General features: G+C 63.2%; 56 protein-coding genes and 3 pseudogenes. 33 read left to right on the forward strand and 26 right to left on the reverse strand.

Features of this window, described 5'->3' with window-relative positions:
• Positions 1-2678: pseudogene (locus tag LB532_RS21855) on the reverse strand (kinesin); the annotation flags it as partial.
• A gap of 272 nt (positions 2679-2950) precedes the next feature.
• Here LB532_RS21855 and LB532_RS21860 point away from each other — a divergent pair.
• From LB532_RS21860 to LB532_RS21870, 3 genes are all read left to right on the forward strand, one after another.
• A complete protein-coding gene (locus LB532_RS21860; protein WP_140638274.1) occupies positions 2951-3319 on the forward strand; it encodes an Hpt domain-containing protein in 369 nt (122 codons plus the stop codon).
• A gap of 98 nt (positions 3320-3417) precedes the next feature.
• Positions 3418-3738: a 2Fe-2S iron-sulfur cluster-binding protein gene (locus LB532_RS21865; protein WP_137931040.1), complete on the forward strand. Its 321-nt coding sequence runs from the start codon at positions 3418-3420 to the stop codon at positions 3736-3738.
• Between the two features lie 333 nt (positions 3739-4071).
• On the forward strand, positions 4072-5106 hold the full coding sequence (locus tag LB532_RS21870) for an NAD(P)/FAD-dependent oxidoreductase (protein WP_140638273.1): 1035 nt from the start codon (positions 4072-4074) through the stop codon (positions 5104-5106).
• An 11-nt stretch (positions 5107-5117) separates the two neighbouring features.
• Here the strand turns inward: LB532_RS21870 and LB532_RS21875 are convergent, their stop codons facing one another.
• Together LB532_RS21875 and LB532_RS21880 are read right to left on the reverse strand one after the other, a co-directional pair.
• A complete protein-coding gene (locus LB532_RS21875) occupies positions 5118-6593 on the reverse strand; it encodes an MDR family MFS transporter (protein WP_140638272.1) in 1476 nt (491 codons plus the stop codon).
• 237 nt (positions 6594-6830) lie between these two features.
• Positions 6831-7448, reverse strand: a complete 618-nt coding sequence (locus LB532_RS21880) for a DUF922 domain-containing Zn-dependent protease (RefSeq protein WP_181169268.1) — start codon at positions 7446-7448, stop codon at positions 6831-6833.
• 135 nt (positions 7449-7583) lie between these two features.
• Between LB532_RS21880 and folP the strand changes: the two genes are divergently transcribed.
• The 3 genes from folP to folK are packed head-to-tail and all read left to right on the forward strand — an operon-like array spanning position 7584 to position 9309.
• On the forward strand, positions 7584-8435 hold the full coding sequence (gene folP / locus LB532_RS21885) for a dihydropteroate synthase (protein ID WP_140638271.1): 852 nt from the start codon (positions 7584-7586) through the stop codon (positions 8433-8435).
• Between the two features lie 3 nt (positions 8436-8438).
• Complete coding sequence (folB, locus tag LB532_RS21890) at positions 8439-8798, forward strand: dihydroneopterin aldolase (protein WP_140498905.1); 360 nt, start codon at positions 8439-8441, stop codon at positions 8796-8798.
• Positions 8782-9309 carry a 2-amino-4-hydroxy-6-hydroxymethyldihydropteridine diphosphokinase gene (gene folK, locus LB532_RS21895; RefSeq protein ID WP_140638270.1) on the forward strand — a complete coding sequence of 176 codons (528 nt, stop codon included), beginning with the start codon at positions 8782-8784 and terminating at the stop codon, positions 9307-9309. The genes folB and folK overlap by 17 nt, the downstream gene beginning before the upstream one ends.
• Here folK and LB532_RS21900 read toward each other — a convergent pair.
• Together LB532_RS21900 and LB532_RS21905 are read right to left on the reverse strand one after the other, a co-directional pair.
• Positions 9301-9846 (reverse strand): DUF924 family protein, encoded by a 546-nt coding sequence (locus tag LB532_RS21900; protein ID WP_140638269.1) that lies wholly within the window; start codon positions 9844-9846, stop codon positions 9301-9303. The genes folK and LB532_RS21900 overlap by 9 nt on opposite strands.
• Before the next feature lie 9 nt (positions 9847-9855).
• Positions 9856-11694, reverse strand: coding sequence for a monovalent cation:proton antiporter-2 (CPA2) family protein (locus LB532_RS21905; protein WP_140638268.1), 1839 nt, complete (start codon positions 11692-11694; stop codon positions 9856-9858).
• Positions 11695-11958: 264 nt separating this feature from the next.
• Between LB532_RS21905 and LB532_RS21910 the strand changes: the two genes are divergently transcribed.
• Entirely contained in the window at positions 11959-12225 is a 267-nt protein-coding gene (locus tag LB532_RS21910) for a hypothetical protein (RefSeq protein WP_140638267.1), read from the forward strand.
• 87 nt (positions 12226-12312) lie between these two features.
• Here the strand turns inward: LB532_RS21910 and LB532_RS21915 are convergent, their stop codons facing one another.
• The 4 genes from LB532_RS21915 to LB532_RS21930 form a co-directional block, all read right to left on the reverse strand.
• Positions 12313-12864, reverse strand: coding sequence for a hypothetical protein (locus LB532_RS21915; protein ID WP_140638266.1), 552 nt, complete (start codon positions 12862-12864; stop codon positions 12313-12315).
• Between the two features lie 90 nt (positions 12865-12954).
• A complete protein-coding gene (locus LB532_RS21920; RefSeq protein WP_140638265.1) occupies positions 12955-14076 on the reverse strand; it encodes a YcjF family protein in 1122 nt (373 codons plus the stop codon).
• Complete coding sequence (locus tag LB532_RS21925; protein ID WP_140638264.1) at positions 14073-15551, reverse strand: YcjX family protein; 1479 nt, start codon at positions 15549-15551, stop codon at positions 14073-14075. Before LB532_RS21925 ends, LB532_RS21920 begins: the two co-directional genes overlap by 4 nt.
• Before the next feature lie 62 nt (positions 15552-15613).
• Complete coding sequence (locus LB532_RS21930; protein ID WP_140638263.1) at positions 15614-16117, reverse strand: SixA phosphatase family protein; 504 nt, start codon at positions 16115-16117, stop codon at positions 15614-15616.
• A 271-nt stretch (positions 16118-16388) separates the two neighbouring features.
• Here LB532_RS21930 and dksA point away from each other — a divergent pair, with 271 nt between their 5' ends.
• Entirely contained in the window at positions 16389-16805 is a 417-nt protein-coding gene (dksA, locus tag LB532_RS21935) for an RNA polymerase-binding protein DksA (RefSeq protein WP_140498888.1), read from the forward strand.
• 135 nt (positions 16806-16940) lie between these two features.
• On the opposite strand, the gene LB532_RS21940 is transcribed toward dksA, so the two are convergent.
• A complete protein-coding gene (locus tag LB532_RS21940; RefSeq protein ID WP_181169267.1) occupies positions 16941-17678 on the reverse strand; it encodes a flagellar biosynthetic protein FliO in 738 nt (245 codons plus the stop codon).
• A gap of 244 nt (positions 17679-17922) precedes the next feature.
• Here LB532_RS21940 and cckA point away from each other — a divergent pair, with 244 nt between their 5' ends.
• Positions 17923-20499: a cell cycle histidine kinase CckA gene (gene cckA, locus LB532_RS21945; RefSeq protein ID WP_140638262.1), complete on the forward strand. Its 2577-nt coding sequence runs from the start codon at positions 17923-17925 to the stop codon at positions 20497-20499.
• Here cckA and LB532_RS21950 read toward each other — a convergent pair.
• Complete coding sequence (locus LB532_RS21950) at positions 20477-20665, reverse strand: hypothetical protein (RefSeq protein WP_224557190.1); 189 nt, start codon at positions 20663-20665, stop codon at positions 20477-20479. The genes cckA and LB532_RS21950 overlap by 23 nt on opposite strands.
• A gap of 68 nt (positions 20666-20733) precedes the next feature.
• A pseudogene (locus LB532_RS21955) lies at positions 20734-20876 on the reverse strand (carboxymuconolactone decarboxylase family protein); the annotation flags it as partial.
• Between the two features lie 382 nt (positions 20877-21258).
• On the opposite strand from LB532_RS21955, the gene LB532_RS21960 reads away from it, so the two are divergent.
• Positions 21259-22017 carry an SDR family NAD(P)-dependent oxidoreductase gene (locus LB532_RS21960; protein ID WP_140638261.1) on the forward strand — a complete coding sequence of 253 codons (759 nt, stop codon included), beginning with the start codon at positions 21259-21261 and terminating at the stop codon, positions 22015-22017.
• A 204-nt stretch (positions 22018-22221) separates the two neighbouring features.
• Here LB532_RS21960 and LB532_RS21965 read toward each other — a convergent pair whose 3' ends face one another.
• On the reverse strand, positions 22222-22848 hold the full coding sequence (locus tag LB532_RS21965) for a TetR/AcrR family transcriptional regulator (RefSeq protein ID WP_140638260.1): 627 nt from the start codon (positions 22846-22848) through the stop codon (positions 22222-22224).
• 49 nt (positions 22849-22897) lie between these two features.
• Here LB532_RS21965 and LB532_RS21970 point away from each other — a divergent pair, with 49 nt between their 5' ends.
• From LB532_RS21970 to LB532_RS21980, 3 genes and pseudogenes are all read left to right on the forward strand, one after another.
• A complete protein-coding gene (locus tag LB532_RS21970) occupies positions 22898-23740 on the forward strand; it encodes an oxidoreductase (RefSeq protein WP_140638259.1) in 843 nt (280 codons plus the stop codon).
• Between the two features lie 132 nt (positions 23741-23872).
• Positions 23873-24021 (forward strand): annotated as a pseudogene (locus tag LB532_RS21975) (IS5/IS1182 family transposase); the annotation flags it as partial.
• 159 nt (positions 24022-24180) lie between these two features.
• The gene (locus LB532_RS21980) at positions 24181-24903 is read left to right on the forward strand and encodes a DeoD-type purine-nucleoside phosphorylase (RefSeq protein ID WP_140638258.1); all 723 of its coding nucleotides are present in this window, start codon (positions 24181-24183) and stop codon (positions 24901-24903) included.
• 48 nt (positions 24904-24951) lie between these two features.
• On the opposite strand, the gene LB532_RS21985 is transcribed toward LB532_RS21980, so the two are convergent.
• Positions 24952-25350 (reverse strand): hypothetical protein, encoded by a 399-nt coding sequence (locus LB532_RS21985; RefSeq protein ID WP_140638257.1) that lies wholly within the window; start codon positions 25348-25350, stop codon positions 24952-24954.
• Positions 25351-25662: 312 nt separating this feature from the next.
• On the opposite strand from LB532_RS21985, the gene urtA reads away from it, so the two are divergent.
• The 6 genes from urtA to LB532_RS22015 all read left to right on the forward strand — a co-directional run bounded on the left by urtA (position 25663) and on the right by LB532_RS22015 (position 31855).
• Positions 25663-26973: an urea ABC transporter substrate-binding protein gene (urtA, locus tag LB532_RS21990; RefSeq protein ID WP_140498870.1), complete on the forward strand. Its 1311-nt coding sequence runs from the start codon at positions 25663-25665 to the stop codon at positions 26971-26973.
• 106 nt (positions 26974-27079) lie between these two features.
• Entirely contained in the window at positions 27080-28696 is a 1617-nt protein-coding gene (gene urtB / locus LB532_RS21995; RefSeq protein ID WP_140638256.1) for an urea ABC transporter permease subunit UrtB, read from the forward strand.
• Positions 28693-29931, forward strand: coding sequence for an urea ABC transporter permease subunit UrtC (gene urtC / locus LB532_RS22000; protein ID WP_140638255.1), 1239 nt, complete (start codon positions 28693-28695; stop codon positions 29929-29931). The genes urtB and urtC overlap by 4 nt, the downstream gene beginning before the upstream one ends.
• A 5-nt stretch (positions 29932-29936) precedes the next feature.
• Positions 29937-30683 (forward strand): urea ABC transporter ATP-binding protein UrtD, encoded by a 747-nt coding sequence (gene urtD / locus LB532_RS22005; protein WP_140638254.1) that lies wholly within the window; start codon positions 29937-29939, stop codon positions 30681-30683.
• 69 nt (positions 30684-30752) lie between these two features.
• Entirely contained in the window at positions 30753-31448 is a 696-nt protein-coding gene (gene urtE / locus LB532_RS22010; protein WP_140548229.1) for an urea ABC transporter ATP-binding subunit UrtE, read from the forward strand.
• A gap of 230 nt (positions 31449-31678) precedes the next feature.
• Entirely contained in the window at positions 31679-31855 is a 177-nt protein-coding gene (locus tag LB532_RS22015; protein ID WP_140638253.1) for a hypothetical protein, read from the forward strand.
• 51 nt (positions 31856-31906) lie between these two features.
• Here LB532_RS22015 and LB532_RS22020 read toward each other — a convergent pair whose 3' ends face one another.
• The 8 genes from LB532_RS22020 to LB532_RS22055 all read right to left on the reverse strand — a co-directional run bounded on the left by LB532_RS22020 (position 31907) and on the right by LB532_RS22055 (position 40015).
• On the reverse strand, positions 31907-33058 hold the full coding sequence (locus LB532_RS22020; protein WP_140638252.1) for a GGDEF domain-containing protein: 1152 nt from the start codon (positions 33056-33058) through the stop codon (positions 31907-31909).
• Positions 33059-33205: 147 nt separating this feature from the next.
• Positions 33206-34009 (reverse strand): DUF72 domain-containing protein, encoded by an 804-nt coding sequence (locus LB532_RS22025; RefSeq protein WP_140638251.1) that lies wholly within the window; start codon positions 34007-34009, stop codon positions 33206-33208.
• A 42-nt stretch (positions 34010-34051) separates the two neighbouring features.
• Positions 34052-34522 (reverse strand): GNAT family N-acetyltransferase, encoded by a 471-nt coding sequence (locus LB532_RS22030; RefSeq protein ID WP_140638250.1) that lies wholly within the window; start codon positions 34520-34522, stop codon positions 34052-34054.
• 28 nt (positions 34523-34550) lie between these two features.
• On the reverse strand, positions 34551-37472 hold the full coding sequence (gene uvrA, locus LB532_RS22035; RefSeq protein ID WP_140638249.1) for an excinuclease ABC subunit UvrA: 2922 nt from the start codon (positions 37470-37472) through the stop codon (positions 34551-34553).
• A gap of 708 nt (positions 37473-38180) precedes the next feature.
• Positions 38181-38462: a hypothetical protein gene (locus LB532_RS22040; RefSeq protein ID WP_140638326.1), complete on the reverse strand. Its 282-nt coding sequence runs from the start codon at positions 38460-38462 to the stop codon at positions 38181-38183.
• Between the two features lie 101 nt (positions 38463-38563).
• Entirely contained in the window at positions 38564-39169 is a 606-nt protein-coding gene (locus LB532_RS22045; RefSeq protein ID WP_140498846.1) for an ATP-dependent Clp protease proteolytic subunit, read from the reverse strand.
• 31 nt (positions 39170-39200) lie between these two features.
• Entirely contained in the window at positions 39201-39704 is a 504-nt protein-coding gene (locus tag LB532_RS22050) for an SRPBCC family protein (protein ID WP_140638248.1), read from the reverse strand.
• Positions 39701-40015, reverse strand: a complete 315-nt coding sequence (locus tag LB532_RS22055; RefSeq protein WP_140638247.1) for an ArsR/SmtB family transcription factor — start codon at positions 40013-40015, stop codon at positions 39701-39703. The genes LB532_RS22050 and LB532_RS22055 overlap by 4 nt, the downstream gene beginning before the upstream one ends.
• 236 nt (positions 40016-40251) lie before the next feature.
• On the opposite strand from LB532_RS22055, the gene LB532_RS22060 reads away from it, so the two are divergent.
• Positions 40252-40764, forward strand: coding sequence for a single-stranded DNA-binding protein (locus LB532_RS22060; protein ID WP_140638246.1), 513 nt, complete (start codon positions 40252-40254; stop codon positions 40762-40764).
• A 79-nt stretch (positions 40765-40843) separates the two neighbouring features.
• Positions 40844-41269 (forward strand): OsmC family protein, encoded by a 426-nt coding sequence (locus LB532_RS22065; RefSeq protein WP_140638245.1) that lies wholly within the window; start codon positions 40844-40846, stop codon positions 41267-41269.
• Between the two features lie 5 nt (positions 41270-41274).
• Here the strand turns inward: LB532_RS22065 and LB532_RS22070 are convergent, their stop codons facing one another.
• Together LB532_RS22070 and LB532_RS22075 are read right to left on the reverse strand one after the other, a co-directional pair.
• Positions 41275-41904, reverse strand: a complete 630-nt coding sequence (locus LB532_RS22070; RefSeq protein ID WP_140498833.1) for a MarC family protein — start codon at positions 41902-41904, stop codon at positions 41275-41277.
• Positions 41905-42077: 173 nt separating this feature from the next.
• Positions 42078-42614, reverse strand: a complete 537-nt coding sequence (locus LB532_RS22075) for a hypothetical protein (RefSeq protein WP_140638244.1) — start codon at positions 42612-42614, stop codon at positions 42078-42080.
• Between the two features lie 86 nt (positions 42615-42700).
• Between LB532_RS22075 and LB532_RS22080 the strand changes: the two genes are divergently transcribed.
• Positions 42701-43531, forward strand: a complete 831-nt coding sequence (locus LB532_RS22080; protein ID WP_140638243.1) for a helix-turn-helix transcriptional regulator — start codon at positions 42701-42703, stop codon at positions 43529-43531.
• 183 nt (positions 43532-43714) lie between these two features.
• Positions 43715-46513, forward strand: a complete 2799-nt coding sequence (gyrA, locus tag LB532_RS22085) for a DNA gyrase subunit A (protein WP_140498829.1) — start codon at positions 43715-43717, stop codon at positions 46511-46513.
• Between the two features lie 68 nt (positions 46514-46581).
• On the opposite strand, the gene LB532_RS22090 is transcribed toward gyrA, so the two are convergent.
• On the reverse strand, positions 46582-46734 hold the full coding sequence (locus LB532_RS22090) for a hypothetical protein (RefSeq protein ID WP_140498827.1): 153 nt from the start codon (positions 46732-46734) through the stop codon (positions 46582-46584).
• 194 nt (positions 46735-46928) lie between these two features.
• Here LB532_RS22090 and coaD point away from each other — a divergent pair, with 194 nt between their 5' ends.
• From coaD to LB532_RS22130, 8 genes are all read left to right on the forward strand, one after another.
• Positions 46929-47429: a pantetheine-phosphate adenylyltransferase gene (coaD, locus tag LB532_RS22095; RefSeq protein WP_140638242.1), complete on the forward strand. Its 501-nt coding sequence runs from the start codon at positions 46929-46931 to the stop codon at positions 47427-47429.
• A gap of 110 nt (positions 47430-47539) precedes the next feature.
• Complete coding sequence (locus tag LB532_RS22100; RefSeq protein WP_224557239.1) at positions 47540-48034, forward strand: peptidylprolyl isomerase; 495 nt, start codon at positions 47540-47542, stop codon at positions 48032-48034.
• A 27-nt stretch (positions 48035-48061) separates the two neighbouring features.
• Complete coding sequence (locus LB532_RS22105; RefSeq protein WP_140638240.1) at positions 48062-48574, forward strand: peptidylprolyl isomerase; 513 nt, start codon at positions 48062-48064, stop codon at positions 48572-48574.
• A 12-nt stretch (positions 48575-48586) separates the two neighbouring features.
• Complete coding sequence (locus tag LB532_RS22110; RefSeq protein WP_140515312.1) at positions 48587-49036, forward strand: DMT family transporter; 450 nt, start codon at positions 48587-48589, stop codon at positions 49034-49036.
• Entirely contained in the window at positions 49036-50124 is a 1089-nt protein-coding gene (queA, locus tag LB532_RS22115; RefSeq protein ID WP_140638239.1) for a tRNA preQ1(34) S-adenosylmethionine ribosyltransferase-isomerase QueA, read from the forward strand. Before LB532_RS22110 ends, queA begins: the two co-directional genes overlap by 1 nt.
• A complete protein-coding gene (locus LB532_RS22120; RefSeq protein WP_140638238.1) occupies positions 50114-50383 on the forward strand; it encodes a hypothetical protein in 270 nt (89 codons plus the stop codon). The genes queA and LB532_RS22120 overlap by 11 nt, the downstream gene beginning before the upstream one ends.
• Positions 50376-51506, forward strand: coding sequence for a tRNA guanosine(34) transglycosylase Tgt (tgt, locus tag LB532_RS22125; protein WP_140638237.1), 1131 nt, complete (start codon positions 50376-50378; stop codon positions 51504-51506). The genes LB532_RS22120 and tgt overlap by 8 nt, the downstream gene beginning before the upstream one ends.
• Positions 51507-51716: 210 nt before the next feature.
• On the forward strand, positions 51717-52481 hold the full coding sequence (locus LB532_RS22130) for a DUF4145 domain-containing protein (RefSeq protein ID WP_140638236.1): 765 nt from the start codon (positions 51717-51719) through the stop codon (positions 52479-52481).
• 28 nt (positions 52482-52509) lie between these two features.
• Here LB532_RS22130 and LB532_RS22135 read toward each other — a convergent pair whose 3' ends face one another.
• Positions 52510-52929 carry a DUF4864 domain-containing protein gene (locus LB532_RS22135; protein WP_140638235.1) on the reverse strand — a complete coding sequence of 140 codons (420 nt, stop codon included), beginning with the start codon at positions 52927-52929 and terminating at the stop codon, positions 52510-52512.
• A 216-nt stretch (positions 52930-53145) separates the two neighbouring features.
• Here LB532_RS22135 and LB532_RS22140 point away from each other — a divergent pair, with 216 nt between their 5' ends.
• Positions 53146-53382, forward strand: coding sequence for an Lrp/AsnC family transcriptional regulator (locus LB532_RS22140; RefSeq protein WP_010909609.1), 237 nt, complete (start codon positions 53146-53148; stop codon positions 53380-53382).
• 172 nt (positions 53383-53554) lie between these two features.
• Positions 53555-54967 (forward strand): circularly permuted type 2 ATP-grasp protein, encoded by a 1413-nt coding sequence (locus tag LB532_RS22145; RefSeq protein WP_181169266.1) that lies wholly within the window; start codon positions 53555-53557, stop codon positions 54965-54967.
• Positions 54968-55053: the final 86 nt, after the last annotated feature.

A 55053-nucleotide genomic window follows, 5' to 3' on the forward strand; every position in this document is an offset into this window, starting at 1 on the left:
CCTTCGGCCAGCTTCTCGACCTGGCCGGCGACAAGGCCGTCGATGCTCGAGCGGCTTTCGGCCAGCTTGGCGAGATCCTCCTCAAGCGCTTTCGACAAGGTCGAACGGTCCTGGACCAGCTTGTTCATGTGGTCGGCAATGACGCTGTTCACATTCTGCAAGTCGGCCTCGAGAACCCGCGACAGCTGCCCGCGGTCCTCGGCCAGCCTCTCGGACTGGCTCGATATGACGCCCTTGATCGCGTTGAGGTCGGATTCCAGCGCCCGCCTGAGAATATCGCGGCCTTCGGCCAGTTTCTCGACCTGACCGGCGACCAGGCCGTCGATGCTCGAGCGGCTCTCGGCGAGCTTGGCAAGGTCGGCTTCAAGGGTCTGCGACAGCAGGCTGCGATCCTCGGCCAGGCGGCCCGAATGGTCCTCGATCAGCCCGCGTATGCTGGACAGATCGTCCTCCAGCGAACGGCCGAGCTGCGAGCGGTCTTCCGCCAGTTTCGCCGAATGCGCCTCGATGAGGTCCTTGATGCCGGCGATGTCGTTCTCCAGCGCCTTGGCGAGTACCGCGCGGCCCTCGGCGATCTTCTCGACCTGACCGGCGACAAGGCCATCGATGTCGGCGCGCGTGTCCACGAGCTTGCCGAGGTCGGTTTCGAGCGCGCGCGAGAGAATGTTGCGGCCTTCGGCCAGCTTGCCAACATGTCCAGCAACCATTTCGTCAATGATTGTACGGGCTTGCACCAACTTTCCTGAGTCTTCGTTGAGAGCCTGGGAGAGCCGGTTGCGACCTTCTTCCAGCCTTTCGAGGTGGCTGCCGAGCGAAGCGTCGATGGCAGCGCGCGATTCGTTGACCTTGCGCAGATCTTCTTCGAGAGCGCGCGCGATCAGGCTGCGGCCTTCGGCCAGCCTCTGCACCTGGTCGGTCACCGCGGCATCGATACCGGCACGGCTCTCGGCGAACTTGGCCAGATCGGCCTGCATCGCGGCCGCCATGCGCTCGCGGCTCTCGGAAAGGCTGCGGCTGTGATTTTCGACCGCTTCCTCTATGCCCACGCGGGCATCGGCAAGCCGCTGGATATCGGCATCGAACGAGCGCGAGACGACGTGGCGCGTCGCTTCCATGCGTCCGGCGAAATCGCTGGCGCGCGCTTCGAGCATGGACGAGGTCGACGTGACGATATCGGCCATGTCGGCGCCGATCTGGGTCTTGCCCTGGTCGATCATCGCCGTCAGCGTGTCCTTGCTCTCGGCGAAGGTGTGGGCGATTTCGCGCGCGCGTTCGACCAGCGTTTCGTTGATCTGCCGGGCGCGCGCTTCGAGCGCTGCGTTGAGCTTCTGCGTGCCGGTGTCGAGGGCCTCGGCACGGGTCTGGAACTCGCTGATCAGCGCCTGACCGCGCTCGGCGAGTGTGCGCTCGATGCCGTTGAGGCTGGCCTCGAATTCCGAATTGAGTGTGCGCGCGGCGCCGCCAAGCAACGACACCATGCCGTTCGTTCGATCGTCGAGCAGGTCGGTCAGCGACCGGGTCAGGCCGTCTGTCGTGTCCGTCAGCTTGGCGATGCGCGTGTCGAGCAGGCTGGCGAAAGCTTCGCCGGAGGTCGAAAGCTTGTCGGTGATGGTGTCGAGCCGGCCTTCTACCGAATCGAAGATCGACAGCGAGCTTTCGTTGATGCGGTCGATAAGCGTGTCGCCGGAATTGGTGATGGTCATCGACAGTTTGGTCGATGCATTGAGAATGCTGTCGCGGATGAGGTCGCTAGCAGCGCCGATTTCGTCCTTGAGCGTGTCGTGCGCGCCGGCGATCGAGGCGCGAACCCGCTCCGCATGGCTGACGACCGCCTCGCGCTCGCTGCCGAGGCCGTCGACGAGCGAGCGGATGCGGGTTTCGTTTTCCGAATAGGAGCGCTCGATCTGGTTGACCTCGCTGTGGACCAGCGTTTCCAGTTCGACGGCGCGGGCCAGCGTGCGTTCGATGCCTTCGCCCATGGCGGCCACCTCGCGGCGGACGGCCTGGCCGATCATCATGACGCGATCCTGGGCCATGTTTTCTGGCTCGGTGAGGCGGAAGGCCACTTCCGTCATCGACTGGGCGGCGATGCGCATGTCCTGGGCGCGGCGAATCATGGCGGCGAAGGCCCAGAACAGGATGACCGGCACGATGGCCGCGACAGCAAGGCCGATCAGCTCGGGACGGGCAAAGAACTGGTCGAGCGTGCGGATCCTCCAGATGCTCGGCCCGAAGAGGAGGTTGGCCAATCCGCCCGCGCCGGCGATCCAGGCCAGCGAAACGAAGGCGATAACCCAGTAGATCGTGTTCGAGGCGCGCCGGTTGAGGCTGTGCAGAAGCGTCTTGTAATCCTTCTGACGATCGTCATTGGCCGGCGAGAAGCCGGCGGGCTGACCGCCATTGCGTGTTTCGACGGGGCGCAGTTCGGCGGGTCTGGTCTTTGGCGCGGGATTCGCGGCCTGGGCTTGGTTTACGACGGGTGCTTGCGTCTGATTGCGTCCCTCGCGCGCCAATTCGTCAGCGGCCTGGGAAATCTGCGCTTCCAGATCTTCCATCGAGGCCGCGATATCGAGGTCGCCGCTGCCGGTGTCGCCGCCGAGGTCGAGATCGAGTGCCTTCTCGAGTTCCCTGGCCACATCGTTGTCCAGAGATCTGGTCGTCGTTGTTTTCTTCGCCATGCCTTCGCTACCCTGTACTAGCTGCCGCGGGCTTATGATTCTGGTTGTCGCACCCACGCGCAGGAGGCTGAAAATGGACCCCTCGTATCGTAATGACACAGGGGGGTAAAGAAAACATGCATTCCGCGGGATACGTAAAACTTTAAATATAAGGTTAACGGAAGCGTGATTCCGGCGCCGCTTTCGCAACATTTTTCCCGGCCATTCATTAACCCGTTGTCCATTGGATTCGCCTAGTTTTTCAGGCGGCCGAAGAAGCGGAGTTCGAGTTCATGCGTGGCGAAAGCGGCATTGCCTTCTCAATGCCCGGGGGCGATATATCGGGAACGAGGCGGTCCCGACCGGTCGATTTGGCACACCTTGCGCGGCAGACGATGGGCGACCGCAGCCTCGAACAGGAGGTGCTGGCGCTCTTCGTACAGCAGGCACTGTCGGTGCGCGACAGGATAGTCGATGCGGACATCAAGGACCGGCTGCTTCTGGCGCACGGCCTGAAGGGCTCGGCGCGCGGTGTCGGAGCCTTTGCCATTGCCGATTGCGCCACCGAGATAGAACGGCAGCCGGAAGACAGCCAGACGCTTACGCGGCTGGGCAAGCTGATCGACGAAGTGCGCGATTTCATCGCCGCCATCAACCGCTAGACCGGTTTGCGGAAAAACGTCACCGAGCGGCGCTTTCTCGCCGCAGTTGACTTGTGTGCCCGAGTGATTATCTCGGCGGAAACTCCCTCAGGTGACAAATGACCAAACTGACCTTCATTGCCCATGACGGCACACATTTCGACGTGGATGCCGAGAACGGCTCGACGGTCATGGAAAACGCCATCCGCAATGCCGTGCCGGGTATCGAAGCGGAGTGCGGCGGCGCCTGCGCCTGTGCAACCTGCCATGTCTATGTCGACGAGGCCTGGACGGCGGAAGTCGGCGAGCCGGAAGCGATGGAAGAAGACATGCTGGACTTCGCCTACGACGTCCAGCCTAATTCGCGGCTGTCGTGCCAGATCAAGGTGCGCGACGCGCTCGACGGACTGGTGGTGCGGGTGCCCGAGCGCCAAGGCTAAAAGCCGAATTTGCCCGAGGCAATGAATCCGGTAGGGGTTCCTTAGGGACCTTCGCCGGCTGTTGATGGCGCCTTGGATGGAAAACCCGCCTGTGCGGCGGGCCCTGGCGCAACTCAACACCATGACCAAATATCTACCATAGCTGCCTTCACCCAGTCAAGAAAAAATTCCTATCGTGAGAAGCTGCCTGCCATGAAAAGGTGGCGGGACTGCCGGACTTGCGGTCGTCAAGCCTTGTAACCCGAGTTCGGAGCCCTGATTTTTGCCGCTGCCGCTTGGCAGCAAGCCGGTGGTCATGCAGTCTCACGCCAATCCAGCAGCGAGGCGCGCATCATGACCGGCATCACCAGGACAGACGTACTCATTGTCGGGGCAGGGCCGGTCGGCCTGTTCGCCGTGTTTGAGCTTGGCCTGTTCGACATGAAGTGCCACCTGATCGACATTCTCGACCGGCCCGGCGGCCAGTGCGCGGAACTCTATCCGGAGAAGCCGATCTATGACATTCCCGGCTGGCCTTCGATCTCGGCGCAAGGCCTGGTCGACAAGCTGCTCGAGCAGATCGCGCCGTTCAAGCCCGATTTCACCTACAATCGCATGGTCTCCAGCCTGGAGCGACTGGAGGATGGCGGCTTTCGCGTCACCACGGACGAGAATGAGGTGTTCGAGGCCAAGGTGGTGGTGATCGCCGCCGGCGGCGGCTCCTTCCAGCCAAAACGCCCGCCCATCCCGGGCATCGAACCCTATGAGGGCAAGAGCGTCTTCTATTCGGTGCGCCGGATGGAAGATTTTCGCGGCCACGACCTCGTTATCGTTGGCGGCGGCGATTCGGCTCTGGACTGGACGCTCAATTTGCAGCCGGTGGCAAAAAGCGTGACGCTGGTCCACCGGCGCCCGGAGTTCCGCGCCGCGCCCGACAGCGTCAACAAGATGTACGACATGCAGGAAATGAAGCAGCTGGATTTCCAGGTCGGGCAAGTGACGGGCTTGACTGGCGCCGACGGCCAACTGTCGTCCGCCCTGATCAGGGGGCCGGAGGGCGACATCGAAGTTCCTTGCACGCGGATGCTGCCCTTCTTCGGCCTGACCATGAAGCTCGGACCGATTGCGGAATGGGGGATCAACCTTCACGAGAACCTGATTCCGGTCGACACCGAGAAGTTCCAGACGTCGGTCCCGGGCATCTTCGCGGTCGGCGACATCAATTGGTATCCCGGCAAGCTGAAGCTCATCCTGTCGGGCTTTCACGAGGTCGCGCTGATGGCCCAGGCCGCCAAGCGCATTGTCAGCCCGGGCGAACGCATCGTGTTTCAATACACGACCTCCTCCTCCAGCCTGCAGAAGAAGCTCGGCGTGGCAGAGGCCTCCTGACGCGTGTCGCTTCAGTCCGCCAGCACGGGGGCCTCGGGATGGCCGCGCAGCGGTTTTTCTGGCATCAGGCTTAGCGTCAGCAGCGCCATGATCAACATCACCACGGCGGCGACGAAGATCAGCCCGAAGGCGGCAGCCTCAGCACCGGCGCCGGTCGCCTGCGCGCCTTCGCCCGCCAGCGGCAGCCCGTTGCCCAGGGCGACCGCACCGAGGATAGCAACGCCGAGCGCACTGCCCAGCGAGCGCAGGAACGTCAGCACCCCGGTGGCGACGCCCAGATGCCTGGGGTCGACGGCGTTCTGAACAGACACCGTGGCCACCGGAAAGGTGGTTCCGCTGCCGAGCCCGACGCACGTCGTCAGGATCTCGACTACCAGCAGCGAGGCGTGCCCAGCCACCAGGCTGAGGACGCCGAGGCATAGAACGGCGAAGCCCAATCCGACCATGGCGATCCGCTTGTAATGGACGAAACGCGGAATGGTGCGCCCGCTGAATGTCGCGCCCGCCACCGTGCCAAGCATCAGCCCTAGGAGGGCGGTGCCGGATTCGCTCGCGGACAGGCCGATGACCGACTGGAGATAGACCGGCAGGTAGACAGACAGGCCGATATTGGCCGCCTGCAGAAGGAACATGGAGAGCGTGCCGGCAAGGACGATCGGGTTGCTCAGTACCTCGAGCGAAATCAGCGGCTCGGTTGCGCGTAGCAGCCGCAGCGCAAAGGCGCCCCACAGGACCAAGGAACTGGCGACCAGCCCGAGGATCTCCGTCGACAGCCAGGGGTATTCGCTGCCACCCCAGTTCAGCGCCAGAAGCAGCAGGGCCGTGGCGGCGACGAGAAGCAGCGCGCCGAGCCCGTCTATGCGGTGCCGTCTTGCCGCGACCGGCAGCTTGCGCAGCGGCTTGTTGATGATGGCCATGGCGACGATGCCGAGCGGAATGTTGATCCAGAAGATCAGCGACCAATGGAGATGTTCAGCGAACGTGCCGCCGAGCAACGGCCCGGCGATGCTGGCGACTGCCCAGGTGCCCGAGATCCAGGCCGCATAGCGTGCCCGCTCGCGTGGCGGCACGAGGTCGCCGATGACGGTCTGCGCCAGGGCGAAAAGCCCGCCGCCGCCGGCGCCCTGGATCGCGCGGCCGATCACCAGCACGAACATGTTGGGCGCCATCGCGCTGACCAGCGAGCCGGCGAGGAAGATGAGGATCGCGCCATAGACGGTCGGCCGGCGGCCGTAGACGTCGGAGATCTTGCCGTAGAGCGGCGCCATGGCGGTTGCGGTCAGGAGATATCCGGTCACGATCCAGGGCAGGTACTCGGCGTGGCCGAGCGCTCGCGCGATGGTCGGCATGGCCGGCGCCACAATGGTCTGGTCAAGTGCTGCCAGCAGCATCGACAGGAGAACGCCGCCGATGATGGCGTTCTTTTCGCTTTCCGTCAGCGGCGCGCTCGCGGCCGCCACGGCCTGCTTGTCGACAGCCTGGTCCATAGTCTTTCGTCCATATGCTTGCGCGCGCCGTCCGGTGCGTCGGCTGGGCTAGCCGGGTTGCATCCGCGGCGCGATCGGTCGTGATGCTCGTGTTTGAAGGTCGTGCCCTTGCCAACCCTGATATGTCGTCCCGTATAGGCCGATTTCGACCGTTGCCCGAAAATTTTTCGAAGCTGGCACTACGCTTCGGCCCGGTTGGCTCGCACCGCCGCCCTTAGGAGACATGCATCAGGACGTTCAGGTCGGCGGCAACCGGCCGTTCCCGATGCGCTCGACGCGATAGCGCAGGAGCCGCAGGATGCGGCTTTCGAAATTGACCCCTTCCACGCGATCGAACTGCACCTGGGCACGGTCGTGTCTGGCGAGAATGGCGGCGGTGATCTCGGCGGCCTTGGCCTTCGCCGCATCGCAGTCCTTCTGCGGATAGGCCGCCTTCAGCGCGTCTTCCAGTTCGCGGGCGTGATTCTTGGCGATCTCGACATGACGTTCCTCATGGCGCTTGATGTCGGCCGACAGCGTGTCCCAGAACAGCCGCACATCCGCGTCTGCCTTGCGTGGACGGCGCCATTCGGGAAGGATGACCTTGACCTTGACGGTCACGGCGGCGTCGGCGATCCGGCAGGAGCCGGATTGCCCAGCATAGCTGACGCGCGTGGTGAAGGCCATCTGTGTGGCGCCGGGATGCCGCGAGCCGGTGCTCTTCACCTGCGGACCGCGTTTGGAAAGCTGTGCCTCGATGTCTTCTAGCGTCCTGCCGCCAACGGCGAAGTAGCTATATGTCTTGACGAGATTGGCCGCGCCCGCCGGAACGGCGGTGGCGGCAAGCAGCAATGCGCAAAGCAGGGTTCGTTTCATCAGGTTGCCTCTCGACCTACCTTGCTTTACGGCCATTGCCGGCGCAACGGAATTGATCTGGTGCGGATCACACATGATTGATGAGCCACTTGGTTGATGAGCCACATGGTTGATGAGCCCCATGGTTGATGAGCAATGACGGCGAGGCGATGGCAGTTGGCGCACGGACGTCATCTCGACCTTGGCGACAAGGCCGTGGTGGTCGGCATTCTCAATGTCACGCCCGACAGCTTTTCCGACGGCGGTCTGTTCGATGCCGCCGAAGCCGCGCTGGTCCAGGCGCACCGCATGCTGGGCGAAGGCGCCCTGGTCGTCGATGTCGGCGGTGAATCGACCAGGCCGGGCGCGTCCGCGATCACGGCAGGCGAGGAGCAGCAGCGGATCCTGCCGGTGATCGAGGCGCTGGCGGGTTCCGGCGAGGTGCTGATTTCGGTCGACACCTATCGCGCCGAGACCGCGCGCCTGGCCGTCGCGGCCGGGGCGCATATCGTCAACGACGTCTGGGGCTTGCAGCGCGAGCCGGACATTGCGCGTGTCGCAGCCGAAACCGGGGCGGGGCTCATCATCATGCATACCGGGCGGGATCGCCGGAAACTGCCCGACGTCATCGCCGACCAGTTCGCGTTCCTCGAAAAATCACTGGAAATCGCCCGCCGACATGGCATCGCCGACGATCATATCGTTCTCGATGCCGGCTTCGGCTTCGCCAAGGAGACGGCCGAGGATAACCTCGACCTGATGGCGCGGTTTTCCGAGCTCAACGCCCTCGGATTTCCACTGATGGCCGGAACCTCGCGAAAACGCTTCATCGGCACCGTCACGGGCCGCGATGCCGCCGAAAGAGGGGCTGGGACTGCGGCGACGAGCGTCATACTGAGATTGAAGGGCGCCGACCTGTTTCGCGTCCACGATGTCGCAATCAACGTGGACGCGCTGGCCGTGGCGGATGCTATGCTGGCGCGCGAAACCGCCGCTTCGGAACGCTGAACCATGTATGTCATCCGCCTGAAGAACTGCGCCTTCTTTGCCCGGCACGGCGTGCTGGACGAGGAGGAGGCGCTCGGCCAGCGCTTCTATGTCGACGCCTCGCTCACCGTGGAGCCCGGGCGCGCGCTGGTCGACGATGCCATCGGGGAAACCGTCAACTACGGCGTTGCCTTCACGGTGATCGAGGAGATCATCACCGGACACAGGCGCTTCCTGATCGAGGCGCTGGCCCTGGAAGTCGCAAAAGCCTTGACGGAACGCTTCCCGCAGATCAGGAAAGCCGAAATCACGGTCCGCAAGCCGAATGCGCCGGTCCCCGGCGTGCTCGATTACGTCGAGGTGACCGTTGTCTGGCCGCAGTAACACCGTCTATCTCAGCCTTGGCGGCAATCTCGGCGATCCGGCGAGATCGATGGCGGCGGCGCTGCGCCTGCTCGACGCCGATGCCGCCACTCGCGTGGCCGCGGTGTCCTCGCTCTACCGCACGCCTCCCTGGGGCAAGCTCGACCAGCCCGACTTCCTGAACGCCGCCGCCGAACTCTCGACACGGCTCTCGCCGCGGGCCTTGCTCGACCTGTGCCTCGATGCCGAGCGCAAGCTGAAGCGCGTGCGCGAGGAGCGCTGGGGGCCGCGCCTGATCGATATCGACATCCTGGTTTTCGGCGATCGCGTCATCCACGAAACCGGTCTGGAAGTGCCGCATCCGCGCATGCTTGAACGTGCCTTCGTGCTGGCGCCGCTGGCCGAGATCGCGCCCGATCTTGCGGTAAGCGGGCGAAGCGTCTCGGAGCGGCTGGCCGCCGTCGATGCGGCCGGTATCGAACGCCTGCCGTCGGGCCGCGACTGGTGGCTGGATAGGCCAGGGTCAGCCTGAGAACCCGCCATCGTCCAGAAAGACTTTTTCCTCCGGCGTGGTTTCGCGGCCGAGCATCTTGTTGCGATGCGGGAAACGGCCGAAGCGCTGGATGATGTCGAGGTGTTCTTCGGCGTATTTGAGGTAGTCCGGCGCGTTGGCCGCGGTGAGCTCGACCGACCGTTCCTGGTCGGCGAGCAATTCCGAATGTTCGAACGGCAGATAGAGGAACACCCGCAATTCCGGTTCGAGCGCCAGGTCCTGGCCGGCCGTGACAGCTTTTTGGGCAAAATGCTTCGCCAGCGGGTCGGTGGCGTACATGTGGCCGGTGCCGCGAAAGCAGTTGCGCGGAAACTGATCGAGCAGGATCATCAACGCCAGCGAGCCTTCGGCATGCTCCGACCAGCCGTCGCATTCGCGCCGTGCGGCCGTGTAATGCAGCTCAAGAAAGCGGTTGCGGAAATCGCCGTCGAAAACATCGCTTTTCTCGAACCATGCGTCCGCTCCGGCATCACGCCAGAATCTGGTGACCGACAGGGCTCTGCTGTCCAAATCCATGCTTTTCTCCTATCGATCCGCCGGCTCGGACTTGTGCAGAACGCCGGCCGTTTCCTCGTTGAGCGCCTGGCCGGGGCGGCGCGGCGTGGAGAGCGGCGTGGGGATCGGCGTGCCGATATTGCCCTTCAGGAAGCGCTGTCCGGAGCGGATGCCTTCGGCGAGTTGCGTCTCGAAGCGGGCGGTGTCGCGGCGGCGGACGTCTTCGACCACCTCGGCGACGTCTTCCGGGTCGACGCCCAGGGCCTCCAGCGTCGAACCGCCAAAAACCAGCGCCGATTCGAATGTTTCACGCAGCTGGTAGTCGACGCCGGTACGGATGAGCTGTAGCGCGGTGCCTCGGTCAAAGGCGCGCGCCAGCACGGTGAGCAAGGGAAACTCAGCTTTGACGAGCTCGGCGATGCGCACGGCTGCATCGGGTTTGTCGACGCAGATGAGCACGGCGCGTGCGCGCCCGGCGCCGGCGGCGTGCAGAATGTCCAGCCGCGTGCCGTCGCCGTAATAGACCTTGAAGCCGAAATCGGCCGCCGCCTGGATCATCTCGACATCGTTGTCGATGATCGACACGTCGATCCCGCGCAGCAGCAATGGCTGGCTGGCGATCTGGCCGAAGCGGCCGAATCCGATGATCAGCACGCTGCCGGTCAGCCCTTCGGCGACATCGACGCCATCCAGCGACAGCTCGTCGCGCGGCGTCAGATACCGCAACGCGACGATCGCCAGTGGCGTCAGCACCATGGAGATGATGACGATGGCCGTGAGCGTCGCGTTGGCCTGGCCGTCGATGATGCCGACGGAAGCGGCAGCCGAATAGAGGACGAAGGCGAATTCGCCGCCTTGCGCCATGAAGACGGCGCGTTCCAGCGCCTCGCGATGGCCCGACTTCAGGACACGGGCGACGATGTAGATGCCGAGCGCCTTCATGACCATGTAGGCAACGACATAGACAGCGATCAGCCGCCAGTTCTGAACCACCACATGCAGGTCGAGCGACATGCCCACAGCGAGAAAGAACAGGCCGAGCAGGATGCCGCGAAACGGTTCGATGTCGGCTTCGAGCTGGTGGCGGAAGGTCGATTCGGACAGAAGCACGCCGGCCAGGAACGCGCCCATTGCCATGGACAGCCCGCTGAGCTGCATGGCAAGGGCGGATCCGAGAACGACCAGAAGGGCGGCCGCCGTCATCACCTCGCGGGCGCGGGCATCCGCCAGGATGCGAAAGAAAGGGTTGAGCAGAAAGCGTCCGGCCAGCACCAGGCCGATGATCGCGGCAAGGCCGATGCCAACCTCGGCCAGCCGCTCCGACAGGCTGGTGTCGGTGCCGCCTGGCGCCAGGAACGCGATCAGGGCCAGCAGCGGCACGATCGCCAGATCCTCCAGCAGCAGGATGGAGACGATGCGCTGGCCCTTGGGCGAGGCGATTTCGCCGCGCTCTTCCAGAAGCTGCATGACGATCGCCGTCGAGGTCAGCACGAAGCCGGCTCCGGCGACGAAGGACTGCGCGATGGAAAAGCCTCCGGCTATTCCCACACCGGTCAGCAAGACCGCGCAGACCCCGACCTGAAGCGCGCCCAGGCCGAAGATCTCGCGGCGCAAGCCCCAGAGCCGCGACGGCTGCATCTCCAGCCCGATAATGAACAGGAACATGACGACGCCGAGTTCGGCGACGTGGAGGATGGCTCCCGATTCGGAAAACACACCGATGCCGAATGGACCGATCACCACGCCCGCGGCCAGATAGCCGAGAATCGAGCCCAGGCCCATACGCTTGAAGATGGGAACGGCGACAACACCCGCGGCGAGCAGCGCCACCACCTGAACAAGCTCGCTGCCCGCTGCCTCTGCCGCCATTCCCGCCATTCCGCTCGTTTGAGGACCGCAGCCTGTGCGGTCGGGTCAAGGCGCCTCGGATCAGGCGCCAGCGCCGCAAGGATAGGGGCTTCGGCGAGCATGTAACAGCCCGAATCCTGCCGGCGGGCAATGTTGCAGGCACGTTACGCAAGTTGAGCGCGAGGCCGCGTTGCGTCTGGCTGCAATCGGAGGTTAAGCACGCTCGGCTTCGGCCAGTGGAGGGTGTGGCGATCAAGTCGCGCCCTTTTTGAGGAGATGACTGACATGAAGAAGTTTTTGCTTGTTGCCGTCGGCGTGGCGGTGCTTGCCGGTTCGGCTTGCTCCAAGGCGCCTGAGTGCACGGCCGAGGTCGCGTCCAAGAAGGCGCAGGACATGGCCGCCGCGCTGCAGGAGGCGGTTACCAAGGATCCGTCCAAGGCGGCCGATCTGACGGCCAAGGTGCAAGAGGTGACGACCAAATATCAGGGCACCGCGACCCTGGCCGATGCCTGCAAGGCCTTTGACGAGGTGACGGCGGCGATCAAGGGCTGATCGTTCCTATCGACGTCTTCAAAGGAGGCGGTGGCGATTGGCCGCCGTCTCCTTTTTTGTGTTTGGTTATAAGCGGTTGATACGCGCTCAGTTCGGCGCGATGGAGCCGACTTCGATCGCGTCGACCCGCTTCAGGCTCATGCCGATCACCGGCACCAGCTGGTCCGCGACGCGCACGGCAACGGTCACCGTCATCGAATTGTCGTCGGGGATGCGTGCCTGCATGACGCCGCGCAGCTGGTTGCGGTTGATGGTGAACACCACCTTGCGGGCATCGACCACATTGCCGCCGATGATATCCAGGCCGGCACCGGCCGCGCCGCCCATGAAGGAGCCCTTGTAGTCGCGCCCCTTGCGCTCGATCTTGGCCGACATCGGCTGGGTGAACATGCCCACACGGCAGCCGCCGTCGAGCGTCATGCCCATCTTGCCGTCGGGCGTCGAGCCGGTGAAGCTGCAGTTGAACTTCGTGCCCTTGTATTTGCCGGCGACGATCTCGCCCGGGCCCACCCATTTGCCTTCGGCGGACCGGAAGAACTGCTTGTCCGGCTCCGCCGCGGACGCCTGTACGGCAATGCCGGCGACAGTGGTGATCGCGACCGCCAGGGGCAACAGGCTGGACAGAATTACGCTTTTCATCGACGACACCCGGCAACAAAGAGGCTGTTATGGAACCAGTGCGACCATGAACAAGATTGGTTAATGCTTCGTCACTGCCAAGGTCGTCGTTCACTTGCCAGGCGGGGGTTTCTCGCTTTCCTTCCTGCTTGCGAACGATGTCAGCGCGGAGAGGAAATCACCCAGTCCCGGCCGTTTTGCCGCACTGAAGGGCAGGGGGCGCGCCGTCTCCATCGCGGCGATGCCGATGCGCGCCGTCATCATGCCGTTGACGACGCCTTCGCCGAGCTTGGCGGAGAGGCGCGCGGCGAGGCCGTGGCCGACGATCTGCTGGACGAAACTGTCGCCGACGGCGATCGAACCGGTGACCGCCAGATGCGCCAGCACGCTGCGCGCCAAGCGAAAGAAGCCCAATGTCCCCGGCCGCCCGCCATAGAGTTCCGAAAGGCGCCGGATGAGGCGCCCGGCCTCGAACACGACATAGGCGACGTCCACGAGCGCACGCGGACTGACGGCCGTCACCAGCGACACGCGTTTGGCGGCTTCCAGGATCATGATCTTGGCCCTGGCGTCGAGAGGGCCAAGGATCTCCGCTTCAGCGAGACGCACAAGATTGGCGCCATCGATGATCTCGTCGCGCAGCTCGGCCAGCGCGCGCCTGCCTGCAGCCGTTTGGGGTTTGGCCGCAACGAAGGCCGACAGCTCGTCGACCACCAATCGCGCCGCCTTGGGATCGTCGCGTGCAATCGCATCGAGTGCACGCTTCTGCAGCTTTTCGACCTCGGCAAGCCGGGCGATCGCCAGGAATTCGCGAATCAGGATCACCACCAGCGCCAGCACGGCGACGGCAGCCATGCCGGCGGCCAGCCAACCCAGCCACTCGGCGCGCGCGAACAGATCGCGAATGAGCTGATCGGTCCACAGGCCGATGGCCAGCGAAACCAGCACCCCGAACGCGCCGAAGAAGATGGAGCCAAGCAATGAACGTTTCCTGCGAGCGACCGCCGGCGGCGGTTCGGCGGCGACGATGTCCGGCTCGTCGAACACGTCGATCTCCGACGGGATGACCAGTGCGGCATCGCTCTTCGCCGCGCGGGGCTTGCGCTCTGTGTCGGTCTGGGCACGGCGCGCCTCCGGCGCCCCGGCCTCGGCACGGCGCGCCTGCGCCGCATCCTGCTGCAATGTGGCCTCCGGTTCGATGCGGAATGCCGCCGGCTTGCGGGGCGCGGTCATGCCAGATGGTCTCCGATCAGGAACTGCAAGGCACGGTCGAGCCGGATATGCGGCAGTGACAGCGTGACGCCCTCGGCCGTGCGCTCGAGCTTTGGCGGGCGAAAACGCACGAAGCGGATCGCCGGGTCGGTATTGTCCTGCCTGTGCGCTCCCCCGGGAGCTTCGAAGACAGCATCAATTTTTTCCGGTAAATCACCGGGAAATATGGCCGTTTCAGCTTTCCCGTCAAAGGTGTCGCCATTGATTGTCTCGCCCGCGAGCGGTGTGCCGATGATGACCGGCAATGTCTCGCGGCCCTGTTTGACGGTGCCTTCTCGTGTTGCGCGCACCGCCGCCATGGCGACGACGTCGACGCCAGCGCCGGTGAAATTCGCCCGCGCCACGGCGCGGTCTGCCAGCCGCCGCACGATCGCCTGCAAGCGGTCATGGCTGTCGTGATGCAGGTGGTCGGCCTTGGTGGCGGCGATCAGGATACGATCGATGCGCCGCGAGAAAAGATCGGTGAGGAAGCTGCCGCGTCCAGGACGGAAACAGGCGAGGATCTCGGTCACGGCGCGCTCCAGGTCAGCCATGGCTCCGGGGCCGGCGTTCAGCGCCTGCATGGCGTCGATCAGCACGATCTGGCGGTCGAGCCGGGTGACGTGTTCGCGGAAGAAGGGTTTGACGACATGGGTCTTGTAGGCCTCGTAGCGCCTTTCCATCATGGCGTGCAGCGAGCCGCTGCGCGGGCGCTTGTCGCCCAGGCCGGCCAGAGGCGCGAAGGTCAATGCGGGCGAGCCTTCGAGATCGCCAGGCATCAGGAAACGGCCCGGCGGCAAAGTCGAAAGCGCCCGCTCGTCGAGCTTGCAGGCTTTGAGATAGGCGGCGAACTCCTCGGCCAGGCGGCGCGCCGTCATCTCCTCGGCATCGGCGTTCGGGTCGATCTCGGCCGAGAGTGCCCGCCAGGCGCGCGACAGCTCCTCGCGCACCGGCAACGCAGCCATTTCAAAGGCTTCGCGCGAAAAATCGGCGAAGGACTTGCCGAGCAGCGGCAGGTCGAGCAGCCATTCGCCGGGATAGTCGACGATGTCGACCGACAGTTTTCCGGAGGAAAACATCCTGTTCCAGCCGGAAGCCGATTCATATTCGATGGTCAGCCGCAATTCGGAGATGGCGCGTGTCGAATCGGGCCAGACGCGGTCGTTCACCAAGGCGGCGATATGGTCTTCGTACTGAAACCGCGGCACCGCGTCGTCGGGCTGCTCTTCGAGGAAAGCGCGCGCGATGCGCCCGGATTTCTGCGCCTCGAACAGCGGCAGGCGCCCGCCGTGAATAAGGTTGTGGACCAGGGCCGAGATGAAAACCGTCTTGCCCGCCCTGGAAAGGCCCGTGACGCCCAGCCGCAGCGATGGCGAAAAAAGCCCGCTGGCGCGGCCCGAAAGCGTGTCGAGGGCAATTCTCGCCTCGTCGGTGAAAGTGGTCAGCGATGATGCCAAAATTGTTTCTCGAGGCTGCGACAGGTCCGATATAGGCGTTGCCGTGCTGGTTTGGAATGGCGTCAGAGGTCGGCCGGCGTCAGGAATGCCTCGAGATAGCCGGCACCTTGCGCGGCCCCGGCAAGGTCGCCGCTGAAGCGCACGACCGCCAGGCCCGAGGTCGGGAAACCATGATTGAGCATGGCGCGGGCGCTTTCCTCGCCATCGCCGGACAACGCCATGGCGAGATCCTCCGTCATCGGATTGTGGCCGACGAGCAGCATCGAACCCACCCCACCATTGTCCCGGATGAGGCTGAGGTACGCGGCCGCGTCCTCGCTGTAGAGCGCGTCGACGAACAGAACCCGTCCGGTGTCGGCCCGACCGGCCACGCTCTCCAGCGTCTCCTTCGCGCGCCGGGCTGTGGAGCAAAGCGTCAGATCGGGCACATAGGAACGCGACCGCATGGCGGTGCCCATCGCCTCCGCATTAGCGCGGCCGGACGCATCGAGCGGGCGATCGAAATCACGCATGCCGGGCAGCGCCCATCCGGCTTTGGCGTGCCTCAACAGATAAAGCCTGCTCACCCAATCTCCACCGTGCCAACAGCCCGAACCGTGCCGTGATTAGCCACAAGAACGGCGCGGCGCACAATGGCAGTCGTTTTTCGGACATGACGAATCATCAGCCGGCGGCCGCCAGTTCGAAGGATTCAGTACCTAAGGCCAGCCCGAATCACCTCAATCGCGCTCATCGAGGCAGATTAACAATTGCGTGAATCGGTAATCGATTGCGCTTGTGCAGGCGTTTGACCGCGAATATATAGGCGCCAAATTTGGGGCTGTTTGGGTGAGTCGAATGAACGATGCCGTTACCGCCGATTACGTACCCTCCGAAGATGAGCCGTTCATGAACGAGCGGCAGAAATCCTACTTCCGCTCAAAGCTCGTCACCTGGAAGAATGACATATTGCGCGAAGCGCGCGAAACTCTCGAAATCCTGCAGCAGGAAAACGCCAATCACCCTGATCTAGCCGACCGCGCCTCTTCGGAAACCGACCGCGCCATCGAACTCAGGGCGCGCGACCGCCAGCGGAAACTCATCGCAAAGATCGATTCGGCCTTGCAGCGCATCGAGGAAGGCACTTACGGCTATTGCGAGGAGACCGGCGAACCGATCGCGCTGAAGCGGCTGGATGCCCGCCCGATCGCAACCTTGTCGATCGAAGCGCAGGAGCGGCACGAGCGCCGCGAGAAGGTCTATCGCGACGACTAGCCTGCGGTCTGCATTCAAGAAGATTCCAGCGATATCGCTGTCGAAATGGCCGGGTTTCCGGCCATTTCTTTTTCAGATCCGGGCGATGCGCGCGCAAAACCCCGATCGGTTTTCGGGTCCGGGCGCAAGCGCTGCTCATCTTTTCTGGCTGGAGAGTTCGCCCAGAAGCCTGGTCATCTCGTCGTCGAGCGACGGCGGTGTTTTTGCCACCGGCTTACTCGCCGGGCTGCTCGAGCGGGGCTGGTCGAGCGAAACCTCGAGTTCCTTCATCAGCGTTTCGTCGATGCTTTCCTGCCCCGGCGGTGGTGAAGCCGGAGGCGGGGCATGCCGAACGGCATTGACGTTTGCGGAGCCGTAGGAAGGCAGCGGCGTGACATTGGTCGGTTGATAACCCTGCGCCGCCGGCTTCGGCACCGGCTCCGGAGCGCGCTGACGGGCGGGCGGCGCTGCGCTCACCGGCTGCGGAGCAGGTGCCTGTCTCGCCGGCGCCGGGGTGGGCTGAGGCGGACGCGGCTTTGCCACCGCGACAGGCTGCTGCGAGCCGCCATCTCCGGTCAGCGCGGGACGGCGTGGCGCAGAAAGGCGGATGTCACGCTCGACGACGACATCGGTCGGGCCGCCGATCAAAAGCAGATGCTCGATGTCGTCGCGGCGCACCAGCACCAGGCGGCGATGGCTGTCGACGGCGGTGGCGTCCATGACCGCAAGCCGCGTCTTGCGGTTCCGGCCGCCCGCGACAAAGGTGCCGAAGGTCAGGTTGCGAACGAGTTTGACGATGATGAGGACGATGACCAGCAGGACCAGCGCCGCGAAGGTCCACAGCAGTGCCGCTACATAGCCGGGGCCCGCTACGCTATCCAGCCATTGCAGCATTGGTTCCCCCTGATCGGTTTGGAAGTGACGCGACACTAGACCGTTGCGGCGGGCTACCGCAAGTTGCCTTTCACGCTTCATGAACAGCTTGAAACACTAGAGGGCCGGCCGACATCATTTTTATCTGACATTTGCCGCCCGGGCCTTTTCGGGACCAGGAGAATATGATTCAACCCGACAGGGGCGGGCGTCGGCACACATTGCGGCGAGTATCGGAACACCGGACTTCAAGAGCAGGGGGCACATGGCCAAGGAAGCGCGCGGCGATTTCTATCCGGTACCGATCGTCGATCAGAACACGCGGCCCGGCGCCGTCACCCGGCTCGTCATCTTCATTGCCGTCCTGACGGGGGCCGCCATCGTCTTCGGCCTGTTCCGCGAACGGCTCGGCGACCCTTTCCTGCTCGGCATGCTCGGCGTGCTGGCGATGATCGGCGTCGGCTTCCTGTTCGCCACGGCAATCGGCTTCGTGCAGATCACGCCACGCTCGACGGGCGACGAACTGTCGAAGGCATTCGTCGATTCGATGTCGCAGGGCCTTCTGGTCACGGACACCAAGGGCCGCGTGGTCTATGCCAACCGCGCCTATGCCGATATGACCGGAGCCTCTTCCGCGGCCGACCTGAAGACGGTCGAAGGGCTGCTTTCGGATGTTCCGGAAGCTTCGGTCACCATCTACCGACTGGCCTCCGGCCTGCGTGACGGCCAGCCGGGCGACGGCGAATTCCGACTTGCGCAGTCGATCAAGCCTGGTGCTGAGCCCGGCGCGCGCTGGTATCGCGCCCGCGCCCGCACCTTCAGCGTGCCGGGCCAACGGCTGCCGATGCTCGCCTGGCAACTTGCCGACATTTCGCAGGAACGCGCCGAGCAGGAGCGTTTCTTCCTGGACCTGCAGAAGGCGATCGATCATCTCGACCACGCGCCCGCCGGCTTCTTTTCCGCCGACCAGGAAGGCCGCGTCACCTACATCAACGCCACGCTCGCCGAATGGCTGGGTATCGACCTTGCCAGCTTCACGCCCGGCGCCGTCTCCCTGCCGGAGATCGTCGCTGGCGACGGCATGGCACTGGTGCGCTCGGTCAAGGCCGACCCCGGTACGACGCGCAACGCGGTCATCGATCTCGACCTCACGACGATGACGGGCGAGGCGCTGCCGGTGCGCTTCATGCATCGCGTTTCAGCCAGCCGCGAAGGCCTCAACGGCCCGACGCGCACGATCGTGCTCAACCGCACGCAAGGCGAGGACGCCTCGGCGGACCTGCGCGCTTCGGAAGTGCGCTTCACCCGCTTCTTCAATTCAACGCCGATGGCGATCGCCGGCGTCGACGCCAGCGGGCGCATCCTGCGCACCAATGCGCCGTTCCTTTCGCTGTTTTCATCGGTCGTCGACCGGGACGCCGTCGATCGCCGCATGCGGCTCGACACGGTCATCCACGAACGTGACCGCCCGGCCTTTGCCGCGGCCTTCGAAAAGGCAAGGCAGCGGCAGGCCGATATCGAGCCGATCGACACGCTCCTGCCCGGCAATGAGGAGCGCCACATCCGTTTTTACGTCAATGCGGTCGCCGACGGCACAGGCGGCGAGGGGGCCGAGGAGTCGGCCATCGTCTACGCCGTCGAGACGACGGAGCAGAAGGCGCTCGAAGGGCAGATGGCGCAAAGCCAGAAGATGCAGGCGGTCGGCCAGCTTGCCGGCGGCATCGCGCACGACTTCAACAATGTGCTGACCGCCATCATCATGGCGTCTGACCTGCTTCTGACCAACCATCGGCCGTCGGACCCATCCTTTCCCGACATCATGAACATCAAGCAGAATGCCAACCGGGCGGCCTCGCTGGTGCGGCAGTTGCTGGCCTTTTCGCGCAAGCAGACGCTGCGGCCGGAAGTGCTGAACCTCACCGACGTGCTCGCCGATCTCAGGATGTTGCTCGCCCGTCTGGTCGGCAACGACATCAAGCTGAAGATCGACCACGGTCGCGATCTTTGGCCGGTCAAGGTCGATATCGGCCAGTTCGAGCAGGTGGTGGTCAACCTGGCGGTCAACGCGCGCGATGCAATGCCGGCGGGCGGCGACCTCACGGTGCGCACCCGCAATGTGACCGCCGAGGAGTGCAAGACCTTCCCCTACCGGGAACTCACTCCGGCGGACTATGTGGTGGCCGAGGTCGAGGACACCGGCAGCGGCATCGCGCCCGACGTGCTGAAGAAGATATTCGAACCGTTCTTCACCACCAAGGAGGTCGGCAAGGGCACCGGCCTTGGCCTGTCCATGGTCTATGGCATCATCAAACAGACCGGCGGCTTTATCTTCTGCGATTCCGAGGTCGGCAAGGGTTCGGTCTTCCGCATCTTCCTGCCGCGCCACATCGCCGAGGCGAAGAAGGCAGGCGAACCCGGGGAAGCACCGGCAGCGGTGCCTGCCAAGTCGGCCGAGACAGGCAAGGATTTGTCCGGGTCGGCCACTGTGCTGCTGGTCGAGGACGAGGATGCGGTGCGCATGGGCGGCATGCGGGCACTGACCTCGCGCGGCTATACCGTGCACGAGGCGTCCTCCGGGGTCGAGGCGCTGGAAGTGTTCGAAGCGCTCGGCGGCAAGGTCGACATCGTGGTTTCGGATGTGGTGATGCCGGAGATGGACGGGCCGACGCTGCTCGGCGAACTGCGCAAGCGCCAGCCGGACATCAAATTCGTCTTCGTGTCCGGCTATGCCGAGGATGCATTCGCCAGGAACCTGCCGGCGGACGCGCATTTCGGATTCCTGCCGAAACCGTTTTCGCTCAAGCAGTTGGCAACGATCGTCAAGGACATGCTGGAGTCCTGACACGGAGGTTCGTGGCATGAGACCTTACGTCACTCAGAAGGAACCTGGGCGATGATGATCGCCGGCTTCGCGCTGGGCCGGGCAGGCAGTCACTCGCAGGCCACTCCGTCCCATCGCGGTCCAGATGGCTCCCATAGCCGGCCTGCTCGTACCTGATGGGCGTCACGCCGGCCGCACGGGCAGCCGCGCAGTTCGGATAAGTCCGATAGCGACCTCTGTCGCCTGGGCGAGGCCTGTGTGGCCGGCGGCGGCCACGGCCTCCAGATCGGCGTCGCTGACATTGCCCTGGGTCTCGATGACCTTGCGGGCGAACTGGACGGCCGCATTGCGCTTGGGGTCGCTGGACTGCCCTTCCGAGCAAGGATGATCTCGTAGGTCGAGAGCTTGAAGGAGATGGCGCCAGCGAACGACACTCCGCTCAGCATCGAAAATGCAGGCCATCCACACGTTGACTCCGGGACCCAAGGGATCTTCTCGCACAGGCCATCCGCGCTCGAGCCCGTTGAGGGCGGCAGGCCTTGGGGCCAATTCGATGGGAGACCTTCGCACGATCAAAATTTGTATTCGCTGAAACTCCGCGACGACCGAAGCGTTGGGTCACGAGCGGCGTGGCTTTGAGAGATCGGCAAGATCATGCCACACGGAACCGATCGGGCCGATGGAAGCGGCCTATCGCCAGGGATCATGTAAGCAAGCCTGCGCCGACGGCCGGTTCCGGAACGATCCGCTGCCTGAACAACGCTTCGAAGGAGTATCGCCATGCGGCATAAACGCATCGCCCTGATCACAGGGGCGAACCAAGGAGTGGGTCTTCAAGTCGCCAAGGAACTCGTGGCAAACGGCGTCACCGTGCTGGTCGGATCGCGCGATTCCACACGCGGCGAGGCTGCGGCCAAGGAGATCGGGCCGGGCGCCATTGCGCTCCAACTCGACGTGACGGATCAGGCTTCGATTGCCGCTGCGGCAGAGCGCATCCGAGGCGAGTTCGGCCGTCTCGACCTGCTCGTCAACAACGCGGCCATCTCGAATACCAGAAGACGGGCGGCCGACTCGGCCGAGGATTATGCCAAGTCGACTCACCCGAGCGTCGTGTCGCTCGATGAGGTGCGCGCGGTGTGGGAGACCAACGTGTTCGGCGTCGTCGCCGTCACCCAGGCGATGCTGCCGCTGCTGCGCGAGTCGTCGGATGCCCGCATCGTCAACGTGTCGAGCGCCGTTGGCTCGCTGACGCTGAACGCAGACCCGGCCTTCCAATACCGCGCGATCTTCAGTCCCGTCTACTCGGCCTCCAAGACGGCCCTTAACGCGATGACGCTCGCCTTGATGATCGAGTTGGAGTCGACGGCGATCAAAGTCAACTTGGTCTCTCCGGGCTACACCAAGACAAACCTCAACGGATATCGGGGAACAGAATCTGTTGAAGAGGGTTCCCGCGAGGTGGTGCGCGTCGCGCTGCTCGGCCCCGACGGCCCGGCGGGCACGTTCACGCAGTGGGAAAACGAAACCATCCCGTGGTGACTTAATCGCGAGTGCCTGATCGAACTTGCGCTTCCGTTCGAAATTCAACGATGCCACCGTCATGATAGCATGCGCTCTCCCCCGCTTGACTAACGACTATCGGCGACATTCGGCCAAGAACAATCGCTGGGTACGCTGCGCTACTCTAGGCCATGAACCCATAAATCGGGAATGGCCGAGATTGGTGGTTCCCCGGAGGGCAGCTTAGGAGACGGAATCGCCGATTAGCGGCCGTTCAGCAAATCCGAGCAGCAAGGTTTTTGCGATCTCTCGCGCCTTCGAGGCAAGCGCCTCATCCGGCAGTTCGCCGGCGGTCCAGAATGACAGGACCCCACGAAAGGCAAATGCGAGCTGCTCCGGCAAACTGCGCAGCGCCTCCTGCCTGCCGGCCGCGATCAAGCCTTCGCCCGCTCCAAGGGCAAGCGACCACAAGGTTGTGGAGTGCGCCAGGACCCTTCCGGGGGACGGGCCGGCCGTGCCGATCCACCCCATCACGGCCCGGTTTATCTCCGGCTCCTCCAGCATCACCTCGACCGCCGTATCGATGGCCAACAGCACGCGGCCGGCGGCATCGGCAGGCGGTGACATCCCGGCAAAGCGCTGGGCCATCGTATCGATCCGCCGCCGCGAAAGGGCATGCATGATCGCGGCCTTGCTTCCGAACTGATTGAACGGCGTCGCGAAACTGACTCCGGCTTCGGTGGCGAGGTCGCGCATCGAGAAATCGGCCTTACCCTGTCGGAGCAGTCGTTCCGCCGCATCGATCACACGCTGACGAAGCGGCTCACCCCGCGTGGCGGTCGGAGCAACCTTGGTCTTGTTTTGTGTCATGCTGCTATCTATATCATGATATAGTTTCAATCATAGCCCGGAGTGAACCATGACTTCCACCCCTAAGACATTCCTCATCACCGGTGTCAGCTCCGGGCTGGGGCGAGCATTTGCAAGAGGCGCGCTTGAAGCGGGCCATCGGGTGATCGGCACCGTGCGGCGGAAGACCGACGCCGAGATCTTCGCAGCGCTCGCGCCCGATCGCGCCCACCCGCTCTTGCTGGACGTGACCGATTTCGGGACGGTCCCGGCGGCTGTCGCCGCGGCCGAACGGCAGGCGGGCCCAATCGACGTGCTGGTGAATAACGCCGGTTACGGCCATGAGGGCGTGCTGGAGGAGTCCTCCATGGACGATCTCCAGCGCCAGTTCGCCGCCAACGTCTTCGGGCCCGTCGCGATGATCAAGGCGGTGCTGCCGGGCATGCGCGAGCGGCATCGCGGCCATATCATCAACGTCACGTCCATGGGCGGCTTCATCACCATGCCCGGGATCACCTTCTATTGCGGAAGCAAATTCGCACTCGAAGGCATTTCCGAAGCGCTCGGCAAGGAAGTGGCAGGCTTTGGAATCCGGGTGACGGCGCTCGCTCCCGGCCAATTCCGCACGGATTGGGCCGGACGCTCGATGGATCGCACGCCGCGCAGCATTGCCGACTATGACGCGGTCATGGACCCGGTCCGCGCCGCGCGACAGGCCAAGAGCGGCAACCAACCGGGCGATCCGGCCAAGGCCGCGCAGGCGTTGCTCGTGCTGGTCGATGCCGCGAACCCGCCGGTACGGCTGTTCCTGGGCGACGACGCGCTGGGGCTGGTCGACCAGAAGCTCGACGTAATGCGGGGCGAAATCAGCGCGTGGGAGGAGCTTTCGCGCTCAACCAGCTTCGCATCATGAGCGCTTGGAGTGCGTCGGCTGATGAAGACGCGCCGCGCGTCTTCATCAGCCTGCAATTGGGGCGGCTCGGCCTAACCGCCGCTCGAACATCCCGCCGAGAGCAACCAAGTGAAGCCTTGCTTCAGCAAGCGGCTCTATCGCGAGCGCAACCTGATCGAGCGGTTCTTCTCCGAGATGAAGCGCTTCCGGCGTGTCGCCACCCGCTACGACAAGCTCGCAACTTCCTCGCCATGGTCCAGCTCGCCTCGATGCGGCTGTGGCTCCGCGCTTATGAGTCCTAGAACAGTTCAGCTTTGATAGAGTCGCCGACCGCTTTAACTCTTTGTTTTCGTGATATTGTCGTCCTGAAACGAAGTTTCCGTGTATTAGCGTTCCCGAATGCCTCTTGCGCAATACTGCGACAAGGCCATGATTGTGGATGAAACGGCAGGGACGAGCTGTTGACGCCACACATCGAAGCCAGCAAGGGCGACTACGCCGAAATTGTGCTGTTGCCGGGCGACCCCCAGCGCGCCGAATGGATGGCCATGACATTCCTGGAGGCCCCGCGCTGCATCAACCGCCGGCGCGGTGCCCTTGGCTTCACTGGCCTGTTTCGTGGTCAGCCGATCAGCATCCAGGCGACAGGCATCGGCGGGTCCTCCTTTCTGATCTATGCGCATGAGCTGCTGGACGGCTATGGCGTGCGGACCTTGATCCGTACTGGCACCTGCGGCGGGCTGACCGCTGACGTAAAACTGCGCAGCCTCGTCATCTCCCAATCGGTGCGGCCCGAAAGCGCCCGAAGCGGTCAGGTTTTCGGCCTCTATGACGCTGCAGCCGGGCCGGACCCGGCGCTGTTTGCCCGCGCATTGGCGAAGGCGGCCGAACTCGGCATCGACCATCGTGCCGGGCTGACGGCATGCAGCGACGTCTTCCACCATCCGGAGGGACGCGCCCGTTTTGCCGATGCGCAGGCAGCCGGCGCGCTAGCCGTGGACATGGAGACCAGTGCGCTCTATCGCATTTCCAGGCATTTCGGGGCCCGTGCGCTATCGATCTGCACGGTGGTCGACGATATCGACAGCGGCGAACAGACCCACTATGCGGAACGCCAGGATCTTTTTACCGACATGACGCGGCTGGCGCTGGAAATCGCCGCCCCCGATCGGCCCGGTGTTTGACAGCCTCGCCGAGTCGCTCCGATCCTCATACAATTCCGAACGGACATTTCAGTCCTTCGTGCAGGTCGAGGCGGTGAAGGCGCCGTCGGGTTGCCTCATGATGATGTCGAATGAAGGCGGGCCCTGACCATCCAGAGTCGCCTGAGTGAGGGACAACGAGTTGCCGCCGGCGGTGTAGCCGCCGAGCGGTCCCAGCCAGGAGATCACCCCATTTGCGTCCATCTGGTAATTGTAGCCCTGCTGGGCCGTTCCGAAGGTGATTGGGCCGGTATAGACATTTCCCTTGATGGTGATGTCGCCGAGGTTGAGGAACATGCCGAGCAGGTAGACCTCGCAATGATAAATGCCGTCGGGCATCTTGCCGTCGCTGAAGTCGGCTCGCGCCGCCCCGGTCGCCGCCGCCAGAAACAATAGGCCGGTAGAGATGCGTGAAATTCCGGATGCCATAACGTCCCTCGGTTGAGGAGCGAACTTGCCCCATTTGTGTGCCGTGCCGCAATATTGTCGGGTGCGGCCTGCTTGCGGAGATCAAAATCTAGGCATTTGGAAAAATTGAACGAAAATTAGGCAAAAACCGTGTGCGCTGCGCAAATTTCTCTCAACCAATTTTTAACCGGCCCTCACGATTTCTCTAAGTACGATATGTCAAACCACTGATAATATTGAGCATTAACTTCTCCCGCGAGACCGCCTCGGCGATTGGCATGGGGGTTGCTTCGTAGTGTTGCGTTGCAATCAATCAGCTTGGGAGTGTCAGGCATGAGGGGTAATTTCTCGACAATAACAAAAATGTTTTCGGCGGGCGTGGTCGCTGCCGGCCTGTCCATGTCGGCGCCCGCGAAGGCGGCCGACGACACGATCAAGGTCGGCATCCTCCATTCGCTGTCCGGCACGATGGCGATTTCGGAGACGACGCTGAAGGATGCCATGCTGATGCTCATCGACGAGCAGAACGCCAAGGGCGGGCTGCTCGGCAAGAAGCTCGAAGCGGTCGTCGTCGATCCGGCGTCCAACTGGCCGCTCTTCGCCGAGAAGGCGCGCGAGTTGATCTCCAAGGACAAGGTCGCGGCGGTGTTCGGCTGCTGGACCTCGGTGTCGCGCAAATCGGTGCTGCCGGTGTTTTCGGAACTCGACAACATCCTGTTCTATCCCGTCCAGTATGAGGGCGAGGAGAGCGAGCGCAACGTGTTCTATACGGGCGCAGCGCCGAACCAGCAGGCCATTCCGGCCGTCGACTATTTGATGAGCGAGGACGGCGGTTCGGTGAAGCGATGGGTGCTGGAAGGCACCGACTATGTCTATCCCCGCACCACCAACAAGATCCTCGAGGCCTATCTGAAGGCCAAGGGCGTCGCGGCGGAAGACATCATGGTCAACTACACGCCGTTCGGTTTCTCCGACTGGCAGACCGAAGTCTCGGCAATCAAGAAGTTCGGTTCGGCCGGCAAGAAGACCGCCGTCGTCTCCACCGTCAACGGCGACGCCAACGTGCCGTTCTACAAGGAACTGGGCAACCAGGGCATCAAGGCCGAGGACATCCCGGTCATGGCCTTCTCTGTGGGCGAGGAGGAGCTTGCCGGTCTCGACACGGCGCCTCTGGTCGGCCATCTCGCCGCCTGGAACTATTTTGAGAGCGTCGACACACCCGAGAACAAGAAGTTCATCGCCGACTGGCACAAGTTCATCAAGAACGACAAGCGCACCACAAACGACCCGATGGAGGCCCACTATATCGGCTTCAACATGTGGGTGAAGGCGGTCGAGAAGGCCGGCACCACCGATCCGGACAAGGTGATTGACGCCATGGTCGGCGTCTCGGTGCCGAACCTGACCGGCGGCTATTCGACGATGATGCCGAACCATCACATCACCAAGCCGGTGCTGATCGGTGAAATCCAGGCAGACGGCCAGTTCGAGACGGTCTCGCGCACGCCGGGGCTGGTGATGGGCGACGAGTGGTCGGATTACCTGCCCGATTCCAAGGACTTGATCTCCGATTGGCGGGCGCCTCTGTCCTGCGGCAACTTCAATGTCGCCACCGGCAAATGCGGCGGCAAGGGCACAAACTGATCCTCCCGGGCTGGACCTTCAGGTCCATGCCCATGACCGCGAGCGTCCGGACGGTTCCTCCGCCGTCCGGACGTCCAACTCAACCCTGAAGAGCCGCCTGACGCCGATGAACCTTTTCCGCGCATTTGGCCTGACGCTGCTGTTCTTGCTGGCGACGCTGTCGTCGTCGGGCGCTGGCGAAGCCGATCTGCGTGGCATCATCGCCAAGTTCGCCACCGCCAAGGGTTTTTCGGAGACGAGAGCTGTCGTTCACGACTTGGCGGCGACCGGCGATCCGGCAGTGGAGCGGCCGCTTGCGGCGCTCGCCGACGGCAATCTTTATGTCCGCAAGATCGATTCCCTGGTCTTCGTCGGCAAGGAAGGCGGCGAACGAGTCCAGCTTTTCGACCCGCTGAGCGGCGAACCATCCGGTGAAGCGGCCAAGGACGACATCATCAAGATCAAGGTCAACAACACGCTGCGCCGCACCATCCGCGATGCGCTGGGCACGCTGACGCTTGGCGCCAAGGATCCGGCCGTTCGGCTCGCCGCCGCCGACACCATGTTCAAGACGCCCGATGCCGCAAACATCGAGCCGCTCGATGCCGCGATCGCCAATGAGACGGTCGCCAGTGTCAAGACCTTGCTGGAACAGGCTCGTGCCGCGTCGATTCTGAGCTCGGATCGGCCGGATGCCGACAAGCTTGCGGCAATCGCCCTGATCGGCGCGCGCGGCGACCGCGATGCGGTATCGCTGCTCACCTCGGCAGAGGCCAATGCCTCGGGCGCAGTGAAGGAAGCCGCGACAGCGGCAATCGCCAACATCAATTCGACGCTGGCCCTGTGGGACGCCGGACAGAACATCTGGTACGGCATTTCGCTGGGCTCGGTGCTGCTGCTGGCGGCGATCGGGCTTGCCATCACCTTCGGCGTCATGGGCGTCATCAATATGGCGCATGGCGAGATGGTAATGCTCGGCGCCTACACGACCTTCGTCGTCCAGCAGGTGATCCGCACGTCCTTTCCCGGCCTGTTCGACTGGTCGCTGGTGATCGCGCTGCCGCTCGCGTTCCTGGTCGCAGGGCTTGTCGGCCTCGCCATCGAGCGCGGCGTTATCCGCTTCCTCTACGGCCGGCCGCTGGAGACGCTGCTGGCGACATGGGGCGTTTCGCTGATCCTGCAGCAGGCAGTGCGCTCGATCTTCGGGCCGACCAACCAGGAGGTCGGCAATCCCTCCTGGATGTCGGGTTCGTTCGATGTCGGCCAACTTGCCATCACCTGGAACCGGCTCTGGATCCTGGTGTTCGCGCTCAGCGTCTTTGCCGTGCTGCTCTATGTGATGAAGCGCACCCCCTGGGGCTTACAGATGCGCGCCGTCACCGCCAACCGGCGCATGGCCGCCTCGATGGGCATCAGGACGCCATGGGTCGACGCGCTGACCTTCGCGCTCGGCTCCGGCATTGCCGGCATAGCCGGCGTGGCGCTCAGCCAGATCGACAATGTCTCGCCCAATCTCGGCCGCGGCTACATCATCGACAGTTTCATGGTCGTCGTCTTCGGCGGCGTCGGCAATCTGTGGGGCACGCTGGTCGGCGCCTTTTCGCTCGGCGTCGTCAACAAGTTCCTGGAACCCTATGCCGGGGCGGTGCTCGGCAAGATCGTCGTGCTGGTGCTGATCATCCTGTTCATCCAGAAGCGCCCGCGCGGCCTGTTCGCGCTCAAGGGCAGGGCGGTGGAAGCATGATGTCGGGACGCTTCTTCGCCGCGGGCGCGGACCGCCGCATCGCCATCACCATCCTCATCCTGCTGGCGGCGGCCATCGTCGTGCCGCTGCTCAACCTGGTTGTTTCGCCTACGAGCGCATTCTACGTCCCGCCCTATATCGTGGCGCTGACCGGCAAATACCTCTGCTATGCGCTGCTGGCGCTCGCGCTTGACCTCGTCTGGGGCTATTGCGGCATCCTCTCGCTCGGCCACGGCGCCTTCTTCGCGCTCGGCGGCTACGCGATGGGCATGTATCTGATGCGCCAGATCGGCTCGCGCGGCGTTTATGGCAACCCGGTCCTGCCTGATTTCATGGTGTTCCTGAACTACAAGGAACTGCCCTGGTTCTGGACCGGCTTCGACCATTTCTGGTTCGCCGGCCTCATGGTGCTGGCGGTACCCGGCCTGCTCGCCTTCGTCTTCGGCTGGTTCGCCTTCCGCAGCCGCGTCACCGGCGTCTATCTCTCCATCATCACGCAGGCGATGACCTATGCGCTGCTGCTCGCCTTCTTTCGCAACGACATGGGCTTCGGGGGCAATAACGGTCTCACCGATTTCAAGGACATTCTGGGCTTCAACGTGCAGGCCGACGCAACCCGCTCGGCGCTGTTCGCGGCAAGCGCGGTGACGCTGGCGCTCGGCGTCTTCGTCACCTGGGCGATTGTCGGCTCCAAATACGGCAAGCTGTTGATGGCGGTGCGCGATGCCGAAAGCCGCACTCGCTTCCTCGGCTGGCGGGCGGAGAATGTGAAGCTGTTCGCCTTCACGGTTTCAGCTGTCATGGCCGGTGTCGCGGGCGCGCTTTACGTGCCGCAGGTCGGCATCATCAATCCGGGCGAATTCGAACCCTCCAATTCGATCGAGGTGGTGATCTGGGCAGCGGTCGGCGGGCGCGGCACCATCATCGGGCCGATCATCGGTGCGCTGCTGGTCAACGCCGGAAGATCCTGGTTCACCGGCGTGCTGCCTGAACTGTGGCTGTTCGCGCTGGGCGGTCTGTTCGTCGCCGTCACGCTGTTCCTGCCCAAGGGTGTCATCGGCATGTGGGACAGTTGGCGGGACTCCTGGCGGGGTAACAGGGCGCTACGGGCGGCATCGCTGGCCTCGGAGGCTGGTGTCGATCCCGAAATGGCGTCCCCGGAAACGGCGCGGGCGGCGGCGAGAACACCCGGCGAATGGTCCTCGCCAAACCCCGAACCACAGCCGGCGGAGTGAGGGCGATGTCGAAGAGCAACACCATCCTCTATCTCGACGGCGTCTCGGTTGCCTTCGACGGTTTTCGCGCCATCAACAATCTGTCGCTGGTGCTCGACAAGGGCGAGATGCGCGCCATCATCGGCCCCAACGGCGCCGGCAAGACGACGATGATGGACATCGTCACCGGCAAGACACGGCCCGACGAGGGCGAGGTGTTCTTCGACGGCCAGGTGGATCTCACCAAGCATGACGAGGCCGAGATCGCCATGATGGGCATCGGCCGCAAATTCCAGAAACCGACGGTTTTCGAAAGCCACACGATCGAGGAAAATTTGATGCTGGCGCTGAAGGGGCCGCGCTCGATCTTTCCGGCGCTGTTCCATCGACGCTCACCCGCCGAGGCGCGGCGGATCGACGACATCCTCGGGACCATCCGGCTCGGCGACAAACGCGACGAGCTGGCCGCCAATCTCAGCCACGGCCAGAAGCAGTGGCTGGAGATCGGCATGCTCCTGGCGCAGGACCCGAAGCTGCTGCTGGTCGACGAGCCGGTCGCCGGCATGACCGACGCCGAAACCGAGGAGACCGCGCGCCTGCTCAAGGAGATCGCCCGCGACCATTCGGTGATCGTCGTCGAGCACGACATGCATTTCGTGCGCGAGCTCGGCGTCAAGGTTACCTGCCTGCATGAGGGCTCGGTGCTTTCAGAAGGCACGCTCGATTTCGTATCCGCCGATGAACGCGTCGTCGAAGTCTATCTGGGGAGATGATCATGGTTTGGCGCGTACAATTCGATCGCTTCGATCTTGCCTTCCTTCGGTTCTGGAGAAGGCGCTGACATGCTCGAAGTTTCCGATGCCACGCTCCACTACGGCGCCGCCCAGGCGCTGCGGGGCGTGTCGCTGAAAGCGGGCGCCGGCAAGATCACTTGCGTGCTCGGCCGCAACGGCGTCGGCAAAACCAGTTTGATGAGATCGATCGTCGGCCACCACAGGCTGACGAGCGGAAGCGTTGCCTTCGAGGGGAAGGCGCTCGACCGGAGCGCGGCGTATGACCGCGCCCGGTCGGGCATCGCATTCGTGCCGCAGGGCAGGGAGATTTTTCCGCTGCTCAGCGTGCGGGAGAACCTCGAATCGGGATTCGCGCCCCTGAAACGGGCCGACCGCAACGTGCCGGCGCATGTCTTCGAATTGTTTCCGGTGCTCAAGCAGATGCTTGGCCGCCGCGGCGGCGATCTCTCCGGCGGCCAGCAGCAGCAGCTCGCCATCGGCAGGGCGCTGGTGATGCGGCCCAAGCTGTTGGTGCTCGATGAGCCGACGGAAGGTATCCAGCCGTCTGTTATCAAGGACATCGGCCGCGCCATCCGCTATCTGCGCGACCAGGCCGGCATTGCGGTTCTTCTCGTGGAGCAATATCTCGACTTCTGCCGCGAACTCGCCGACGAGGTCAACATCATGGACCGCGGCCAGATCGTCCATACTGGTCCTGCCGAAGATCTCGACCGGGCGGATGTCAGGAAGTTCCTGACGGTGTAAATCCATCTCCTGATGAAAGTTTACTCGATCTTCCTTCGACACCCGCTGGCACGCTCAATACTACATGCTAATCTTCTGATGGCTTTGTGAGTCGGCCGCTTCCGTATCAGTCTGGTTTGTCGCAGATCGAGGTGGGCGACGGGCAAGTTCCGCGCAAGCATGCGTTCCTAGCATCCTCCCTGCGATCTCTGTCGTTCAACGCGTTTGGGCACACAGGCTAAGGGGCAGCCATGGAACGTTACGTCGAGGACTACCAGAAACGGCGACTCACCGAGCGCGTCGACATCATCACCGCCATCAACATCCTGAAATCCCAGGGCTATGAGCACGACGAGCTGATCGAGGAGATCACGAAGGTTTTCTATGTCGACCTCGATGCCTTCAATGAAATCGTCATGGCGGCGTAAAAGCCGCATTCGCCCATCCAACGATCACAGGCACGGCATTGATGCGCGTGGTCAGCCGGCCCGCCGGAACGTCGAGGCGGTGACGCGGTTGCGGCCGCCGCGCTTGGCGGCATAGAGCGCCTCGTCTGCGGCGCTGAGCACCTTGTCGAAGCTTAGGCCCTGTTTGGTGCCGAAAGCAAAGCCGGCGCTGACGGTGCATGTCAGGGAACCGTTCTCGGTGTCGATGCGGCGCGCGGCGAATGAGGTTCGTATCGCCTCGGCCGTGTTTTCCACTGTTTCGGGCAAAGTCCGCTTCAACACCACCGCGAACTCCTCGCCGCCCATGCGCGCGGCGACATCGGTCGGGCGAAGGTTGCCGGCAAGCTCCTTGGCGAACACTTTCAGCACCTCATCGCCCGTCGCGTGGCCGAACTCGTCATTGATGGCCTTGAAGCTATCGAGGTCGAACACGACCACGGCGGTAAAGGCGCCGACGGGGGAATCGCCAAAGAGGTCGAACAGCGCGCGGCGGTTGAGCAGGCCGGTCAGCTGATCCGTCAGCGCGTTGCGGCGGTGATGCCCCGCCAGACGCCCCTGGTTGAGGGCCAGCGACAAGGCGCCGATGCCGGTCATGCTGGCGATGACGACGACGAGGCTGAGATCCTCGGCCCAGTTCCTCGGCGCATGGCTCATGATCAGCTTGCCATCCCATGCCAAAACCGTCGCGCAGAGCAGGAAGGACATGGCGGTCGCCGAATAGAGTGCGGCGGCGCCGATGGTAAGCGCCGGGGCCTCGGCGCGGCCCTTCCAGTATTCGGCGGCGGTGGCGAACAAGAGCAGGGCCGCAAACAGGTTCTCGAGCATGAAGCCGAGCCCGTCATAGCCCAGAGCCATGGGCGGCAGCGCCACTGCCAGTGAAATGCCGCTGCCGATCAGAATCCTGGGTATCGGTGAGCCGCCGCTTCTGAATTGGTAGGCGGCGCCCAGCATCATCGAGAAGCCGACCAGCAGCAAGGTGAAGGTGGCGATGCCGAGGCCGCGCCTGGGCGCGTCGATATAGGCGTCATAGGTGAAGACCTCGCCCACCACCAGCAAGGCGCTGAGCGCCCAGGTGAGCAGGAACTTGTCGGTGCGGGCGGTGAGCCAGGTGCCGAACAACGTCAGGCTCAGGCAGGCAGCGGAGAAACCGACCGCCAGCAGAAGTGAGTTGTAGTCGAGCGACATGCCCCTCGTTCCTTGCCCGCGACGACCCTGCAGCCTGGCGTTGCTGCAGTCATGACGCAAGGAAGTGTCGATAAGGTTACGATAGCGACGAAGATGCGACGGTTCAGGGCAGGCGCCGCCGCCAGTGGGCCGTCTGCGCAGAGTTTCTCAGGCGACCCGCTTCATAAGTGCCATGGCGCCGAAGGGCGCGCGCACCTTGCCCTCGGTGATGAAGTAGACGAACACGTCGCGCGGTTGCACCGGCGCGTCGGTGGCAGGGTCGGCGCGCCGCAAATCGGCCGGCTGCTTGCCTTCCGCCCAGACCTTGGTCCGCGCCGCCCATTCATCGAGGCCTTTTGGCGTGTAGCAGTCCGGATTGTCATCCGAGCCGGTCTGCAGCCGCGCATAGATGAAATCGCCGGTGATATCGGCGATATCAGGATATTTTGCGTGATCGGCATAGACGATGGCCGCCCTGTATTTGCGCGCGAGCGCCGGGAATTCCGGCACGATGAAACTGTCGTTGCGGACTTCGAGCGCGTGGCGCAGCGCGACACCGTCCTGCTTTTCGGGCAGAAGTTTCAGAAAGGCCTCGAAATCGTCCGGATCGAATTTCTTGGTCGGCGCGAACTGCCACAGGATCGGCCCTAGCTTGTCGCCGAGCGCGGCAACGCCGGAGCCGAGGAAGCGCATCATCGATTCGCCGGCTTCGCCAAGCACGCGGCGGTTGGTGACGAAGCGGTTGCCCTTCAGCGAGTAGACGAAACCGTCGGGGGCCTCATTGGCCCATTTGACGAAGGTCGGTTCCTTGAAGCTGGAATAGTAGGTGCCGTTGACCTCGATGCTCGGTACCTGCCGGCTGGCGTATTGCAACTGCTTGGCCTTGGGGAGTTTTTCCGGGTAGAAGGACGTGTCCCACGGCTCGAAGGTCCAGCCGCCCATCCCGGCGCGGATTGTTCCCGATTTGCTCATTGTCGTCCTCCCGTTTCAGAAATCTGGCCGCGTTCAGAAAAATCAGGCCGTCGTGACCTCGTCGACCGGCTTGGCCATGTCGACGAGCACCCATCCTGGCCGGTAAGGATTGGGCCGGCGACCCGTTTCGCGATAGCCATAGGCGAGATAGAGCGCGATGTTGCGCTCCATTTTCGCATTGGTGTAGAGCCGCACCTCCGGCACGCCCCACAGGCGCGCCTGCTGATCCGCATGTTTCAGCAGCGCGATGCCGAAGCCCTTGCCCTGAAATCCTGGCGCCACGGCGACGGAGAAGATCATCGCGTGGTCTTCATGCCGCTCCAGTGTGAGCACTCCGGCACCTTCGTCCCCGCTCTCCAGCAGCCAGACCTCGCCGCGTTCGATGCGCGGCGCATAGTCTTCCGTGACTGGGATCGGCGGCGCGCCGAGCAGCAAGGTGTAGGGCGCGTAGGCATCCGTGGTCAGAGTTATGACGGCGGTGACATCCGGGGCAAGGGCTTTCCTGATCTTCATTCCGGAGATTCCCAACGCCAGCCCGCCATCACTCCGCTGCTTCGCGCTTGCCTCCGGGGCGTCGTTCCAGCAATTCCTTGAGGAACTGGCCGGTGTAGCTGCGTTTTTCGCGCACGATCGCTTCCGGAGTGCCGGAGGCGACCAGCTCGCCGCCGCCATCGCCACCCTCGGGGCCGAGGTCGAGCACCCAGTCGGCGGTCTTGATCACTTCGAGATTGTGCTCGATCACCACCACCGTGTTGCCCTGGTCGACCAGTTCGTGCAGCACTTCCAGCAGCTTGGCGACATCGTGGAAGTGCAGGCCGGTGGTCGGCTCGTCGAGGATATAGAGCGTCTTGCCGGTCGCCTTGCGCGACAGCTCCTTGGCGAGTTTTATCCGCTGCGCCTCGCCGCCCGACAACGTGGTTGCCTGCTGGCCGATATGGATGTAGCCGAGGCCGACCTGCTTCAGCGTGTCGAGCTTGTCGCGCACGCCGGGCACGGCGGCGAAGAAGTCGACGCCTTCCTCGACGGTCATGTCGAGCACGTCGGCGATCGACTTGCCCTTGAACAGCACGTCCAGCGTCTCTCTGTTATACCGCTTGCCGTGGCAGACGTCGCAGGTGACGTAGACGTCGGGCAGGAAGTGCATCTCGATCTTGATGACGCCGTCGCCCTGGCAGGCCTCGCAACGGCCGCCCTTGACGTTGAACGAAAAGCGTCCCGGCTGATAGCCGCGCGCCTTGGCTTCCGGCAGGCCCGCGAACCAGTCGCGGATCGGCGTGAAGGCGCCGGTATAGGTGGCGGGGTTGGAGCGCGGGGTCCGTCCGATCGGCGACTGGTCGATGTCGATGACCTTGTCGAGGAATTCCAGGCCCTCGATGCGGTCGTGCTCGGCCGGATGTTCGCGCGAGCCCATGATGCGGCGCGAGGCCGCCTTGAACAGTGTCTCGATCAGGAAGGTCGACTTGCCGCCGCCCGATACGCCTGTGACGGCGGTGAAGGTGCCGAGCGGAATTTCGGCGGTGACATTCTTCAGATTGTTGCCGCGTGCGCCGACCACTTTCAGGCGGCGGTTCTTCTTCGCCTCGCGGCGAACCGCTGGTGTCGCCACTTCGAGTTCGCCCGAAAGGTATTTGCCGGTGATCGAATTGGGGTTGGCCATCACCTGCTGCGGCGTGCCCTGGGCAATGATTTCACCGCCATGGATGCCGGCGGCCGGACCGATGTCGACGACGTAGTCGGCATGCAGGATGGCGTCCTCGTCATGCTCGACCACGATGACCGTGTTGCCGATGTCGCGCAGGTGCTTCAGCGTGTCGAGCAGGCGCGCATTGTCTCGCTGGTGCAGGCCGATCGACGGTTCGTCCAGCACGTAGAGCACGCCGGTGAGGCCGGAGCCGATCTGCGATGCCAGCCGGATGCGCTGGCTCTCGCCGCCCGACAGCGTGCCGGAATTGCGCGACAAAGTGAGATAGTCGAGGCCGACGTCGTTGAGGAAGCGCAGCCGCTCGCGGATTTCCTTGAGCACGCGCACGGCGATCTCGTTCTGCTTGTCGTTGAGCTGCGCCGGCAGATCGGTGAACCATTGGTCGGCCTTGCGGATCGACTGTTCGGTCACTTCGCCGATGTGCTTGCCGGCGATCTTCACCGCCAGCGCTTCCGGCTTCAGCCTGTAGCCACGACAGGCCGGGCAGGGGGTGGCCGACATGAAGCGCTCGATCTCCTCGCGCATCCACGCGGATTCGGTCTCTTTCCAGCGCCGCTCGAGGTTGGGGATGACGCCCTCGAAGGTCTTGGTCGTTTTGTAGGAGCGCAGGCCGTCATCATACTGGAAGGTGATCTCGCGCTCGCCTGTGCCGCGCAGGATGGCCTCCTGGGCTTCCCCGGTCAAATCCTTGAACTTGTCACCGAGCTTGAAGCCGTAAGCCTTGCCCAGCGCCTCCAGCGTCTGCACGTAGTAGGGCGAAGTCGATTTCGCCCATGGGCTGACGGCGCCGTCGCGCAGCGAGACGTTCTCGTCGGGGACGACCAGATTGGGATCGATGGCGCGCTGGCTGCCCAGCCCGTCGCAGGTCGGGCAGGCGCCGAACGGGTTGTTGAACGAGAACAGCCTGGGCTCGATCTCGGGAATGGTGAAGCCGGAGACCGGACAGGCGAATTTTTCCGAGAACAGGATGCGCTCATGCGTCTCGTTCTTCGACTTGTTGACCGAATCCTCGCCGGTCTGACTGGCATCGAGCGGCTTGTCGGCGAACTCCGCCACCGCCAGCCCCTCGGCGAGCTTCAGCGCGGTCTCCATGGAATCGGCAAGGCGCGTTGCGAGGTCGCCGCGCACGACGATACGATCCACGACCACGTCGATGTCGTGCTTGTACTTCTTGTCGAGTGCCGGCACATCAGCGATCTCGTAGAAGACGCCGTCGACCTTGACGCGCTGAAATCCTTTTTTCTGCAGCTCGAGCAATTCCTTGCGGTACTCGCCTTTGCGGCCGCGCACGATCGGCGCCAGGATGAACAGGCGCGTGCCTTCCTCGACCGCCAGCACACGATCGACCATCTGCGACACCGTCTGGCTCTCGATCGGCAGCCCGGTGGCCGGCGAATAGGGTACGCCGACGCGCGCGAATAGAAGCCGCATGTAGTCGTATATCTCGGTGACGGTGCCGACCGTCGAGCGCGGGTTCTTCGAGGTGGTCTTCTGCTCGATGGAGATGGCCGGCGACAGGCCGTCGATCTGGTCGACATCCGGCTTCTGCATCATTTCGAGGAATTGCCGCGCATAGGCCGACAGGCTCTCGACATAGCGGCGCTGGCCTTCGGCGTAGATGGTGTCGAAGGCAAGCGACGATTTGCCGGAGCCCGACAGGCCGGTCATGACGATCAGACTGTCACGCGGCAAGTCGAGATCGATATTCTTCAGATTGTGTTCGCGCGCCCCGCGAATGGAAAGATATTTATGGTCGGCCATTGCCGGTCGCCGCCTCAGATCTGGAATTTGTGGGATCGGCGGGTTTTCCCCGGCCGTCCCCTATGTAGGTATTTTTGCCGCCGCGTCGAGAGACGCCGCAATTCTCGACCAAGTCGTTTAACCGTCTTTCGCGCGAAGGGGCAAGCGGAAAGAACAAAGGCCGAACACGCTCCTGACAAAAGCGGTGGAGCAGGCGGCGTGGTCCCATCAGCGGATATGTCGTTCGATCACATTTTTCCCGTTCGGCCATCGAGCGGTTGACGTCCCCGGCTGAGGGGAGCAGACTCCATACGTCAACGAAGCCGGCTGTCTTTCGATGGCCTCGCCGCCCAAAGGCCGCCTGCGAGACGCCGCGGGCTAACGCGATCAGTGCTTCTGACGACGATTGTCGCAATGGACACAGGAGTGGAGCATGACGCCACCGGACAGTCCCTTGAGGCTCCAGCAGTGATTGGAGCCGCGGCAGGCACAAATGCCAGGGAGACGCAAGCGCCTTCCGATGTGACCCTGCCGGATGCACCAAAATCAGAGACTACTGGTCGGATCGTCGGCTGAACGCCGCGAAGCATCCGAAATCGAAAGCCGGTAAAACATTCCCGGCGAAAGATTGGATTAAAGATCCAGAAAAGCCCCGCCCGTTTGCTAGAAGCACGGCGGGGCTGCTCTTTTGGCGGAACGCGCAGGTACTGACGGCCCGCGACATGTCAGCTACCGCGGCGGTTTGATCCCGCCGGCGCCGATGTCGACCGTGATGCTGCCGGAAATCCTGACATCGGTATCACCGATCTTGAACTGGCCGTTGCCATTGGCGGGGAAGGCGTCATCGGGCTCGGGCTGCGGGGCCGGCTTGGCGATACGATAATCGCCGGCCACACCGGGCAGGCTGCCTTTCTGGCTGTCGCCGGCAAGGGCGCCGCCGGCCAGCATGAGCACTCCGGCCACGATGGTGACGGCAAGACGCTGGGGTCGGAATGAGCGGCAGTCGATCATCGGCCGGTTATAGCGTCGCCCCGTCGAGGTGGCCAGACCGGCGGTCATCAAATCGCCGGACGGCGGGGCCGTCGCGGCTCAATTCATCGTGCTTGTGCCGGTCACGCCGCCTTTTTGCGGGTGTCGTAGACATGATCGACGAGACCCCAGGCCTTCGCTTCCTCGGCGGTCATGAAATAGTCCCGGTCGAGCGTGCGCTCGACCTCTTCATAGGTGCGGCCGCAATGACGCGCATAGAGTTCGGTCATCTGCCGCTTGGTGCGCAGGATGCCTTCGGCGTGACGCTGGATGTCCGATGCCTGACCCTGGAAGCCGCCCAGCGGCTGGTGCAGGACGAGGCTGGCGTTGGGCAGCGCGATGCGCCGTCCCGGCGTGCCAGCCATCAGCAGGAACGAAGCCATCGAGGCAGCAAAGCCCATGCACACCGTCGACACCGGACAGCTGACATATTGCATCGTGTCGTAGATGGCGAAGCCGCTGGTCACCACGCCGCCAGGCGAGTTGATGTAAAGCGAGATCTCCTTGTCGGGATTATCCGATTCCAGCGACAGAAGCTGGGCGCAGACCAGCGCCGACATGCCGTCGTTGATCTCGCCGTTGATGAAGACGATACGCTCGCGCAGCAGCCGCGAGAAAATGTCGAAGGCGCGCTCGCCGCGGCTCGACTGCTCGATCACCATCGGCACCAGATTGGCAAAACCGGTCATCGTCTCTCTCCGTTTTTCATGTGTCGGCCGGTCAAGCGGCGCGCTGCAGAAGGCAAGGTGAATTGGCGGCGGGGCGGCGGCCGGAGGCGCTCGCAGCGAATGAAAGCCGGCAGCCGGCGCCTGCCATGGTCACCATGGGCCTGGCGGCGGATGTCGCCGCACGGGCAAAGCCTTCATGGATAATATGCAGATGCGTGCCGCCCGAAACGGTGCGGGCGAGCGTGAAGGTGACGATGCTGTCGAGCGGGTCCCGTTCCTCGTCCGGCCGCGGCTGTTCCCGCCAGGAGTAGCGAAGCCTTTTTCCGGGCTCGGCATCGAGGATCTCGCATTCGATCGGCGCATCCGGCCCGGCAAAGGCGAAATTGCTGCCGATCTCAGGATTGATGTCGTTGGGCATCATCCAGGCCGCAAGCAATTCGGGCACGGTCAGCGCCCGCCATACCTTTTCCGGCGGCTCGGGAAGATCGCACTCGAACTCGATCGCGTCGGGAGCGGTCCGCGCATGGCTTTCGTCGGTCACTGATGCGTGCGTCATTGGTCCATGTCCTTGAGAACCGCCTTCAGTTTTTCGATGCGCTCGGGCCAGAACGTCCGGTAGCGTTCGATCCAGCCGAGCAGCGGATCGAGCCCTTGCGGATCGGCGCGGTAATAGGCGTTGCGGCCCGCCCGCCGTTCGACCACCAGGCCTGCGCCGCGCAACACGGCCAGGTGCTGCGACACAGCCGGCTGCGACACCGTCATGCCGGTGCGCAGTTGCGACACCGTCATCTCGCTGGTGGCGAGGCGTTCATAGACGGCGCGTCGGGTGGGATCCGCCAGCGCCCGGAAAATTTCCGCTTCGATCATGATGAAAGCATAAGTCGATACTTATCGATTTGGCAAGCGGTCTTTTGCGGCCCATATGAAAGGAAGCTGGCGGCTCCGGCATTGCTGCCAATCCTTGACAATGAGCGGCGATGCATATAGGAACGAAAAGAGAACAAAAACCTTGTGGGAAAAGGCAGCCGCAGCAGGCAACGGGTGTGCGCAACCTGTAAGGTGCTGCGACAAAAATTTGTTTCGGACGAGCGCGGAGAAGTGTCATGGCGGGTAGCGTCAATAAGGTCATTCTGGTCGGCAATCTCGGGGCGGATCCGGAGATCCGCCGCCTGAATTCGGGCGAGCCGGTCGTCAACATCCGCATCGCAACATCGGAAAGCTGGCGCGACAAGAATTCCGGCGAGCGCAAGGAAAAGACCGAGTGGCACAATGTCGTCATCTTCAATGAGGGCATCGCCAAGGTTGCCGAGCAGTATCTGAAGAAGGGCATGAAGGTTTATGTCGAGGGCCAGTTGCAGACACGCAAATGGCAAGACCAGACCGGTGCCGACAAATACACGACGGAAGTCGTGCTGCAGAGATTCCGCGGCGAGCTGCAGATGCTCGACGCGCGCGGCCAGGGCGAGGGCGGCCAGGTCGGCGGTTATTCCGGCGGCGGCAGCCGTGGTTCCGATTTCGGCCAGTCCGGCCCGAACGAAGGCTTCAATCGTGGCGGCGGCGGTTCCAAGGGCGGCGGCGGTTCTTCGCGCGAGCTGGACGACGAAATCCCGTTCTGAGAAAAAACGGATTGGCATTATTCCTTGACCGCCGCGCGGCGCGTGGCGGTCTGTTGATTCCAGCGGAGAGGCACATTCAGTGAAAGCACGGGTAAAATGGGTGGAGGAGCGCACCTTCGTCGGCGAGTCCGGCAGTGGCCACAAACTGGTGCTTGGAACCGCGTTCGGCCCTGAAGGCAGGACGCCGGGGCCGAGCCCGATGGAGCTGGTGCTGATCGGCACGGGCGGCTGCTCAGCTTATGACGTGGTCCATATCCTCGAAAAGGGGCGCGAGGCGATCGAGGACTGCGTAGTCGAGCTCGATTCCGACCGGGCAGAAACCGACCCCAGGGTTTTCACCCGCATCCACATGCATTTCATCGTCAAGGGCCGGGCGCTGTCGCGCGACAAGGTCAAACGGGCGATCGATCTCTCGATCGAAAAATACTGTTCGGCTTCTGCCATGATGGCCAAGACCGCCGCGATCACCCACGATTTCGAAATTATCGACACGACGGCAAAATAAGCGGCCTATGAGGCCATCAGCGCCTTGATGCCATCGGCCACGAACTGCACGGCAAGCGCTGCCAGGATGACGCCGAGCAGGCGGGTCAGGATCGAACGGCCGGTCTGGCCGAGGATGCGGTCTATGCGCTCCGACAGCACGAACACCAGATAGGTGATGGCAAGGCAGACGAAGATGATGCCGACCAGTGCCGCCTGGGCGCCAAAACCCTGAAACGAGCCGGAAAGCAGGACGGTCGCCGAAATCGCACCGGGACCGGCGATCAGCGGAATCGCCAGCGGGAAGGCGGCGATGTTGTGGATCATGTCCTTGGTGATGGCGACGTCGCCGATCTTCTCCTTGCGGTCCTGCCGGCGCTCGAACACCATTTCGAAAGCGATGAAGAACAAGAGGAACCCGCCGGCGACGCGGAAGGCCGGCAGCGTGATGCCGAACACCGACAGGATCGAGGCGCCGGCAACCGCGAACAGCGCCATCACCAGGAAGCCGATGACCGAGGCGCGGACCGAGACCTGCTGGCGCTCCTCGCGGTTCATGCCGCGCGTTATCGCCAGAAACAGCGGCGCCAGCCCCGGCGGGTCGATGGTCACCAGAATGGTGACGAAGGCGTTGAACAGGCTGTCGAAACTCGGCATTTCTCACCCCTCCCGCCGGGCCGAGCCCGCATCCCGACATTGGTAGAGCAAAGCAGGGACGGAGGAAACCGGCCGGGGAGAGGCGGCTCGCGAACTCTGCGAAGGCCGGCTGGGCCGAGGGAGACGCGAAAGAACGCTAGGGAATGCCTGAGTTTGCGTTGCGGCTTGCTTGATCAGGTACGGTCAGAGCGCCGCGCCAGGAACTCCACTTCGAGCCGCCATGTCGCGCCATTGTCGTGCGAGCGCTCGCCGAGCCAGCGGAAGGAATTTTCCGTGATCCGTGAAAAGCTCCAACGTACCGAGGAACCGGTGCCGTCGGCGCCCACTTGGACAATCGTGTCGCCTTCGGCGCGGCCGAGCTGGCGGCTGTAATACTGGTTGCGCGGATCGCTCCAGAAAATATGCCAGGCGTTTGCGCCGGGATCATAGACGCGCAAGGTTGTGCCATAAAAGGTCCATTGGCCGAGAGAGGGCGAGGGGCCGGCATCGCGCGCGGGCAGGATCCAGACGTCCTGGATCGCGCGGCCTTCCAGCACCCAGCCGAAATGCACTTCGCCGCGTCCGGTCAGCACGGTGCCGTCTTCCAGATGACGGTTGGCATCGAAAGTCCAGGCGCCGACGAAGCGGCCGTAGAGATCCAAATTCTCGGCAAGACGGGGGGCGGGCCCGTCGCTGTGCAGGACTTCGGCAAAGGAGGGGTAGTCGGTCATGACTGTGCCTTCATGCTGTCAGGAGACTGCGAGCGATAGGCCGACGCAGGGTTTTTCGCTTGGGAAAAATTGCTATCTTTCGGGCCATGACGACGAGTGACAGGATCATTGCCTCGGGGCCAGGCTGGCAGGTGTCGGACGTGGTGTGCACGGCGGGCGCCGACGACCGACCGTTCGAGGAAGAGCACCGGACATTCTGCATCGCCGCGGTGACCGGTGGCACCTTCCGCTATCGCAGCAGCCAAGGCACCGCGATGCTCGCGCCAGGCGCTGTCCTGCTTGGCAATCCCGGGACATGCTACGAATGCGGCCACGAGCACGGCGCCGGCGACCGCTGCCTCTCCTTTCATTTCAGTCCAGCCTATATGGAACGGATCGTGGAGGGCGTACCGGGCGCCAGAACGTTGGCTTTCGAGGCGCCGCGCCTGCCGCCCTTGCCGGCGCTGATGCCGCTGCTGGCCGAAGCGGAGGCCGCGCGCGATGTGGCCGAAACCGCTGCTTTCGAGGAACTCGGCTTGCGCATTGCCGGCGCAGCAGTCGCCGCAGGCTCAGGGCACACCAAGAAGACGCGGACACCCAGCCGCCGGGATCAGAAACGGGTCGCAGAGGCGGTTCGGCGTATCGAGATCGATGCCGATCAGCCACTTTCGCTGGCCGTGCTGGCCCGGGAGACGGCGACCAGTCCGTATCATTTCCTGCGCACATTCCGGCAGATTGCCGGGATGACCCCCTACCGGTTTCTGCTGAGGACCAGGCTGCACCGGGCAGCAGTGCGGCTCCACGCTTCGGACAAGGCGATCTCGACGATCGCCTTCGAGGCGGGCTTCAACGACCTGTCAACTTTCAATCGCCGCTTCCGGCGTGAAATGGGGGAGACACCCGGCAGCTATCGCGCCCGTCGCGCGGGCCGCCGCTAACACGAGATGGCGGGCCTTTGCGTCGATGGCTCCGAAAAGCATCTCGGCCATATCGTCGCAATCACCGGTATCCTTTTGAAATCACCGCCAAAATCGACACTGGAAAAGTGCCGTCGACATTGGAGTTTCGGCCGCGCTTCCTATATATACGGCAAGTGATTCCTGTTTAGATTGTGATCCGATTTGACCGACCAAAAAACACCGCGCGGCGCCGACGGCGGCCCCACCGGCATCGAGCCGATTTCGATTATCGAGGAGATGCAGCGCTCCTATCTCGATTACGCCATGAGCGTGATCGTCAGCCGCGCGCTGCCCGACGTGCGCGATGGCCTGAAGCCGGTGCATCGCCGCATTCTCTTCGCCGCGCATGAGAGCGGCTATCACTGGAACCGCAAATATGTGAAGTCGGCGCGCCCGGTCGCCGACGTGATGGGTAAATACCATCCGCATGGCGACGCCTCTATCTATGACGCCTTGGTGCGAATGGCGCAGGACTGGTCGCTGCGCGTGCCGCTCATCGACGGGCAAGGCAATTTCGGCTCGATCGACGGCGATCCGCCGGCGGCCATGCGCTACACCGAGTCGCGGCTGACCAAGGTCGCGCATGAACTGCTGGAGGATATCGACAAGGATACGGTCGATTTCCAGGACACTTACGATGCTTCCGGCAGCGAGCCGAAGGTTCTGCCGGCGCGCTTTCCCAATCTGCTGGTCAATGGCTCGGGCGGCATCGCCGTCGGTATGGCCACCAACATCCCGCCGCACAATCTGGGCGAAGTCTGCAACGCCGCGATCGCGATTATCGACAATCCGGCCATCGACCTGCCGGCGCTGATGGAAATCATTCCGGGGCCGGATTTCCCGACCGGCGGCATCGTGCTCGGGCGCTCCGGCATCTACAGCGCCTATTCGACCGGCCGCGGCTCTATCGTGATGCGCGGCAAGGTCAACATCGAGGCCCGCGGCAATGACCGCGAATCGATCATCATCACCGAGGTTCCCTACCAGGTGAACAAGTCGTCGATGATCGAGAAGATGGCCGAACTGGTGCGCGACAAGCGCATCGAGGGCATTTCCGACATTCGCGACGAGAGCGACCGCCAGGGCTATCGGGTCGTCGTCGAGCTGAAGCGCGATGCGGTGGCCGACGTCATCCTCAACCAGCTCTATCGCTTCACGCCGCTGCAAACCTCATTCGGCGCCAATATGGTGGCGCTGAATGGCGGCAAGCCCGAACTGCTGACGCTGACCGACATGCTGAGGGCATTCGTGTCCTTCCGCGAGGAGGTGGTCACCCGGCGCACGAAGTTCCTGCTGCGCAAGGCGCGCGACCGGGCCCACGTGCTGGTCGGCCTCGCAATCGCCGTCGCCAACATCGATGAAGTGATAAAGCTGATCCGCACCGCGCCGGATCCGCAGACCGCGCGCGAGCAGTTGATGGAGCGGCGCTGGCCGTCCGGCGACGTCGAATCGCTGATCCTCCTGATCGACGACCCGCGCCACCGCATCAACGAGGACGGCACCTACAATCTGTCCGAGGAACAGGCGCGCGCGATCCTGGAGTTGCGCCTGCAGCGCCTGACGGCGCTTGGCCGTGACGAAATCGCCGACGAGTTGAACACGATCGGCGCCGAGATCGTCGATTATCTCGATATCCTGTCGTCCCGCGCCCGCGTCCAGCAGATCGTCAAGGACGAGCTCGCGGCCGTGCGCGACGAGTTCGGCACGCCGCGCCGCACCGAGCTGAGCGAAGGCGGCGCGGACATGGAAGACGAGGACCTGATTCAGCGCGAGGACATGGTCGTGACGGTGAGCCATTCCGGCTACATCAAGCGCGTGCCATTGTCGCTCTACCGGGCGCAACGCCGCGGCGGCAAGGGTCGCTCGGGCATGTCGACCAAGGAAGAGGATTTCGTCACCCGCCTGTTCGTGGCCAACACCCACACGCCGGTGCTGTTCTTCTCTTCGCGCGGCATCGTCTACAAGGAGAAGGTCTGGCGCCTGCCGATCGGGAATCCGCAGTCGCGCGGCAAGGCGCTGATTAACATGCTGCCGCTGGAGCAGGGCGAGCGCATCACCACAATCATGCCGTTGCCGGAAGATGAGACGAGCTGGGGCGAGCTCGACGTGATGTTCGCCACCACGCGCGGCACGGTGCGGCGCAACAAGCTCTCCGACTTCGTCCAGGTCAACCGTAACGGCAAGATCGCCATGAAGCTGGAGGAGGAGGGCGACGAGATTCTCGGCGTCGAGACCTGCACCGACAATGACGACGTGCTTCTGACCGCCAGCTCCGGCCAGTGCATCCGCTTTTCCGTCGGCGACGTGCGCGTCTTCCAGAGCCGCAACTCGGTCGGCGTGCGCGGCATCGCCATGGCCGAAACGGATCGCGTCATTTCGATGGCCGTCATCGAGCATGTCGATGCGCCGCCGGCTGAACGCGCCGCCTATCTGAAGCGCGTGGTGGCCGAACGGCGCCTGGCCGCCGGCATCCCGGCAGGCGAGGAGGAAGAGATCGCGTTGACCAACGAAGAGGTCGGCGAGGAGGCGGAGCTGTCAGACGAGCGCTATGAGTTCCTCAAGGCGCATGAGCAGTTCGTGCTGACGGTGACGGAATACGGCTACGGCAAGCGCTCATCGTCCTATGATTTCCGTCTGACCGGACGCGGCGGCAAGGGCATTCGGGCCACCGACGTGTCGAAGACGGCCGAGATCGGCAGGCTGGTGGCGACCTTCCCGGTCGGCAATGACGACCAGATCATGCTGGTGTCCGACGGCGGTACCGTCATCCGGGTGCCGGTCAATGGCATTCGCTTCGCCAGCCGCGCCACCAAGGGCGTGACCATTTTCAACACGGCGGAAGGCGAGAAAGTGGTTTCGGTCGAGCGGATTTCCGAGCCGCAATCGGACGAGGAAGAAATCGTCGAGGTTGGTGCCGAGATCGATCCGGCGGCGGATGCCGGCCCGGATGATGCGCAATAAGTCTGGCTTGGCCCAGACATGGCAACGCCGGCCAATCGGCCGGCGCATCGCAACAAATTCAGGCTAATTCAATAGTGACGGTGGGGCTTGCGGGGGCCGAACCCTTCGAAGCGTTTGGCGTTGGTCTTGATGCGGACGCGCTGGGCCTCCTGATGCAGCCCGAATACAGTGGCGATCAGCATGGCGACGGTCATTGCAGTGGCGAGCATGTAGATCAGCATGTGCGTATTCTCCTGCGCTCTACAACGCTTAGATGGGACTTTGGTTTCATCTTCTTAAAGGGGCAAGGTAGTGAACGCTGCGTGAAGCGTTCGTGATCGGCGCATTCATCTGTCGTTCATCCCTGCAAAAAGGTTCAAGGGGATCGCATCAATGAGATTTGCCTTCCGTCCGCGCGCCCGTTAGAAGCACCGGCATGACCGAACGAATTGCCCTTTATGCCGGCTCTTTCGACCCGTTGACGAACGGCCATCTCGACGTGCTGAAGGCGTCGCTGGCCGTGGCCGATATCGTCTATGCGGCGATCGGCATTCATCCCGGCAAGAAGCCGCTGTTTTCGTTCGAGGAACGGGTCGGACTGATCGAGGCCGCGACCAAGGCCGAATTCGGCCGCGATGGCGCGCGCATCAAGGTGGTCGCCTTCGATGGGCTGGTCATCGACGCCGCCAGGAAACAGGGCGCCTCGATCATGATCCGCGGCCTGCGCGACGGTACCGATCTGGACTACGAGATGCAGATGGCCGGCATGAACGAAACGATGGCGCCGGAGCTGCAGACGGTGTTTCTGCCCGCCAGCCCCTCGGTCAGAACCATTACCGCCACACTTGTGCGCCAGATTGCGTCGATGGGCGGCGACATCCGCCCCTTCGTGCCGGCCGCCGTTGCCGGTGCGCTCACCGCTAAATTCGCAAAATAGGTTTCTCGGAGAAGACCATGCAGCTGAAAAAGCTCGCCTCGTTCCTCGTCGTGCTTGCCGGCCTCGTGACCGCATCGGTCTCGGCCTATGCCGCCGACCCGGAAAACACCATGATCATAACGTTGAAGGACGGCGACGTGACCATTGCGCTGCGTCCCGATCTCGCGCCCAAGCATGTCGCGCAGATCAAGAAGCTGGTGCGTGAGCATGCCTATGACAACGTCGCCTTTCACCGCGTCATCGACGGCTTCATGGCGCAGACAGGCGACGTCAAATTCGGCAACATGAACAAGGGCTTCAACGCCCAGGCTGTCGGTACCGGCGGCTCCAACCTGCCGGACCTGCCGGCGGAATTCTCGCAGACCGAGCACTACAAGCGCGGCGTGGTCGGCATGGCACGCTCGCAGGATCCGAACTCCGCGAACTCGCAGTTCTTTATCATGTTCGCGCCGGCGCCGCCGCTCGACGGCCAGTACACCATCGTGGGCAATGTCGTCAGCGGCATGGAACTGGTGGACCACATCAAGAAGGGCGACGAGGCCGACAACGGCACGGTCACCGATCCCGACCGGATGATCAAGGTTCGTATCGCCGCCGACAAATAGTTCTGTTTTTTGAAAAGGATATCAGACATGGCCGACATCAAGGACCGCGAAAACGCGCTCATCATGGAAACGACCAAGGGCAAGGTCGTCATCGAAATGCTTCCCGACCTGGCGCCCGGCCATGTCGCCCGCATCAAGGAACTGGCCCGCGAAGGGGCCTATGACGGCGTGGTCTTCCACCGCGTCATCGAGGGCTTCATGGCGCAGACCGGCGACGTCAAGTTCGGCAATTCGAGCAAGCCCTCTTTCGCGCCTTCTCGCGCTGGCATGGGCGGTTCCGACAAGCCGGATCTCAAGGCCGAATTCTCCAATGCCAACCACGGCCGCGGCACCTGCTCGATGGCGCGCTCGCAGAATCCGAACTCGGCCAATTCGCAGTTCTTCATCTGCTTCGACGATGCAGCCTTCCTCAATCGCCAGTACACGGTCTGGGGCCAGGTCATCGAAGGCATGGACAATATCGACAAGATCAAGCGCGGCGAGCCGGTGCAGGATCCCGACAAGATCGTGTCGCTGAAGGTCGCGGCCGACGTCAAGTAAGGCGACAGGACAATGATGGGCGTCGTCTGGTCGCTTCTCGGCATCCTGTCGGGCGCCTTCATCGCCATTCAGGCGCCGATCAATTCGCAGTTGGCGCGCGGCCTGGGGCTCCCGGTCGCGGCGGCTGCGTTTTCGTTCCTGTCGGGAGCCATCGTGCTCGGCATCATTGCCGTCGCGGTGGTGAGACTGCAAGGCATCTCGCTCGACTGGAAGGCGCCCGCGCCCTGGCTGTTCATCGCCGGCGGCATGCTGGGCGGCTTCTACGTCACGCTGTCCACCATCCTGACGCCACGCATCGGCGCCGCCGCCCTGATGGCGTTCCTGGTGGCGGGCCAGTTGCTGGCGGGCATGCTGATCGACCGCGTCGGGTTCCTCGGCGTCGCGGTTCGCGAAATCTCGCTCGGCCGCGTGGCCGGCGCGGTGCTGCTTCTGGCCGGGGCGCTGCTTATCAGGCTCTTCTGATGCGTGTCGATCTGTTCGATTTCGACCTGCCGGAAGAGCGTATCGCGCTTCGCCCGGCAGAGCCGCGCGACAGCGCAAAGATGCTGGTGGTCAGGCCGGGCGAGGGGTTTTCGGACCGGGCGGTCCGCGACCTGCCTTCCCTGCTCCGGCCCGGCGACGTGCTGGTCTTCAACGATACCAAGGTCATCCCGGCGCAACTCAAAGGTATCAGGCGGCGCGGCGAGGCGGCGGCGCAGGTCGAAGCCACATTGCACATGCGGATGGCGCCTGACCGCTGGCTGGCCTTCATGCGGCCGGGCAAGCGCGTTGCCGTCGGCGACCGTATCCATTTCGGCCATGACGGCAATTCGTGCTTCCTCGGCCAGCTTGACGCCACGGTGATCGAAAAGGGCGAGGCGGGCGAGGCGCTGCTCGGCTTCGACCTGTCGGGCCCTTTCCTCGACGAGGCGCTGCATGCGGTCGGCCACATCCCACTGCCGCCCTATATCGCCTCGAAGCGCGACGACGACGAGCGCGACCGGGCCGACTACCAGACCATCTATGCCCGGGAGGAAGGCGCCGTCGCAGCACCGACGGCGGGCCTGCATTTCACGCCGGAGCTGTTCGCCGCGCTCGACGCCAAGGGCATCGAGCGCCGCTTCGTCACCTTGCATGTCGGCGCCGGCACGTTCCTGCCGGTTAAGGCGGACGACACCGCCGATCACAAGATGCATGCGGAGATCGGCTCGGTCAGCGAGGCAACTGCCGACGCGTTGAATGCAGCGAAGGCGCGGGGCGGGCGCATCATTGCCGTCGGTACGACCTCGCTGCGCCTGCTGGAAAGCGCCGCGCGAGAGGATGGTATGCTCGCTGCCTGGTCCGGGCCGACCGACATCTTCATCACGCCCGGCTACCGTTTTCGCACCGCCGACATGCTGATGACCAATTTCCATCTGCCGCGTTCGACGCTGTTCATGCTGGTTTCGGCCTTCAGCAGCCTCGAGACGATGCGCGCCGCCTATGCGCATGCCATTGAGCACGATTACAGATTCTACTCCTACGGAGATGCAAGCCTGCTGTATCGAGCGGAGATGAGCGATGGACGATGACCTCGACAGGCTGGACCGCGACAGTTTGATCGCCGAAGTCAAAAAATTGCGCGCCGGCATTCGCCAGCATCGCGATGCATCGGGGCACGATCTTTGCTGGCATCATCCCGATTTGTGGGACCTGCTGCCCGAGAAGATCGATCCGGCAATCGCCGTGCCGCCCTGGCCAAAATTCATGCGCGGCTGCATCCACTACCGCCAGTCGCTGGACGAACAGGCTCCGGACGCACCGGCACACGACAAGGAATTCAATGGCTGAGACGTTCACCTTCAAGGTGCTGGCGACCGAAGGCAAGGCGCGGCGCGGCTTGATCAGCATGCCGCGCGGCGAAATCCGCACGCCGGCGTTCATGCCGGTCGGCACCGGCGGCACGGTCAAGACGATGTACATGGATCAGGTGCGCGGCGTCGGCGCCGATATCATCCTGGGCAATACCTACCATTTGATGCTGCGGCCCGGCGCCGAACGCGTGGCGAAGCTTGGCGGTCTGCACGAATTCGCCCGCTGGCCGCATCCGATCCTGACCGACAGCGGTGGCTTTCAGGTCATGTCGCTGTCGAAGCTTCGGAAATTGACCGAAAGGGGTGTCACCTTCCGCTCACATATCGACGGCGCGCCTTACGAAATGTCGCCGGAGCGTTCGATTGAGATTCAAGGATTGCTCGATTCAGACATCCAGATGCAGCTTGACGAATGCACGGCGCTGCCGGCGGAGCGCAAGGAAATCGAGCGCGCCATGGAATTGTCGCTGCGCTGGGCCGAACGCTGCAAGGCGGCGTTCGGCGAGCAGCCGGGAAAGGCGATGTTCGGCATCGTGCAAGGCGGCGACAAGGCCGATTTGCGGGTGCGTTCGGCACAGGCCCTGGCTGCGATGGACCTGAAAGGCTACGCCGTTGGCGGCCTGGCCGTCGGCGAGCCGCAGGCGGTGATGCTCGAGATGCTCGACATCACCTGCCCGGAACTGCCGGCGGATAAACCACGCTATCTCATGGGTGTCGGAACGCCGGACGACATCCTGAAATCGGTGGCGCGCGGCATTGACATGTTCGACTGCGTGATGCCGACCCGGGCCGGCCGGCATGGGCTTGCCTATACCAGGCGCGGCAAGGTCAATCTGCGCAACGCCCGCCATGCCGACGATCCGCGCCCGCTCGACGAGGAGAGCGACTGCCCGGCGGCGCGCGACTATTCCCGCGCCTACCTGCATCATCTGGTGCGCTCGCAGGAGGCGCTCGGCGCAATGCTTTTGACCTGGAACAATCTTTCCTATTACCAAAAGCTGATGCAGGACATCCGGGCTGCGGTCGAAACCAGCACGTTCGAGGCGCGTGGGGCCGAGATCACAGAAGGCTGGGCCAAGGGCGACATTCCGGCCATTTGAAAAGGATTATAGAGCCTTACCCTCTCCCTGCTTGCTTGCGGCTCTGATGACCATGGGCTCACGATCCGCACTTTTGAATAAGCCGGCTCCGGTCGCAGATGTGGATCAAGGGGCGGAAGTGGGACGAGGTCAAGGCCGCGAATCAAATTTGGTATAACTAGATCATTTCGCCAGCAGCCCCTACTCAGGGTGTAGTGGACGCTCTAATGATTGGATATTGGTTTCTACAAATGTTTGGCGCTGCAAATGATGGAAGAAGACCCTTTCCAATCGAAAATTGATGCACTGCGGATCGCGCTCGAAATCCCAAAGCTGTATTTCAGGAAGGCGATCAGGCCCGAAGGTCGCTGCCCACATTGCTCAACCCCCAATCCAACGTTCGACCAATGGTGGATCACTCATGGTGTTGTGAAGAACGAGCTTGGTGGAAAATCCTACGTTTGGGGTGTCTATTTCTGCACGGCTTGTGGCGGCGCAATTCTGGCGAGAGGCAAGGCAGGTGAGGAAAGCGATTCAGGACCGATTGTTCAGCTCATCCCGGAAGCTAGATCTGCGCACGAAGACATTCCGCCAATCGCCCGCACCTTTCTCCAGCAGGCCATGGACACCTTGCATGCTCCAGACGCTTCGGCCGTTATGGCTGGATCGGCCGTTGACGCGATGCTGAAGGAACTGGGGTACGAGGACGGAAGTGTCTACACCCGGATTAACAGGGCTGTTGCGGACCATAGGCTGACGGAGAGCATGGGGGCGTGGGCGCATTCGGTGAGGCTTGGGGCGAACAATCCTCGACACGCCGATAAAGATAAACCCCACATCCTACCGGCTGAAGCTGTCCAGTCAGTGGAGTTTGCGGAGGCTCTTGGCAATTTCCTTTTCGTGCTGACGAAACGTATCGAACGCGGCAAAAAAGCCGCGGAGGACGCCTCCAACCCGCAACCAGGTACTTCTGGGCTATCTCAAGTAGAAGGGTAAGCTTGGCTCGGGTAAACGTCTATCGTTCTCAGGTGCTCAGCGAATTCGATGCGCGCAGGCTGCAGCCGGTGATCTGGAACGCGCCATCCGGCTGTTGCTGCAGCGTATAGACCGCCTCGTAGTCCTTGCCGTCGGGGCCGACGATCAGCACCTGCTGGATGATCGAGGTCGGGCCCGTCTCCTCGACCTTGCCGAACGAGTAGCTCTGCGGGTTGCGCACCGGCGCGTAGCCATTGGTCACCATGTTCATGAAGGTTTCGACTGTGGGAAAAATCTGTTTCACATTCGGAGCAGCGAAACTGTAGGCGCTGGCACCATCGTCAGCGATGAAAGCCTTGAGCTGGCCGTCGATGGCCGCTTGTGCCGCCTTGATCTCGGCCTCGCCGGCAAATGCCGACGATGCCAGGAAGAGGGGAACGAATGCGAGTGCGCAAAGCGTGCGGCGCATGGTCTGTCTCCCTTGTCTCGGGACCCTCTCAAAATGCGATTGAGGAGGTATGATAACATACGCTTGGCGGCGCTTCATGGTTTCAGCGATGGCGAACATTCGTCTCGCATCGGCGTTTTGCTCGCGCGCGGGCAGCCTGAGCCTTGATTCCGGCGCTTGAAAGCCCGGCTCCAGTCTGCCAGAAGAGCCGCTTGTGCGTATGAGCAGGACGGAGCCATGAAGGCGTTTTTCGTGCAGATCAAATGCGAGCTGGGCAAGTCCTATGAGGTTGCCAGCGCGCTTGCCGATGCCGAGATCGCCTCGGAAATCTACTCCACCGCCGGAAACTACGATCTGCTCGCCAAGTTCTATGTCGACGACGAGGAGGATGTCGGCCACTTCGTCAACGAGAAGGTGCAGATTCTCCCCGGCATAAAGGACACGTTCACCGTCGTCACCTTCCGGGCCTTTTAGCTGTTGTCCTCGCCTGCCCGGGCACGAGGCAAAGTGTGATCAAGGTCATATTCCTGCTGCCTTGATTTTAGGCAGTTGCGATATACTGGCTGGTTCGCATCCCTCAAATCACCGATTGCGCTTGATTTTCTCCGGCGGCGCCAGTGAAATGGCGTCACAGGGGAGTATGCGATTGGCAGCGTTCGATGAAATGCTTCCGGAGGTCTCCGGACTTAGAAGACCGTATTCGGCTTACGATCGCTGGCTGAAAGAGCAGGACCCGGCCAGGCTCACCGAGAAAATGCAGGACGCCGAACGCGTCTTCCGCAAAACCGGCATCACCTTCGCCGTCTATGGCGAGCAGGAAGCCTCCGAGCGGCTTATCCCCTTCGACATCGTTCCGCGCATCATTTCTGGCAATGAGTGGCGCCGCCTCACGCAAGGCATCGAGCAGCGCGTGCAGGCGCTGAACGCCTTTCTCGACGATATCTATCACCGCCAGGAAATCCTGCGGGCCGGACGCGTTCCCCGCGACCTGATCGCCAGGAACGAAGCCTTCCTGCCCGAGATGATCGGGGTCAGGCCGCCCGCCGGCGTCTACACCCACATCATCGGCGTCGACATCGTGCGCATCAGCGAAAACGAGTTCTACGTGCTGGAGGACAATGCGCGCACCCCATCGGGCGTTTCCTACATGCTGGAAAACCGCGAGACGATGATGCAGCTCTTCCCCGAGCTGTTCCAACAGATCAAGGTGCGGCCGGTGGAGAACTATCCGCAGCTTTTGCGCCAGTCGCTGGCGGCGGTGCGGCCGCAGAACGCCAAGGGCACGCCGACCATCGCCGTGCTGACGCCCGGCAGCTACAACTCCGCCTATTTCGAACATGCCTTCCTGGCCGATCAGATGGGCGTGCAACTGGTCGAGGGGCAGGATTTGCGCGTGGTGGACGGTCATGTCGCGATGCGCACGACCGAAGGCTACAAGCAGATCGACGTGCTCTATCGCCGGGTCGACGATGCCTTCCTCGATCCGCTGACCTTCCGTCCAGATTCCGCGCTTGGTGTGCCCGGCATCATGGATGTCTACCGGGCCGGCAACATCACGATCGCCAATGCGCCGGGAACCGGCATCGCCGACGACAAGGCGATCTATTCCTACATGCCCGAAATCGTCGAGTTCTACACCGGCCGCAAGGCGATCCTTGGCAATATCCCGACCTGGCGCTGTTCGGAGCCGGACAGCCTGAAGTACGTGCTCGAACACATCGATGAGTTGGTGATCAAGGAAGTGCACGGTTCCGGCGGCTACGGCATGCTGGTCGGACCGGCGGCGACCAGGAAGGAATGCCAGGACTTTGCCACGAAGCTGCAGGCCAAGCCGTCCAATTACATCGCCCAGCCGACGCTGGCGCTCTCGACCTGTCCGATCCTGACCGAAAAGGGCCTGTCGCCACGCCATGTCGATCTGAGGCCCTATGTGCTGGTCTCCGACCGCATCCAGATCGTGCCGGGCGGGCTGACGCGCGTCGCGCTCAAGGAGGGCTCTCTGGTGGTCAATTCCTCCCAAGGCGGCGGCACGAAGGATACCTGGGTGCTGGATGATTGAGATGAGTGAGTAGGGAATAGTCAGTAGGCAGTACAGGGGACGGGAAATGCCATATTCCATTGAGATTCAATTGCTTACTATTCGCT

The organism is Mesorhizobium sp. ESP-6-2, assembly GCF_020164675.1.
In the GTDB taxonomy this organism is placed as follows: Bacteria; Pseudomonadota; Alphaproteobacteria; order Rhizobiales; family Rhizobiaceae; genus Mesorhizobium.

What these genes read in the sequence shown, in the direction of transcription:
- LB532_RS21860 (WP_140638274.1), top strand. Translation starts at nt 2,951, where the DNA reads ATGCGTGGCGAAAGCGGCATTGCCTTCTCAATGCCCGGGGGCGATATA.
- LB532_RS21865 (WP_137931040.1), top strand. Translation starts at nt 3,418, where the DNA reads ATGACCAAACTGACCTTCATTGCCCATGACGGCACACATTTCGACGTG.
- LB532_RS21870 (WP_140638273.1), top strand. Translation starts at nt 4,072, where the DNA reads ATGACCGGCATCACCAGGACAGACGTACTCATTGTCGGGGCAGGGCCG.
- LB532_RS21875 (WP_140638272.1), bottom strand. Translation starts at nt 6,593, where the DNA reads ATGGACCAGGCTGTCGACAAGCAGGCCGTGGCGGCCGCGAGCGCGCCG.
- LB532_RS21880 (WP_181169268.1), bottom strand. Translation starts at nt 7,448, where the DNA reads ATGAAACGAACCCTGCTTTGCGCATTGCTGCTTGCCGCCACCGCCGTT.
- folP (WP_140638271.1), top strand. Translation starts at nt 7,584, where the DNA reads ATGACGGCGAGGCGATGGCAGTTGGCGCACGGACGTCATCTCGACCTT.
- folB (WP_140498905.1), top strand. Translation starts at nt 8,439, where the DNA reads ATGTATGTCATCCGCCTGAAGAACTGCGCCTTCTTTGCCCGGCACGGC.
- LB532_RS21900 (WP_140638269.1), bottom strand. Translation starts at nt 9,846, where the DNA reads ATGGATTTGGACAGCAGAGCCCTGTCGGTCACCAGATTCTGGCGTGAT.
- LB532_RS21905 (WP_140638268.1), bottom strand. Translation starts at nt 11,694, where the DNA reads ATGGCGGCAGAGGCAGCGGGCAGCGAGCTTGTTCAGGTGGTGGCGCTG.
- LB532_RS21910 (WP_140638267.1), top strand. Translation starts at nt 11,959, where the DNA reads ATGAAGAAGTTTTTGCTTGTTGCCGTCGGCGTGGCGGTGCTTGCCGGT.
- LB532_RS21915 (WP_140638266.1), bottom strand. Translation starts at nt 12,864, where the DNA reads ATGAAAAGCGTAATTCTGTCCAGCCTGTTGCCCCTGGCGGTCGCGATC.
- LB532_RS21920 (WP_140638265.1), bottom strand. Translation starts at nt 14,076, where the DNA reads ATGACCGCGCCCCGCAAGCCGGCGGCATTCCGCATCGAACCGGAGGCC.
- dksA (WP_140498888.1), top strand. Translation starts at nt 16,389, where the DNA reads ATGAACGATGCCGTTACCGCCGATTACGTACCCTCCGAAGATGAGCCG.
- LB532_RS21940 (WP_181169267.1), bottom strand. Translation starts at nt 17,678, where the DNA reads ATGCTGCAATGGCTGGATAGCGTAGCGGGCCCCGGCTATGTAGCGGCA.
- cckA (WP_140638262.1), top strand. Translation starts at nt 17,923, where the DNA reads ATGGCCAAGGAAGCGCGCGGCGATTTCTATCCGGTACCGATCGTCGAT.
- LB532_RS21960 (WP_140638261.1), top strand. Translation starts at nt 21,259, where the DNA reads ATGCGGCATAAACGCATCGCCCTGATCACAGGGGCGAACCAAGGAGTG.
- LB532_RS21965 (WP_140638260.1), bottom strand. Translation starts at nt 22,848, where the DNA reads ATGACACAAAACAAGACCAAGGTTGCTCCGACCGCCACGCGGGGTGAG.
- LB532_RS21970 (WP_140638259.1), top strand. Translation starts at nt 22,898, where the DNA reads ATGACTTCCACCCCTAAGACATTCCTCATCACCGGTGTCAGCTCCGGG.
- LB532_RS21985 (WP_140638257.1), bottom strand. Translation starts at nt 25,350, where the DNA reads ATGGCATCCGGAATTTCACGCATCTCTACCGGCCTATTGTTTCTGGCG.
- urtA (WP_140498870.1), top strand. Translation starts at nt 25,663, where the DNA reads ATGAGGGGTAATTTCTCGACAATAACAAAAATGTTTTCGGCGGGCGTG.
- urtB (WP_140638256.1), top strand. Translation starts at nt 27,080, where the DNA reads ATGAACCTTTTCCGCGCATTTGGCCTGACGCTGCTGTTCTTGCTGGCG.
- urtC (WP_140638255.1), top strand. Translation starts at nt 28,693, where the DNA reads ATGATGTCGGGACGCTTCTTCGCCGCGGGCGCGGACCGCCGCATCGCC.
- urtD (WP_140638254.1), top strand. Translation starts at nt 29,937, where the DNA reads ATGTCGAAGAGCAACACCATCCTCTATCTCGACGGCGTCTCGGTTGCC.
- urtE (WP_140548229.1), top strand. Translation starts at nt 30,753, where the DNA reads ATGCTCGAAGTTTCCGATGCCACGCTCCACTACGGCGCCGCCCAGGCG.
- LB532_RS22015 (WP_140638253.1), top strand. Translation starts at nt 31,679, where the DNA reads ATGGAACGTTACGTCGAGGACTACCAGAAACGGCGACTCACCGAGCGC.
- LB532_RS22020 (WP_140638252.1), bottom strand. Translation starts at nt 33,058, where the DNA reads ATGTCGCTCGACTACAACTCACTTCTGCTGGCGGTCGGTTTCTCCGCT.
- LB532_RS22025 (WP_140638251.1), bottom strand. Translation starts at nt 34,009, where the DNA reads ATGAGCAAATCGGGAACAATCCGCGCCGGGATGGGCGGCTGGACCTTC.
- LB532_RS22030 (WP_140638250.1), bottom strand. Translation starts at nt 34,522, where the DNA reads ATGAAGATCAGGAAAGCCCTTGCCCCGGATGTCACCGCCGTCATAACT.
- uvrA (WP_140638249.1), bottom strand. Translation starts at nt 37,472, where the DNA reads ATGGCCGACCATAAATATCTTTCCATTCGCGGGGCGCGCGAACACAAT.
- LB532_RS22040 (WP_140638326.1), bottom strand. Translation starts at nt 38,462, where the DNA reads ATGATCGACTGCCGCTCATTCCGACCCCAGCGTCTTGCCGTCACCATC.
- LB532_RS22045 (WP_140498846.1), bottom strand. Translation starts at nt 39,169, where the DNA reads ATGACCGGTTTTGCCAATCTGGTGCCGATGGTGATCGAGCAGTCGAGC.
- LB532_RS22050 (WP_140638248.1), bottom strand. Translation starts at nt 39,704, where the DNA reads ATGACGCACGCATCAGTGACCGACGAAAGCCATGCGCGGACCGCTCCC.
- LB532_RS22055 (WP_140638247.1), bottom strand. Translation starts at nt 40,015, where the DNA reads ATGATCGAAGCGGAAATTTTCCGGGCGCTGGCGGATCCCACCCGACGC.
- LB532_RS22060 (WP_140638246.1), top strand. Translation starts at nt 40,252, where the DNA reads ATGGCGGGTAGCGTCAATAAGGTCATTCTGGTCGGCAATCTCGGGGCG.
- LB532_RS22070 (WP_140498833.1), bottom strand. Translation starts at nt 41,904, where the DNA reads ATGCCGAGTTTCGACAGCCTGTTCAACGCCTTCGTCACCATTCTGGTG.
- LB532_RS22075 (WP_140638244.1), bottom strand. Translation starts at nt 42,614, where the DNA reads ATGACCGACTACCCCTCCTTTGCCGAAGTCCTGCACAGCGACGGGCCC.
- LB532_RS22080 (WP_140638243.1), top strand. Translation starts at nt 42,701, where the DNA reads ATGACGACGAGTGACAGGATCATTGCCTCGGGGCCAGGCTGGCAGGTG.
- LB532_RS22090 (WP_140498827.1), bottom strand. Translation starts at nt 46,734, where the DNA reads ATGCTGATCTACATGCTCGCCACTGCAATGACCGTCGCCATGCTGATC.
- coaD (WP_140638242.1), top strand. Translation starts at nt 46,929, where the DNA reads ATGACCGAACGAATTGCCCTTTATGCCGGCTCTTTCGACCCGTTGACG.
- LB532_RS22100 (WP_224557239.1), top strand. Translation starts at nt 47,540, where the DNA reads ATGATCATAACGTTGAAGGACGGCGACGTGACCATTGCGCTGCGTCCC.
- LB532_RS22105 (WP_140638240.1), top strand. Translation starts at nt 48,062, where the DNA reads ATGGCCGACATCAAGGACCGCGAAAACGCGCTCATCATGGAAACGACC.
- LB532_RS22110 (WP_140515312.1), top strand. Translation starts at nt 48,587, where the DNA reads ATGATGGGCGTCGTCTGGTCGCTTCTCGGCATCCTGTCGGGCGCCTTC.
- queA (WP_140638239.1), top strand. Translation starts at nt 49,036, where the DNA reads ATGCGTGTCGATCTGTTCGATTTCGACCTGCCGGAAGAGCGTATCGCG.
- LB532_RS22120 (WP_140638238.1), top strand. Translation starts at nt 50,114, where the DNA reads ATGGACGATGACCTCGACAGGCTGGACCGCGACAGTTTGATCGCCGAA.
- tgt (WP_140638237.1), top strand. Translation starts at nt 50,376, where the DNA reads ATGGCTGAGACGTTCACCTTCAAGGTGCTGGCGACCGAAGGCAAGGCG.
- LB532_RS22135 (WP_140638235.1), bottom strand. Translation starts at nt 52,929, where the DNA reads ATGCGCCGCACGCTTTGCGCACTCGCATTCGTTCCCCTCTTCCTGGCA.
- LB532_RS22140 (WP_010909609.1), top strand. Translation starts at nt 53,146, where the DNA reads ATGAAGGCGTTTTTCGTGCAGATCAAATGCGAGCTGGGCAAGTCCTAT.